54 protein-coding genes and 1 riboswitch (1 of these 55 running past the window's edge) are annotated in these 55829 nt (G+C 59.2%); of the genes, 27 read left to right on the forward strand and 27 right to left on the reverse strand.

The window, feature by feature from the left end:
* The first annotated feature begins 354 nt into the window (after positions 1-354).
* From G5253_RS12980 to G5253_RS12995, 4 genes are all read left to right on the forward strand, one after another.
* Positions 355-807, forward strand: coding sequence for a pullulanase (locus G5253_RS12980; RefSeq protein ID WP_115521700.1), 453 nt, complete (start codon positions 355-357; stop codon positions 805-807).
* 211 nt (positions 808-1018) lie between these two features.
* A complete protein-coding gene (locus tag G5253_RS12985) occupies positions 1019-3166 on the forward strand; it encodes an adenosylcobalamin-dependent ribonucleoside-diphosphate reductase (protein WP_421203450.1) in 2148 nt (715 codons plus the stop codon).
* Between the two features lie 10 nt (positions 3167-3176).
* A complete protein-coding gene (locus G5253_RS12990; protein WP_421203452.1) occupies positions 3177-3860 on the forward strand; it encodes an NrdJb in 684 nt (227 codons plus the stop codon).
* A gap of 220 nt (positions 3861-4080) precedes the next feature.
* Positions 4081-5451 (forward strand): PhoH family protein, encoded by a 1371-nt coding sequence (locus G5253_RS12995; RefSeq protein WP_005339173.1) that lies wholly within the window; start codon positions 4081-4083, stop codon positions 5449-5451.
* A gap of 81 nt (positions 5452-5532) precedes the next feature.
* Here G5253_RS12995 and thiQ read toward each other — a convergent pair whose 3' ends face one another.
* From thiQ to thiB, 3 genes are read right to left on the reverse strand one after another with little or no spacing between them, the layout of a single operon-like run.
* Positions 5533-6228 carry a thiamine ABC transporter ATP-binding protein gene (gene thiQ, locus G5253_RS13000; protein ID WP_421203454.1) on the reverse strand — a complete coding sequence of 232 codons (696 nt, stop codon included), beginning with the start codon at positions 6226-6228 and terminating at the stop codon, positions 5533-5535.
* Positions 6215-7858, reverse strand: coding sequence for a thiamine/thiamine pyrophosphate ABC transporter permease (thiP, locus tag G5253_RS13005; protein WP_421203456.1), 1644 nt, complete (start codon positions 7856-7858; stop codon positions 6215-6217). The genes thiQ and thiP overlap by 14 nt, the downstream gene beginning before the upstream one ends.
* On the reverse strand, positions 7834-8814 hold the full coding sequence (gene thiB, locus G5253_RS13010; protein ID WP_421203458.1) for a thiamine ABC transporter substrate binding subunit: 981 nt from the start codon (positions 8812-8814) through the stop codon (positions 7834-7836). Before thiB ends, thiP begins: the two co-directional genes overlap by 25 nt.
* A 60-nt stretch (positions 8815-8874) precedes the next feature.
* Positions 8875-8965, reverse strand: a riboswitch (TPP riboswitch).
* Between the two features lie 89 nt (positions 8966-9054).
* On the opposite strand from thiB, the gene G5253_RS13015 reads away from it, so the two are divergent.
* On the forward strand, positions 9055-9345 hold the full coding sequence (locus G5253_RS13015; protein ID WP_005339160.1) for a PilZ domain-containing protein: 291 nt from the start codon (positions 9055-9057) through the stop codon (positions 9343-9345).
* 30 nt (positions 9346-9375) lie between these two features.
* On the opposite strand, the gene G5253_RS13020 is transcribed toward G5253_RS13015, so the two are convergent.
* The 5 genes from G5253_RS13020 to leuA all read right to left on the reverse strand — a co-directional run bounded on the left by G5253_RS13020 (position 9376) and on the right by leuA (position 15305).
* Positions 9376-10305, reverse strand: coding sequence for a transglutaminase domain-containing protein (locus tag G5253_RS13020; protein ID WP_421203460.1), 930 nt, complete (start codon positions 10303-10305; stop codon positions 9376-9378).
* A 116-nt stretch (positions 10306-10421) separates the two neighbouring features.
* Entirely contained in the window at positions 10422-11021 is a 600-nt protein-coding gene (gene leuD, locus G5253_RS13025; RefSeq protein WP_021231980.1) for a 3-isopropylmalate dehydratase small subunit, read from the reverse strand.
* Between the two features lie 12 nt (positions 11022-11033).
* Positions 11034-12431, reverse strand: a complete 1398-nt coding sequence (gene leuC / locus G5253_RS13030) for a 3-isopropylmalate dehydratase large subunit (protein WP_335877873.1) — start codon at positions 12429-12431, stop codon at positions 11034-11036.
* A 33-nt stretch (positions 12432-12464) separates the two neighbouring features.
* Positions 12465-13550 (reverse strand): 3-isopropylmalate dehydrogenase, encoded by a 1086-nt coding sequence (gene leuB, locus G5253_RS13035; protein ID WP_421203463.1) that lies wholly within the window; start codon positions 13548-13550, stop codon positions 12465-12467.
* Positions 13551-13742: 192 nt separating this feature from the next.
* Positions 13743-15305 (reverse strand): 2-isopropylmalate synthase, encoded by a 1563-nt coding sequence (gene leuA / locus G5253_RS13040; RefSeq protein ID WP_005341192.1) that lies wholly within the window; start codon positions 15303-15305, stop codon positions 13743-13745.
* 408 nt (positions 15306-15713) lie between these two features.
* Here leuA and G5253_RS13045 point away from each other — a divergent pair, with 408 nt between their 5' ends.
* The 8 genes from G5253_RS13045 to G5253_RS13080 all read left to right on the forward strand — a co-directional run bounded on the left by G5253_RS13045 (position 15714) and on the right by G5253_RS13080 (position 22689).
* Positions 15714-16334 (forward strand): TetR/AcrR family transcriptional regulator, encoded by a 621-nt coding sequence (locus tag G5253_RS13045; RefSeq protein WP_005349170.1) that lies wholly within the window; start codon positions 15714-15716, stop codon positions 16332-16334.
* A 126-nt stretch (positions 16335-16460) separates the two neighbouring features.
* Positions 16461-16964 carry a phosphatase PAP2 family protein gene (locus G5253_RS13050; protein WP_005339149.1) on the forward strand — a complete coding sequence of 168 codons (504 nt, stop codon included), beginning with the start codon at positions 16461-16463 and terminating at the stop codon, positions 16962-16964.
* Complete coding sequence (locus tag G5253_RS13055) at positions 16961-18070, forward strand: MJ1255/VC2487 family glycosyltransferase (RefSeq protein ID WP_278168973.1); 1110 nt, start codon at positions 16961-16963, stop codon at positions 18068-18070. Before G5253_RS13050 ends, G5253_RS13055 begins: the two co-directional genes overlap by 4 nt.
* A gap of 37 nt (positions 18071-18107) precedes the next feature.
* Complete coding sequence (locus tag G5253_RS13060; protein ID WP_005339147.1) at positions 18108-18260, forward strand: hypothetical protein; 153 nt, start codon at positions 18108-18110, stop codon at positions 18258-18260.
* Positions 18261-18650: 390 nt separating this feature from the next.
* A complete protein-coding gene (locus G5253_RS13065; RefSeq protein ID WP_005339146.1) occupies positions 18651-20369 on the forward strand; it encodes an acetolactate synthase 3 large subunit in 1719 nt (572 codons plus the stop codon).
* Positions 20369-20863 (forward strand): acetolactate synthase small subunit, encoded by a 495-nt coding sequence (gene ilvN, locus G5253_RS13070; protein WP_005311605.1) that lies wholly within the window; start codon positions 20369-20371, stop codon positions 20861-20863. The genes G5253_RS13065 and ilvN overlap by 1 nt, the downstream gene beginning before the upstream one ends.
* A 104-nt stretch (positions 20864-20967) precedes the next feature.
* A complete protein-coding gene (locus G5253_RS13075; RefSeq protein ID WP_100646735.1) occupies positions 20968-21594 on the forward strand; it encodes a LysE family translocator in 627 nt (208 codons plus the stop codon).
* A 135-nt stretch (positions 21595-21729) separates the two neighbouring features.
* Positions 21730-22689 (forward strand): LysR substrate-binding domain-containing protein, encoded by a 960-nt coding sequence (locus G5253_RS13080; RefSeq protein ID WP_421203465.1) that lies wholly within the window; start codon positions 21730-21732, stop codon positions 22687-22689.
* A gap of 90 nt (positions 22690-22779) precedes the next feature.
* Here G5253_RS13080 and G5253_RS13085 read toward each other — a convergent pair whose 3' ends face one another.
* The 6 genes from G5253_RS13085 to dusB all read right to left on the reverse strand — a co-directional run bounded on the left by G5253_RS13085 (position 22780) and on the right by dusB (position 27766).
* Complete coding sequence (locus G5253_RS13085; protein ID WP_421203467.1) at positions 22780-23961, reverse strand: M20 metallopeptidase family protein; 1182 nt, start codon at positions 23959-23961, stop codon at positions 22780-22782.
* A complete protein-coding gene (locus G5253_RS13090; RefSeq protein ID WP_201942653.1) occupies positions 23961-24410 on the reverse strand; it encodes a hypothetical protein in 450 nt (149 codons plus the stop codon). The genes G5253_RS13085 and G5253_RS13090 overlap by 1 nt, the downstream gene beginning before the upstream one ends.
* Positions 24407-25225: a DUF3100 domain-containing protein gene (locus tag G5253_RS13095; RefSeq protein ID WP_005339140.1), complete on the reverse strand. Its 819-nt coding sequence runs from the start codon at positions 25223-25225 to the stop codon at positions 24407-24409. Before G5253_RS13095 ends, G5253_RS13090 begins: the two co-directional genes overlap by 4 nt.
* A 258-nt stretch (positions 25226-25483) precedes the next feature.
* Entirely contained in the window at positions 25484-26365 is an 882-nt protein-coding gene (locus tag G5253_RS13100) for a DMT family transporter (protein ID WP_421203469.1), read from the reverse strand.
* Between the two features lie 112 nt (positions 26366-26477).
* Positions 26478-26774, reverse strand: a complete 297-nt coding sequence (fis, locus tag G5253_RS13105) for a DNA-binding transcriptional regulator Fis (protein WP_005309538.1) — start codon at positions 26772-26774, stop codon at positions 26478-26480.
* A gap of 26 nt (positions 26775-26800) precedes the next feature.
* The gene (gene dusB, locus G5253_RS13110) at positions 26801-27766 is read right to left on the reverse strand and encodes a tRNA dihydrouridine synthase DusB (protein ID WP_019445016.1); all 966 of its coding nucleotides are present in this window, start codon (positions 27764-27766) and stop codon (positions 26801-26803) included.
* A 292-nt stretch (positions 27767-28058) separates the two neighbouring features.
* Here dusB and G5253_RS13115 point away from each other — a divergent pair, with 292 nt between their 5' ends.
* The 4 genes from G5253_RS13115 (at position 28059) to G5253_RS13130 (ending at position 32884) form a co-directional block, all read left to right on the forward strand.
* Positions 28059-29456 (forward strand): TolC family protein, encoded by a 1398-nt coding sequence (locus tag G5253_RS13115; RefSeq protein ID WP_206900477.1) that lies wholly within the window; start codon positions 28059-28061, stop codon positions 29454-29456.
* Between the two features lie 73 nt (positions 29457-29529).
* Positions 29530-30534, forward strand: coding sequence for an HlyD family secretion protein (locus G5253_RS13120; protein ID WP_421203471.1), 1005 nt, complete (start codon positions 29530-29532; stop codon positions 30532-30534).
* Positions 30534-31688, forward strand: a complete 1155-nt coding sequence (locus tag G5253_RS13125; protein WP_216952906.1) for an ABC transporter permease — start codon at positions 30534-30536, stop codon at positions 31686-31688. Before G5253_RS13120 ends, G5253_RS13125 begins: the two co-directional genes overlap by 1 nt.
* On the forward strand, positions 31688-32884 hold the full coding sequence (locus G5253_RS13130) for an ABC transporter permease (RefSeq protein ID WP_421203473.1): 1197 nt from the start codon (positions 31688-31690) through the stop codon (positions 32882-32884). Before G5253_RS13125 ends, G5253_RS13130 begins: the two co-directional genes overlap by 1 nt.
* A 110-nt stretch (positions 32885-32994) precedes the next feature.
* On the opposite strand, the gene G5253_RS13135 is transcribed toward G5253_RS13130, so the two are convergent.
* The 3 genes from G5253_RS13135 to G5253_RS13145 form a co-directional block, all read right to left on the reverse strand.
* The gene (locus G5253_RS13135) at positions 32995-33630 is read right to left on the reverse strand and encodes an SDR family oxidoreductase (RefSeq protein WP_216952908.1); all 636 of its coding nucleotides are present in this window, start codon (positions 33628-33630) and stop codon (positions 32995-32997) included.
* A gap of 133 nt (positions 33631-33763) precedes the next feature.
* Positions 33764-34618, reverse strand: coding sequence for a DnaA ATPase domain-containing protein (locus tag G5253_RS13140; protein WP_019445022.1), 855 nt, complete (start codon positions 34616-34618; stop codon positions 33764-33766).
* Between the two features lie 71 nt (positions 34619-34689).
* On the reverse strand, positions 34690-35388 hold the full coding sequence (locus G5253_RS13145; protein ID WP_421203476.1) for a DnaT-like ssDNA-binding domain-containing protein: 699 nt from the start codon (positions 35386-35388) through the stop codon (positions 34690-34692).
* A 289-nt stretch (positions 35389-35677) separates the two neighbouring features.
* On the opposite strand from G5253_RS13145, the gene G5253_RS13150 reads away from it, so the two are divergent.
* Entirely contained in the window at positions 35678-36649 is a 972-nt protein-coding gene (locus G5253_RS13150) for a response regulator (protein WP_421203478.1), read from the forward strand.
* A 74-nt stretch (positions 36650-36723) separates the two neighbouring features.
* Here G5253_RS13150 and G5253_RS13155 read toward each other — a convergent pair whose 3' ends face one another.
* From G5253_RS13155 to G5253_RS13175, 5 genes are all read right to left on the reverse strand, one after another.
* Positions 36724-38121 carry a peptide MFS transporter gene (locus G5253_RS13155; protein ID WP_139399050.1) on the reverse strand — a complete coding sequence of 466 codons (1398 nt, stop codon included), beginning with the start codon at positions 38119-38121 and terminating at the stop codon, positions 36724-36726.
* Between the two features lie 213 nt (positions 38122-38334).
* Positions 38335-39246 carry a UTP--glucose-1-phosphate uridylyltransferase GalU gene (gene galU / locus G5253_RS13160; RefSeq protein ID WP_005339121.1) on the reverse strand — a complete coding sequence of 304 codons (912 nt, stop codon included), beginning with the start codon at positions 39244-39246 and terminating at the stop codon, positions 38335-38337.
* A 96-nt stretch (positions 39247-39342) separates the two neighbouring features.
* Entirely contained in the window at positions 39343-39663 is a 321-nt protein-coding gene (locus G5253_RS13165; protein WP_216952910.1) for a ComEA family DNA-binding protein, read from the reverse strand.
* Between the two features lie 377 nt (positions 39664-40040).
* On the reverse strand, positions 40041-42221 hold the full coding sequence (gene pta / locus G5253_RS13170) for a phosphate acetyltransferase (protein WP_005339119.1): 2181 nt from the start codon (positions 42219-42221) through the stop codon (positions 40041-40043).
* Positions 42222-42275: 54 nt separating this feature from the next.
* On the reverse strand, positions 42276-43478 hold the full coding sequence (locus G5253_RS13175) for an acetate kinase (protein WP_040065015.1): 1203 nt from the start codon (positions 43476-43478) through the stop codon (positions 42276-42278).
* Between the two features lie 304 nt (positions 43479-43782).
* Here G5253_RS13175 and yfbV point away from each other — a divergent pair, with 304 nt between their 5' ends.
* The gene (gene yfbV, locus G5253_RS13180; protein ID WP_005339116.1) at positions 43783-44223 is read left to right on the forward strand and encodes a terminus macrodomain insulation protein YfbV; all 441 of its coding nucleotides are present in this window, start codon (positions 43783-43785) and stop codon (positions 44221-44223) included.
* A 58-nt stretch (positions 44224-44281) separates the two neighbouring features.
* On the opposite strand, the gene G5253_RS13185 is transcribed toward yfbV, so the two are convergent.
* The 3 genes from G5253_RS13185 to G5253_RS13195 all read right to left on the reverse strand — a co-directional run bounded on the left by G5253_RS13185 (position 44282) and on the right by G5253_RS13195 (position 45968).
* Positions 44282-44782 carry a YfbU family protein gene (locus G5253_RS13185; RefSeq protein ID WP_005341125.1) on the reverse strand — a complete coding sequence of 167 codons (501 nt, stop codon included), beginning with the start codon at positions 44780-44782 and terminating at the stop codon, positions 44282-44284.
* Positions 44783-44945: 163 nt separating this feature from the next.
* On the reverse strand, positions 44946-45410 hold the full coding sequence (bcp, locus tag G5253_RS13190) for a thioredoxin-dependent thiol peroxidase (protein WP_100654492.1): 465 nt from the start codon (positions 45408-45410) through the stop codon (positions 44946-44948).
* A gap of 24 nt (positions 45411-45434) precedes the next feature.
* On the reverse strand, positions 45435-45968 hold the full coding sequence (locus tag G5253_RS13195; RefSeq protein ID WP_005349229.1) for a glycine cleavage system protein R: 534 nt from the start codon (positions 45966-45968) through the stop codon (positions 45435-45437).
* Positions 45969-46173: 205 nt separating this feature from the next.
* Here G5253_RS13195 and dapA point away from each other — a divergent pair, with 205 nt between their 5' ends.
* The 3 genes from dapA (at position 46174) to G5253_RS13210 (ending at position 49451) form a co-directional block, all read left to right on the forward strand.
* A complete protein-coding gene (gene dapA, locus G5253_RS13200; protein ID WP_421203481.1) occupies positions 46174-47061 on the forward strand; it encodes a 4-hydroxy-tetrahydrodipicolinate synthase in 888 nt (295 codons plus the stop codon).
* Positions 47054-48181 carry an outer membrane protein assembly factor BamC gene (bamC, locus tag G5253_RS13205; RefSeq protein ID WP_005349235.1) on the forward strand — a complete coding sequence of 376 codons (1128 nt, stop codon included), beginning with the start codon at positions 47054-47056 and terminating at the stop codon, positions 48179-48181. The genes dapA and bamC overlap by 8 nt, the downstream gene beginning before the upstream one ends.
* A gap of 166 nt (positions 48182-48347) precedes the next feature.
* Complete coding sequence (locus G5253_RS13210; RefSeq protein ID WP_368225469.1) at positions 48348-49451, forward strand: phosphoribosylaminoimidazolesuccinocarboxamide synthase; 1104 nt, start codon at positions 48348-48350, stop codon at positions 49449-49451.
* A 128-nt stretch (positions 49452-49579) separates the two neighbouring features.
* On the opposite strand, the gene G5253_RS13215 is transcribed toward G5253_RS13210, so the two are convergent.
* Entirely contained in the window at positions 49580-50182 is a 603-nt protein-coding gene (locus G5253_RS13215) for a short chain dehydrogenase (protein WP_421203484.1), read from the reverse strand.
* 97 nt (positions 50183-50279) lie between these two features.
* On the opposite strand from G5253_RS13215, the gene G5253_RS13220 reads away from it, so the two are divergent.
* The 4 genes from G5253_RS13220 to G5253_RS13235 all read left to right on the forward strand — a co-directional run bounded on the left by G5253_RS13220 (position 50280) and on the right by G5253_RS13235 (position 53201).
* Positions 50280-51179 (forward strand): LysR family transcriptional regulator, encoded by a 900-nt coding sequence (locus tag G5253_RS13220; RefSeq protein ID WP_421203486.1) that lies wholly within the window; start codon positions 50280-50282, stop codon positions 51177-51179.
* Between the two features lie 71 nt (positions 51180-51250).
* A complete protein-coding gene (locus tag G5253_RS13225) occupies positions 51251-51892 on the forward strand; it encodes a DUF2057 domain-containing protein (RefSeq protein WP_421203488.1) in 642 nt (213 codons plus the stop codon).
* Between the two features lie 71 nt (positions 51893-51963).
* On the forward strand, positions 51964-52410 hold the full coding sequence (locus G5253_RS13230; RefSeq protein ID WP_216952913.1) for an HIT domain-containing protein: 447 nt from the start codon (positions 51964-51966) through the stop codon (positions 52408-52410).
* Between the two features lie 89 nt (positions 52411-52499).
* Positions 52500-53201 carry a DUF3334 family protein gene (locus G5253_RS13235; protein WP_227341980.1) on the forward strand — a complete coding sequence of 234 codons (702 nt, stop codon included), beginning with the start codon at positions 52500-52502 and terminating at the stop codon, positions 53199-53201.
* A 67-nt stretch (positions 53202-53268) separates the two neighbouring features.
* Here the strand turns inward: G5253_RS13235 and G5253_RS13240 are convergent, their stop codons facing one another.
* Positions 53269-54264 (reverse strand): DUF2860 family protein, encoded by a 996-nt coding sequence (locus G5253_RS13240; protein WP_421203490.1) that lies wholly within the window; start codon positions 54262-54264, stop codon positions 53269-53271.
* 204 nt (positions 54265-54468) lie between these two features.
* Here G5253_RS13240 and arcB point away from each other — a divergent pair, with 204 nt between their 5' ends.
* Positions 54469-55829 carry the 5' portion of an aerobic respiration two-component sensor histidine kinase ArcB gene (gene arcB, locus G5253_RS13245; RefSeq protein ID WP_421203492.1) on the forward strand. 952 nt of this gene lie beyond the right edge of the window, so only the first 1361 of its 2313 coding nucleotides appear in the window; it begins with the start codon at positions 54469-54471; the stop codon falls past the right edge of the window.

The following is a 55829-nucleotide window of genomic DNA, read 5'->3' on the forward strand; positions in this document are numbered from 1 at the left end:
TCAGAAGTGAAACGCGGTAGCGCCGATGGTAGTGTGGCATTCGCCATGCGAGAGTAGGACACTGCCAGGCACCCAATACAGGAAACCCCGCTCATCGAGTGGGGTTTTTTATTACCTGCTATTCAGCAAGTCGCCAGCTTATTAAGCTTTTCCCTTCTTGTCATTCATTGAATCCCCCTACGAAGCCCCAAAGGGATCTCCTTTCGTGTTCAATATTTGCTCGCTGGTTCAATGGGTTGGATATAAAAAACACAGAATGTGATGCCTCTACCTTTCTTGTGATGCCTCCTCTGGTTTAATTCTTCAGTCCATATTGATGGACCAAGGAATCACAATAATTTAAGGAATAGACCCATGTTCAAAAGAACAGTAACGATGATGCTGGCGGCGGGAACCCTGGTATTAGGCGGTTGCGCATCCAATGGTGGTGCAGAGCAGGCAGCGGCAGACAACAGCGACTTCGGTGGCAAGTCCATCTACCTGCGCGGGGAGATGAACGACTGGATGGCGACTGATGAAAGCAAGGTAGTCAAGGTAGCCGACAAGCTCTACATGGCCAAAGGCACCCTCAAGAAAGAGTGGGCCCCCTACAAGTTCAAGTTTGCTGATTCAGGCTGGAGCTGCGGTACCAACTTTGGCTACAAGAGCCCGAGTGATGGTGTTGCCGTACTGGGTGGTGAGGCTGTGCCGGTCAACCCCTGTTCCAAGTATGAGGACATGAAGTTCTCACCGGATGCCGATGGCGTCTACGAGTTCTATCTGAATATGGCGGGTGAAACGCCGTCCGTTTACGTCAAGAAGCCCTGATCTATCTCTGAGTGTTAAATCTCTCAGAAAATTAATCAGTTAAGTGCCCTGGCCCAGAAATCTGCTGGCCGGGGCATTTTTTTAGGTTAGAATCGGCGCCTTCATGGCATCAGGTGTACTATATGTTGTGTCATTAATTTTAGATGGCACTATTTGTTGTGTTTTGTGCTGTTGTCATGATGTCGATGCATTCACATAAGGTTGATTGAAAATGGCTAAATCGAACCCGGTGCTGGAGAGTGAGCTTGGCTCCCGCCTTATCCCCATGCAGGAAACGTCCCTCGAGATCTGGGATAGCAAGTATCGCCTCAAGAGCAAGGATGGCACTCCCATCGACAGCTCTATCGATGAGACTTACCAGCGGGTTGCCCGTGCGTTGGCAGAGCAGGAGCTGGAACCGGAGGCCTGGTATGAGCCGTTCCTGTGGGCGCTGCGCAATGGGGCCATTCCGGCGGGCCGCATCACCTCCAACGCCGGGGCGTTTGAGCACAAGCCTGCCACTTCAACCATCAACTGTACTGTTTCCGGCACCATCGAAGATTCGATGGACGATATCCTCGGCAAGGTGCACGAGGCCGGTCTGACCCTGAAAGCCGGTTGTGGTATCGGCTATGACTTCTCGACCCTGCGCCCGCGCGGTGCCTTTGTCTCCGGTGCCGGTGCCTACACTTCCGGCCCGCTCTCCTTTATGGATATCTATGACAAGATGTGTTTCACCGTCTCGTCAGCCGGTGGCCGTCGCGGCGCCCAGATGGGCACCATGGATATCCGCCATCCCGATGTGATCGAGTTTATTCAGGCCAAGCGTGAAGATGGCCGCCTGCGTCAGTTCAACCTCTCTCTGCTCATCACCGAAGATTTCGTCAAGGCGGTGAAAGAGGATGCCCCCTGGTCGCTGATCTTCCCCTACACCGCCAAAGAGGTGGAGCAGGATGGCATTGCGCTGGACGATCCCGCTCAGGTGCTATGGGCCGACTGGCCCAACAAGGAAGGGGTTGTATTCAACGAGTTGGGGCAGGTCGCCTGCAAGGTCTACAAGACCCTGCCGGCACGCAAGCTGTGGAATGTCATCATGACCTCCACCTATGACTATGCAGAGCCCGGCTTCATCCTGATCGACAAGGTCAACCAGATGAACAACAACTGGTTCTGTGAAGAGATCCGCGCGACCAACCCCTGTGGTGAGCAGCCGTTGCCGCCCTACGGTGCCTGTCTGCTGGGCTCGGTCAATCTGACCAAGTTTGTGCGCGACCCTTTTACTGAAAACGCGGCATTCGATTGGCAGGCGTTTCGCAAGGTGGTGGCCATCTTTACTCGCATGCTCGACAACGTGGTGGAGATCAACCAACTGCCACTGGCCAAACAGCGCGAGGAGATCACAGCCAAGCGCCGGCATGGCATGGGTTTCCTGGGTCTTGGTTCGACCCTCACCATGCTGCAGATCAAGTACGGATCTGCGGCATCCGTAGCCTTTACCGAGCAGGTATCCCAGGAGCTGGCGATGACCGGCTGGCAGGAGTCCCTGCGTCTGGCCAAGGAGAAAGGCTCTGCCCCCATCATGGAGCAGGAGTTTGAAGTGACTGGCAAGATGCTGCGTCTGCGCCCGGAAATGGCGGCTGATGGCATCAAGGTGGGTGACAAGGTGAAGGGCAAGGTGCTGCATGCGCGCTACAGCCGCTATATGCAGCAGGTTGCCGAAGTGGATCCTGCGCTGGTCGCCGAGCTGGCGGAAGTGGGTGGGCGTTTCACTCACCACAGCAGTATTGCACCGACCGGCACCATCTCGCTGTCACTGGCCAACAACGCCAGCAACGGCATCGAGCCGAGCTTTGCCCACCACTACAGCCGCAACGTCATCAAGCCGGGCAAAAAGAGCAAGGAGAGTGTCGATGTCTACTCCTTCGAGCTGCTGGCCTACCGCGAGCTGGTGAATCCGGCCGCCATGCCCTATGCCGATGATGAGGCGAGCCGTCTGCCGGACTATTTCATTACTGCCGATGACATCAGCCCGGCCCAGCATGTGGACATTCAGGCTGCGGCCCAGCGCTGGATCGACTCCTCCATCTCCAAGACTGCCAACGTGCCGACCGATTTCCCGTTCGAGCAGTTCAAGGACATCTACATGTATGCCTCGGACTCTGGCCTCAAGGGCTGCACCACCTTCCGCTTCAATCCGGAGGCCTTCCAGGGCGTGCTGGTGAAGGAGAAGGATCTGGAGAACACCCTGTACGATTTCACCCTGGAGGATGGCTCCGTCATCTCCGTCAAGGGGAACGAAGAGATCGAATACGATGGCGAGCTGCATACGGCCGCCAACCTCTACGACGCCTTGAAAGAAGGCTATTACGGTAAATTCTGAGAACGACATTATGGTCAAGAAGATCGACAAGAAAATCGTCGCCTACAAGGTGCGTACCAAGGATGAGCCGCAAGAAGATCTCTCTGTGCAGGATGACGTAGTGCATATGCACGAAACCGTGTTGCGTCCAGAGCGGCTGATGGGCACCACCTACAAGTTGAAGACGCCTGAGCATGTCTCCGAGCACTCGCTGTTCATCACCATCAACGACATCATTCTCAACGAGGGCACGGTTCACGAAACTCGCCGTCCGTTCGAGATTTTCATCAACTCCAAGAGCCTGGAGCACTATCAGTGGATCGTGGCGCTGACCCGCATTATCTCGGCGGTATTCCGCAAGGGGGGGGATGTCACCTTCCTGGTCGAGGAGCTGCGTTCCGTATTCGATCCCAAGGGTGGCTACTGGAACAAGGGCAAGTATGTGCCGTCGCTGATCGCCGAAATTGGCAACGTGATCGAGAGCCATCTCACCGAGATCGGCATGCTCAAGGCACCGGGGTTGGACGAGCATCAGCAGGCATTTCTGGCCGAGAAGCAGGCCGAGCTGAAAGCCGCTCAGGAGGCTGAAGAGCAGCAGGCGAGCAGTGGTTTTCCGGCCAATGCCGCGCTCTGCTACAAGTGCCACACCAAGGCGCAGGTGCTGAAGGATGGCTGCATGACCTGCCTCAACTGTGGCGACTCCAAGTGCGGCTGACAAACATGCCCAAGTAGTTGAACGATAGAAAAGAGACCGGCCACAGTGCCGGTCTTTGTATTGCTGTTTTTATGCGCAATCACATCAGGCGGCCAAGTGATTTGTTGCGCGATAGTAAAATCGGGCGTAGCGTTGAGGGTAATAAAACTGTCACGGCCGTGTGGTTTCAATGACATCTGAGATTCACACACGTGGCCCTTCAGTGCCAAGGAGGATGCTTATGGACAATACGGACCGAAAGCTGTTTATCCTGGATACCAACGTTCTGCTTCACGAACCCCTCGCTATCTACTCCTTCAAAGAGCACGACGTGCTCATCCCCATGACTGTGCTGGAAGAGCTCGATAACATCAAGGATCGCAACAAGGATGTCAGCCGCGACGCGCGGGTGGCCATTCGTGCGCTGGAAGATGTGTTCCGCGATGCAACCCCGGATCAGATCACCCAGGGCGTGCCGCTGGCTGGCGAAGCGAGCGGCAATATCTGCATCTTCAGCGATCACCATCTGCCGCAGGATGCCGAGGTCTTTACCGACAAGGAGGCCGACAACCGTATCATCAACGCGGCCCTCTATCTGCAAAAGCATGAGTTGAAGCGCCAGGTGGTGCTGGTCACCAAAGACATCAACATGCGCCTCAAGGCCAAGGGAGCCGGGCTTGCTCACGTTGAAGATTACCGTAGTGACCAGCTGATCGATGATATCCGCCTGCTGGCCAAAGGCTTTCAGGTGGTGCCCGGCAGCTTCTGGGAGCGGGTTGGCGAGTGCGAGAGCGAGACCCATGGTCGCGACACCATCCATGTGATCGATGCCAATCTGCTGGAAGGGGTTCACGTAAACCAGTATCTGGTGGATGAAGAGAATTTCTTCGCCGCCCGGGTGCTCAGCCACGATGGCAGCAAGATCCGCATCAAGGATCTGGGCCGCGAGCGACTGATGTCTCGCAAGGCGTGGGGTGTACACCCCAAGAATGTCTATCAGGGGATGGCGCTGGATGCACTGCTCGATCCGCACATCGATCTGGTGATCCTGACCGGCCCGGCCGGTTGCGGCAAAACCTTGCTGGCCATGGCTGCTGCGCTGGAGTTGGTGATTGAGAAGGGCATTTACGAGAAGGTGATCGTCACCCGGAATACCCCGGAAATTGCCGAGAGCATCGGCTTCCTGCCCGGCACCGAAGAGGAGAAGATGATGCCCTGGTTGGCGGCGGTGACCGACACCCTGGAGGTGCTGCACAAGCAGGACGAGAACATGAGCGGCTCGCTCAGCTACATCATGGAGAAGGCCAATATCCAGTTCAAATCGGTCAACTTCATGCGCGGGCGCAGCATCCAGAACACCTTCGTGCTGCTGGATGAGTGCCAGAACCTGACCGCTTCCCAGATCAAGACCATCATCACCCGTTGCGGCGAAGGCACCAAGATCGTCTGCTCTGGTAACCTGGCCCAGATCGACTCCAACTACCTTAGCCCGGTGACCTCGGGTCTCACCTACATCGTCGAGCGTTTCAAGGATTTTGACGGCAGTGCCAACATCTTCCTCAATGGCGTCGTGCGCAGCCGACTGGCTTCGTTCGCCGAGGAAAATCTCTGATTTAGCTGACTATCTTCATATGAAAAAGGGAAGCCACTTGGCTTCCCTTTTTGATCATGGCGCAGTCTTTATTCCCAAGGGTTATTGGCCAAGATAGCGCAGCAGCCCCGGGTGGTCGCTGTTTTGCAGAATATCCGGCTTGCCTTGCAGGGCGATGCGCCCCTCGTCGACAAACAGCACCTGATCGGCGATAAGCTGGGCATCTTCCGGATTGTGGGACACCATCAGTACGGTAATGCCCTGTTCGCAGGCGAGGCGCGCCACTTCGGCCAGCATCTCCCGGCGCAGGGCGGGATCGAGGGCAGAGAAGGGCTCATCCAGCAGCAGCAGCGGTTTGCCGCGCACCAGCGCGCGAGCCAGCCCGACCCGCTGCTGCTGGCCGCCGGAGAGCTGTTCAGGCTGGCGGTTTAACATCTCGCCAAGACCAACCCGTGCGGCTGCATCGAGCACCTGTGCCCGCTGGGCGGCACGCAGGCGCAGACCCGGGTGCAAGCCGATGGCGATATTGTCGAACACCGACAGATGGAGGAACAGGTTGTGATCCTGAAACAGGGTGGTGACTGGTCGCTCGGCCGGGCCCAGTGGCAGCAGATCTTCGCCATCGAAGCTGAGGCGGCCCGACTCCACCGGCACGAATCCGGCGATCATCCCGAGCAGGGTTGATTTACCTGCGCCGCTTGGGCCGATCAGTGCGGTGATCTCTCCCTTGGGCAGGGTCGCGCTGAAGCTGACGCGCCAGTCGGGGTAGCTGGTCGCAAGCATATCAATGTTCAGCATGTTTTCCTCCAAGACCCCGCTCCACCAGCCAGAACAGGGAGAAACAGAGCGTCAGCAGCAGCAGAGCGGTGGCGGCTGCCTCGGTCAATCGATAGCTGCCAAGCTGTTGGTAGAGCAGCCAGGGCAGGGTGGTGAGCTCCTGACTGCCAAACATGGCGATGGCGCCGAGATCCCCCAGCGAGAGGATCATCGACAGTGCCATCGCTAGTGCTAGCGGGCGGCGCAGCAGCGGCCACTCCACCAGTCGCAGGCGATGCAGGCCGCGTACCCCCAGGCTATCCGCCAGCCGGTCGTATTGGCGCACCACCAGCTGCATGGGGGCGGAGAGGGTGCGCAGCACGTAGGGTAGCGCCATCAGGGCGTTGACCAGCACCACCAGCCAGGGGCCGAGTGCGAATACATCGGCAAAGGGCATAAACAGGATGAAGAGACCGGTAGAGAGCACCACTGCCGGGATCATCAGGATCACCGAGCCGCTGGCCTCCCACAGGGCGGCAGCCCGCCGCTTGCGAGCCCGTATCCGTAGATGACGGCTGGTCAGCAGCAGTGCACCGCCGAGCAAGGTGGCCAATGCACCGGCTGCCAACGCAATCAACAGCGACTGGCCGCTCGCCTGCCACAGCTTGGCGGAAGTGAGCGCCGTCAGCAGGCCGGGGTGGAGGCCAGCGACGACGATGGCCAGCAGCGGTGGCAGAAAGATGGCGAGGCCGATACAGAGCGAGAAGAGATCCACCAAGGCCGTGCCCGGTTGATGGCGATCCGGCCGTAGACAGGGACGACGGGGAGTCACCCGACTGGCCGGGGTAGTCTGCAGCTTGTGCTGCAGGAGCAGCAGGGTGGCGGTCAGGATGAGCTGCACCAGCGCCAATCCGCCAGCGGTGGCGAGATCGAAGTCAAAGCGCAGTGCCTGATAGACGGCCACCTCGAGGGTGGTCGATTTGGGGCCGCCGCCCAGCGCCAGCACGGTAGTGAAGCTGGTGAAGCAGAGCATAAAGATGAGGCTGGCAAGCCCCGGCAATATACCGCGAATGAGCGGCCACTCCAGCAGCCGGAAGATATGGGATGAGCGCATGCCAAGCTGGCTGGCGAGGCGCCAGCTAGATTCGGGGATACTCTCGATGCTCTGCAGGATGAGACGTGCCGCCAGCGGCATGTTGAAGAAGACATGGGCCAGCAGAATGCCGAACAGGCCGTAGAGATAGTTGCCGGGATCCAGTCCCAAGCTGCGCAGCAGTTGCGGCAGCCACCCCTGTTTGCCATGAACCGCCACGATGCCGAAGATGGCGATGATGACCGGCAGTACCAGCGAGAGACCGAACAGCTTGATCAGCAGGGTTCGGCCAATGAAGCGGCGCCGAGCCAGCGCGCGGGCCACCGGAATGGCGAGCCCCAGGCTCAGCAGGGTGGAGAGCAGCGCCTGCCAGAGGCTGAAGCCCAGCACATGGCGCAGATAGGGGTCTGCCAGCAAAGTGCGCGGCGCCAGTGAACCGGCCTGCCACAGCAGGGCCGCCAGCGGCCCGAGGGACAACAGCAGGATCAGCAGGGTGGCTGCACTGCCCGGCAGCCACCAGAGGGGGCGATCCTGTCGCTTCAGCGCGAGCTGACTCACTGGGCGACGGCTTGCAGCCATTCGCGGATCCACCCTTTGCGATTGGCAGCCACCTCATCGGCACTGAAGGCGAGCGGCTTGGCTACGGTGATCATCTGCTCGAAACCCTTGGGTAGCGGCGTGTCGATAACCGGATACATCCAGTTGCCGGTCGGGATCTCGTTCTGGAAGGCGGGGCTCACCATAAACTGCAGGAACTGATCAGCCAGCTTCTCCTGTTTGGCACTTTTCAGCTTGGCGGCCACTTCCACCTGACGGTAGTGCCCCTCTTCAAACGCCGCTGCCTGATACTGAGGCTTGTTCTCGGCAATCAGGTGGTAAGCGGGGGAGGTTGTGTAGGAGAGCACCATGTCCGCTTCGCCATCGAGGAACATGCCATAAGCCTCGGACCACCCCTTGGTGACGGTGACCGTCTTCCTGGCCAGCTTGGCCCAGGCTTCAGGAGCCTTGTCACCGTAGACAGACTTCATCCACAGCATCAACCCCTGCCCCGGGGTAGAGGTGCGGGGATCCTGATAGATCACCTTGAGATCGGGACGCTCCACCAGCTCTTTCAGGCTTTTTGGCGGCTGCTTGAGTTTGTCTTTGTCATAAACAAAGGCAAAGTAGCCGTAGTCGTAGGGGACGAAGGTGTCATCCTGCCAGCCCCCCGGCACCTTGATGCCATCCAGCTTGGCGGGGTGGGGGGCGAACAGACCGCTCTGCTTGGCTTCGCTGATGAGGGCATCGTCGAGCCCCAGCACCAGATCGGCCTTGCTGTGGTTGCCCTCCAGTCGCAGCCGATTGAGGATGGCGACCCCATCTTCGAGGGGAACCAGATTGAGGGTGCAGTCGCACGCTTTCTCGAAGGCCTGTTTGATCTTGGGCCCCGGACCCCACTCGGCAGTGAAGGAGCTGTAGGTGTAGACGGTGAGAGTATCGGCGGCGAACACATTGGCCGACAGCAGGCCGGTGGTGACCAGCAGCAGGGTCTTCATGGGTGGCATTCCCTATTACTTGTTAATAACGAGGTGCCAGCGGGTGAGGGCGCAAAAAATGAGCGCCATGCCTCAAATTCCTCCGCCAGCATTATCTGGATCAGGTACACGGGTATAATCTCAGCGGTAAACCGCACCCCGTTTGAGAAACGAACCGCATTGTATTAACGTTCTTTTGGGTAGACCAGCACAATTGTGCAATACCCATGAGATGACGCCCACCCAACAGAGGATGTTCGCGTGCTTACCAATACCAAGGAAAGGCGTGCCTTTGCGCGCATGGTCATCAATGCTCCGGTCACCGTCTATCAGCAGCAGCTGGTGCTGGAGGGGATCTGCCGGGATCTCAGTGCCAACGGCATGGGAATTGCGGTCTCTGAACACCAGCTCGACATCAATCAGCCCATCCGGATCAGTCTTGCCACCAACAACAACCTGTTGCCTCCCTTTGAAGCTCATGCCCGTATTATCCGGGTGCTGGAGGAGGAGAGCGGGTTGCTGCTGGCGGTGGAGTTTCTGCCTCAGGGTTAATCCTCTCTCCTCATCGGCAGAGGGAGGGGGTTAGCCTTTTTCCTGAACCGGTTGCACACTCAACTGCTTGCTATCGACCAGCGTTTTGCTGGTCGAAGCTATTTGGCCCGCAGGCAAGGTGGTGGGGCCTGTGGGTTCGAGCAGCAGGTAGTTTTGCCCCTGCCAGTTGAGGGTCGCATCCCCCGGCTTGGCGGGCAGGTCAACAGCCAGCAGGGCATGGCCGGGGACGAACACCATGGCCTGTTTCAGCTCGGGAAAGAGCTGGGCCAGCATGGCGGCCATCAGGGTTACCTTGCTGTCGCAATCACCCCGGTTCTGTTCCAGTACCTGACGGGGCGGGAGGAAGCCCTTGCCCTGTCTTCCATTCAGGCTGTCGAGCTGCTGATAGGGGATGCTCTGGATAAAGGTGAGCATATGGGCCACGGTTTTCTGGCGCGCTTCTGTTTCGGTACTGCCCTGCTGTTTGAGCTGATCCGCCAGCGGAGCAAGCCCGCTGCGACTCTCCAGCGCGATGCGCACATGATCTTGCTTCACCGCCAGCTGCCCGTCGGGGGTGTTGAAGTACTGGAAGTAGTGTTTGGTCAGCCACGCCTGCTCCTCTTTGCTCCGCTTGGACTGCAGAAAGGCCATCGCCTCGCGTGCCTTGTCCTGATTGCGGCTTTTCAGATGCAGCTCCAGCGAGGGGCGGGAGAGGGTGAACTGCACCTCGGGGTAGTTCTGGCGCACCTCCCGCAGCAATACCTGCAATACCTCCTCCTGCATTCTGGCCGGGCGATAGGCGATGAGAGGCGGTAACTTGCCCTGTTCGAGCCGGTAGGTGAGCTGTTGGGATTTGCCTTCGCTATCCTGCCAGCCGACGCTGATCTGGCCGAGGCTGTTGTTGAAGCTGGTTTGGCTGGCCCCCGCAGGCAGGGCAAGCAGCAGGGCACAGAGCAGAGGAATTGCCGTCGGTCTCTTCATCATCCTTTCCTGTGGCACGGGCCAGTTCCGGTGGTCCAAAGTGGGAAGCGTCGCGGACAGTAAAACAGGGAGCCGAAGCTCCCTGTTGATTCTACTCGTTTTTTGCAACTGGCTGATTAAATCCAGCTCGGCTGCTTTGCCTCAAAGGCGCTGATGGCGGCCTCGTGCTGCAGGGTCAGGCCGATGGCATCCAAGCCGTTGAGCAGGCAATAACGGCGGAATTCGTCGATCTCGAAACCGAAGCTGAGGCTACCTGCACGTACCTGATTCGCTTCCAGATCCACTTCGATCTGGATGCCCGGCTGGGCGGCGACCAGCTGGAACAGGGCGTCGACCTCCTCCTCCTTCAGACGCACCGGCACCATGCCGTTGTTGATAGCGTTGCCGTAGAAAATATCGGCAAAGCTCGGGGCTATGATGGTCTTGAAGCCGTAGTCGGCCAGCGCCCAGGGGGCGTGCTCGCGACTCGAGCCGCAGCCGAAGTTCTCCCGCGCCAGCAGGATGCTGGCACCGGCGAATTGCGGCTGGTTGAGTACGAACTCGGGGTTTGGCTGCTGGCCGGCATCGTCCAGAAAGCGCCAGTCGTGGAACAGGTGCTTGCCAAAACCGATGCGGTTGACCTTCTGCAAAAACTGCTTGGGAATGATGGCGTCGGTGTCGACGTTGGCGCTGTCGAGGGGGACGACGATCCCTTTATGCTGTTTGAATCCTGTCATCGAAATGTCCTCTTACAGTGCGCGAATGTCGGCGAAGCGGCCGGTGACGGCGGCGGCGGCGGCCATGGCCGGGCTCACCAGATGGGTGCGGCCGGCGCGGCCCTGACGCCCTTCGAAGTTGCGGTTGCTGGTGGAGGCGCAGCGCTCTCCCGGTTGCAGCCGGTCGTTGTTCATGGCCAGACACATGGAGCAGCCGGGCAGGCGCCACTCAAAACCGGCCTCGATGAAGATCTTGTCCAGCCCCTCGGCTTCGGCCTGCGCCTTCACCTGCTCGGAGCCCGGCACCACCAGCGCCTGCACGCCAGCGGCCACCTTGCGACCGCGGGCGATGGCGGCGGCAGCACGCAGATCCTCAATGCGGCTGTTAGTGCACGATCCGATAAACACCTTGTCGATGGCAACGTCGGAGAGCTTCTGGCCCGGTTGCAAATCCATGTAGGCGAGCGCCTTGCGGGCGGACTGTTGTTCCATCAGGTCGTTGAAGGATTCCGGTGCCGGAATCGGTTCATTGACGGCGATCACCTGGCCCGGGTTGGTCCCCCAGGTGACCTGGGGAGCGATATCAGCGGCGTCCAGCACCACTTCAGCATCAAACTTGGCATCGGCATCGCTCTTGAGGCTCTGCCAGTAGGCGATGGCCTGCTCCAGCGCCTCGCCCTTGGGGGCAAACTCCTTGCCACGGATGTAGTCGATGGTGGTCTGGTCGGGGGCGATCATGCCGGCCTTGGCACCCAGCTCTATGGCCATGTTGCACACCGTCATCCGCCCTTCCATGGAGAGGCCCGCAATGGCCTCGCCAGCGAATTCCACCACATAGCCGGTACCACCGGCATGGCCGACCTTGCCGATAATGGCCAGCACCACGTCCTTGGCACTGATGCCCTCGGCCAGCTTGCCGTTGACCGAAATGCGCATGGTCTTGGCGCGGCCCTGTTTCAGGGTCTGGGTCGCCATCACATGTTCCACTTCGGAAGTGCCGATGCCAAACGCCAGCGAGCCGAAGGCGCCGTGGGTGGCGGTGTGAGAGTCGCCGCAGACGATGGTGGTGCCGGGCAGGGTAATGCCGAGCTCGGGGCCCATCACATGGACGATCCCCTGATATTTGTGGTTGAGATCGTAGAGGCGAACCCCGAACTCTTTGCAGTTGTCGGCCAGCGTTTCCATCTGGATGCGAGCCATCTCGCCGGAGGCGGCGATGTCCTTGGTGGTGGTGGAGACGTTGTGATCCATGGTGGCCCAGGTCAGGTCCGGGCGACGCAGCTGGCGATTCATGGCGCGCAGGCCGTCGAATGCCTGCGGGCTGGTCACTTCATGCACCAGATGACGGTCGATGTAGATGAGGGGGGTCTCCCCTTCCACTTCCCGTACCACGTGGGCGTCGAATACTTTCTGATAGAGGGTCTTGGCCATTGCTTCTCTCTTCCTTGTTCTCTGTTATGCGGCTCAGATCCGGGCGGCGATCTGGCTACCCATCTCGGACGTGCTCTGCACCGGATGGCGGGCGCTGGCCTGATGCAGGTCGGCGGTGAAGTAACCCTCGGCCAGGGTCTGGGCCACGGCCTGCTCGATGGCTTGAGCTGCGGCTTCCTGGCCCAGGCTGTAACGCAGCATCAGGGCGGCGGAGAGGATCTGGGCGATGGGGTTGGCAATTCCTTTGCCGGCGATATCGGGGGCCGAACCACCGGCCGGTTCGAACAGGCCGAAACCCGATTCGTTGAGGCTGGCGGAGGGGAGCAGTCCCATGGAGCCGGTGATCATGGCGCACTCGTCGGAGAGAATGTCGCCAAACAGGTTGGAGCAGAGCAGCACATCGAACTGGGACGGGTCCTTGATGAGCTGCATGGTGGCGTTGTCGATATACATATGGTTCAGCGTCACGTCCGGATAGGACTTGGCTACCTCGGTCACCACTTCGCGCCACAGAATGGAGGAGGCGAGCACGTTGGCCTTGTCGATGGAGGTGACCTTGCTACGGCGCACCCGCGCAGATTCGAACGCTATCTTGGCGATGCGCTCAATCTCGAAGCGATGGTAGACCTCGGTGTCGAACGCCTTCTCGGTAGCGCCTTCGCCTTCGCGCCCCTTGGGTTGGCCGAAGTAGATGCCACCGGTCAGCTCGCGCACGCAGGCGATGTCAAAACCGCGATCGGAGATATCGGCGCGCAGCGGGGAGAACTGCTCGAGGCCGGTGTAGATACGGGCCGGACGCAGGTTGCAGAACAGCTTGAAGTGGGCGCGCAGGGGCAGCAGGGCGCCACGTTCCGGTTGATCGTTGGGGGGCAGATGTTCCCATTTCGGGCCGCCCACCGAGCCAAACAGCACGGCATCGGCCGCTTCACAACCTTTGATCGTGCTTTGCGGCAGCGGGGTGCCGTGGTTGTCGATGGCAATACCGCCCACGTCATGGCGATCATACTCGAAGGCGAGGCCGAACCTGGCCTGCACCTTCTCCAGCACCTTGATGGCCTCGGCCATCACTTCAGGGCCAATGCCGTCCCCCGGCAATACTGCGATCCGATAACTGCTCATACACTCTCCATCCTGATATTGTCTTTGAGATCCCTCTGTCCGGTTTCCCCGACGCTGCGCGCGGTTACCGGTTCAGACGTTCCCCGTCCTGATGTTGTCATTCCATGCCGTCTGTGTGGCTGTGAGTCCTGCTCAGACGGTTTCCGATGTGATGCTGTCATTCCATTCCGTCTGTTTGGTTCTGAGCCCTGTTCAGACGGTTTCTGATTTGATGCTGTTATTGCGTTCCATCTGCTCGGCCACCTGATCGGCGCGCCAGATGCTGTTGATCACATGGAGCAGGGCGTGGGCCGAGGATTCGATGATGTCGGTGGCCAGCCCCATGCCGTGAAATTTGCGCCCCTTGTACTCGGCGACGATATCGACCTGACCGAGGGCATCTTCCCCTTCGCCCTTGCTCTTGAGGGCATATTTGTCGATGCGGATCTCATAGCCGGTGATGCGGTTGATGCACTGGTAGACCGCATCCACCGGGCCATTGCCGGTGGCCGCTTCACAGATCAGATCCTGTCCCACCTTCAATTTGACCGAGGCGGTGGCCAGCACCGAGCTGCCGCTCTGGACCCCGAGGTACTCCAGCTTGAAGTGCTCCGGCTCTTCGTGGATCTGGCTGAAGAAGGCCAGCGCTTCGAGGTCGTAGTCGAATACCTGCCCCTTCTTGTCGGCCAGGGTCAGGAACTTGCCGTAGAGGTGGTCGAGGTCGTAGCTGCTCTCGGCGTAGCCCATGGACTCCATCCGGTGCTTGATGACGTGGCGGCCGGAGCGGGAGGTCATGTTGAGGTTGTTCTGGGTCAGGCCGATGCTCTCGGGAGTGATGATTTCGTAGGTATTTTTCGCCTTGAGCACCCCATCCTGATGGATGCCGGAGCTATGGGAGAAAGCGTTGGCCCCGACGATCGCCTTGTTGGGCTGCACCGGCATGTTGCACAGCTGGCTGACGAGGGTGCTGGTGCGATGAATTTCGTTGTGGCGGATATTGGTTTGCACCCCGAGCAGGTCGGCGCGGGTTTTGAGGATCATCGCCACCTCTTCCAGCGAGCAGTTGCCCGCCCGTTCGCCGATGCCATTGATGGTGCACTCGATCTGGCGGGCTCCCATCTGCACCGCGCCGATGGAGTTGGCCACCGAGAGCCCCAGATCGTCGTGACAGTGGACCGAGATGATCGCCTTGTCGATATTGGGGACCCGGTTGAACAGGGTGTGGATGATGCCGGAGAACTCGGTCGGCACCGTGTAGCCCACGGTATCCGGGATATTGATGGTGCGGGCCCCCGCCTTGATGGCGGCTTCCACCATGCGGCACAGGTTGTCTATCGGGGTGCGGCCGGCATCCTCGCAGGAGAACTCCACATCATCGGTGTAGCGCAAGGCGTGCTTGATGGCGCCGACCCCCATCTCCAGCACATCCTCGAAGCTCTTTTTCAGCTTGCTCTCCACATGGATGGAGGAGGTGGAGATAAAGGTGTGGATGCGAAACGCCTCGGCGACCCGCAAGGCTTCGCCGGCGGCGTCGATATCCTTGGGCAGGGCGCGGGCGAGGGCGCAGACCCGGCTGTTTTTGATGTGGCGGGCGATGGTCTGCACCGATTGAAAATCGCCGGGAGAGGAGACCGGGAAGCCCACCTCCATGACGTCGACACCGAGCCGCTCCAGTGCCTGGGCGATCTGCAGCTTCTCCTTGACTGTCAAACTGGCCGCCAGGGCCTGCTCACCATCACGCAAGGTGGTGTCGAATATGATGACCCGATCTGACATGTGACTTCCCTCTTCCTAAGTTCGGTAACGTGCATCCTGCGGCGGCATAAAAAAACCCGTGCAGGGTGCACGGGTTTTTGTAAATTCCGGCTATGCCTTAGCCCGGCTACAAGGATCCCGCGCGAGTTAACGCGATTAGGGAGATTAGTAGTAGCGGGGTGGCAATACGCATGACGTTGTTATTCCTTCCAGTCGATAACGCTTTTACCAATATCGAGATTTTTATGCTGTGTCAACACGGAAGGTCAGGGGCAATCTGCTGACGTATTTAATCGGATTGTAAAGGATTGCAAATTTCCTTGTCCCATATTCGGCCCATGACCGATTATCTGGTCATTCCTGCTGTGCTCTATTCTCTGCACAACCAGATCGACTTATCAGCATTGGCTGAATTATCTGAGGTGTTAAATGGAAAAACGTAGACCTGGTCGTCCGGTCGGACGTTCTGACATTCGTGACAAGTTGCTTGCTGCCGCCCGTGAGCGTTTTCTCAATACTCCCTATAGCAAGGTGACTACACGCGAAATCGCGGAGCTTGCTGGCTCCAATCTGGCAATGATCCACTACTACTTCGGCAGTAAAGAGGGTCTTTACAAAGCGGTGCTGGGCGATGTGGCCGAGCCCCTCGACCATGCCTGGCAAGATGAACACAGCAATCACAGCCTCAACGAGCTGCTCAACACCTACTATCAGGTGATGGCGCCCAACAGCGAGCTGACCTCTGCCATCTCCAGCGCATTGTCGACCGAGAAGAGCCCGGGCCGGGATTTTGTGCTGAACCGCCTGCTGGAACGTCAGCTGCCGCAGTTCGATGCCCTGCTGGAAACCATGAAGTCCAACGGTGAGCTGGGTGACAACTTGGATCCCGACATGCTGAAGATCTCCTTCCTCAGCATGATGTGGCAGCCATTCGTGATGAAAGATCTCTACGAGCAGGTGTTTGGCCTGAAAGTGGATGAGCACTTCATGGCCCGTCTGGCGGACCACAATTGCCGTCTGATGGAGACCGGCCTGCGCGGCAGCCACTGATTTTGCCGTAACATCGAGATTAAAAAGGGCCATTCGGCCCTTTTTTCATAAATCTGTTATCCCTTGTTCAACGTAACGTCATCCCGCTTTCTTACTCTGCAAGCAGAATTCAGGGAAGGAGGGGATATGAACAAGATCCAGCAATGGGACCTGCAGGTGTGCCGGGTCTGCCTGCTTCACGGCTACAACCGGCAGCAGGCGAGGGTGAGTCGTCTCATTTCCCGCACCGGCGATGGCCCGCTTTACGCCGTGCTGGCCGCCCTGCTCTGGTGGCAGGGGGAGGCAGAGCGGGAGCTGGTGCGACTGGCGCTGCTCGCCTTCGCCATCGAACTGCCCCTCTATCTGCTGCTGAAAAACAGCCTGAAACGGCAACGGCCGGTCGGCTTGCCGGTCTTTATCACCCCCTCCGATCGTTACAGTCTCCCCTCCGGCCACACCGCCGCCGCTTTTCTGATGGCCACCATACTGGCCACCGGCTTTCCGCTCTGGGCGCCCCTGCTGTTTGGCTGGGCGGCGCTGGTGGGGGCATCCCGGTTGCTGCTCGGGGTACACTACCTGAGCGATCTGGTTGCCGGTGCCCTGCTGGGTGGCGGTTGCGCCGTGCTGGCGCTCGGCTGGAGCCACTCATGAGGATACTGTTTGGGGTGCAAGGCACCGGCAACGGCCATATCAGTCGCAGTCGCACCCTGGCGCGGGCGCTGCGCACAGCAGGGGTCGAGGTGGATTATCTCTTTAGCGGTCGCCCCGCCGACCGCTATTTCGACATGGAGGAGTTTGGCGCCTACCGTGCCTTTCCCGGCCTCACTTTTGTGAGTCACGAGGGGCGAGTTTCTCCGTGGCGCACCCTGCAAGCCGCCTCGCCGCTCACCTTCTGGCGGGATCTGCGGTCTCTCGATTGCAGCGAATACGATCTGGTGGTGAGCGATTTTGAGCCGTTGACCGCCCATGCCGCCCGCCGCTATGGCAAGCCGAGCCTTACCATCAGTCATCAGGCCAGCTTCAACTGGCCCATCCCGCGCTGGGGGGAGGATGGGGTCAGCCGCCAGCTGATGCGCCACTTTGCTCCTGTGGATCAGCCGCTCGGGCTGCACTGGTTTCACTTCGGTCACCCCTTGCTGCCACCGGTGATCGACCCCATCGCCGCCGCACCGGATAACGGCGAGATCCTGGTCTATTTGCCGTTCGAGCAGACCGAGGCGATCGCCGCCTTGTTGTCGCGCTTTGGCCAGCAGCGCTTCGTCTGCTTTCACCCCGCCATTCGCACCCCCAGCCAATGGCGCAACCTGCGCTTCGAACCACCATCGCGGCACGGGTTTATCGCCGTGTTGGCCGGTTGTCGCGGCGTCATCTCCAACGCTGGTTTCGAGCTGGCTTCCGAGGCGCTCACCCTTGGCAAGAAGCTGCTGGTCAAACCCCTCGGCGGCCAGTTCGAGCAGCTGACCAACGGCAAGACCCTCGAGATGATGGGGTTGGCAACCCTGATGGATGTGCTTGATGCCAATCTGGTGCGTACCTGGCTCGACAGCGCCTCGCCGGGGGCTGTCTGTTACCCCGATGTAGCGGGGGAGCTGGCCCGCTGGCTGGCGGCGGGCGCGGACGAGAGCGTGGCCTCTCTGTCACGGCGGCTCTGGGCGCGCACCCTGTTTCCGGAGGAGGTGAGTGATCGCCTGAGCGAGCTGGATGGGGGCGACTGTTTATCCAGTTGCTGGTTATCGCAAGTGAGCGTTGTTGACTAGACTGAAAGGCGATCCCACCAAGGAGAGGACGGAGCAAATGCGCTTTACCAATGAAAACGGCGAAGTCATGAACCTGGCTGATAATCTCACCCTGCACGAGTTGCTCGATATGGGTGTCAGCATTTCGGTCAGTGAAGAGACCGATCCGGATCAGCAGATCTGGTTGGCGGAGCCGGATCAGGAGAACTGAGTCATCATTCGGCATCAAGCCCATCGCTGAGCGGTGGGCTTTTTTGTGGCTGTTTTTCCCCTCTGCGGAATGATCCGCTGGCCATTCCCCGACTTCCTTCCCTTTTGTCTCATGCTCGCTGCGGCAAGTCATTGAATGTTAATAGCCGGTTGAAATGTATGACTGTTCTGGTCAGATAAAGCCGTGGACAAGCGTTATGAAGCGGGTTAAGTTGGTTTTTCACCCTATTTTCGGGTGAATGACGGAAAAATCCTTTTTTTCTACTGTCGACGGGGCTGAATTGGACCGATCTGCCTTCAGATAACAACAAGAAACGGATCGGGCCGTGCCGGGAAGCACGGCATCGTCGGCGGGATTCGCTAAACGGAGCAAAGCCTGGAGGGCTTTATCATGGAGATGTTATCAGGCGCCCAGATGGTGGTTAGAGCGCTGGAAGATCAGGGAGTTGAGCACGTCTTCGGCTACCCTGGTGGCTCAGTGCTCGACATCTATGACGCTCTCTTCGAAAACGGCAAGATGGAGCATGTCTTGGTGCGGCACGAGCAAGCCGCGGTTCACATGGCTGACGGTTACGCCCGTTCCACCGGCAAGGTGGGGACTGTGCTGGTAACGTCAGGCCCGGGAGCGACCAACTGCATTACCGGTATTGCCACCGCCTATATGGATTCCATTCCGCTGGTGATCCTCTCCGGCCAGGTGCCGACCAGCATGATCGGTGAGGATGCGTTCCAGGAGACCGACATGATCGGTATCTCCCGCCCGGTGGTGAAGCACAGCTTCCTGTGCAAGAAGGCGAGCGATATCCCTGAGGCCATCAAGAAGGCCTACTACATTGCCGCCAGCGGCCGCCCGGGGCCGGTGGTGGTGGATCTGCCCAAAGATGTGCAGAACCCGAAAGAAAAATTCCCCTACCAGTATCCCGAGACGGTCTCCCTGCGCTCCTACAACCCGACCAAGTCTGGCCATAAAGGGCAGATCAAGCGGGCTGCCAAGCTGCTGGTAGAAGCCCAGCGCCCGGTGATGTACGTGGGCGGTGGAGCCATCAACGCCAATGCGGACCATCTGGTGACCAAGCTGGCGGAGCTGCTGAATCTGCCGGTGACCACCACCCTGATGGGGCTGGGGGCCTTCTCCGGTGTCCATCCGCAATTTATCGGCATGCTGGGGATGCACGGCACCTTCGAAGCCAACAAGACCATGCACAACGCGGATCTCATCTTCGCCGTCGGTGCCCGCTTCGATGACCGCGTCACCAACAACGTGGCCAAGTTCTGCCCCAATGCGACCGTGGTTCATATCGATATCGACCCGACCTCCATCTCCAAGACGGTGCAGGCCCATGTGCCTATCGTCGGCTCGGTGGAAACCGTGCTGGAGCAGATGCTGGAAGTGATCCGCGAGTGTGGCTTCGATAACGACAAGGAGGCGCTGGCGGACTGGTGGAGCCAGATCAACCAGTGGCGCTCCCGTCACTGTCTGGCCTACGAAAAGTCGGCTACCCAGATCAAGCCGCAACAGGTTATCGAGACCCTTTACAAAGTGACTCAGGGTCAGGCGTTCGTCGCCTCCGACGTCGGCCAGCACCAGATGTTTGCTGCCCTCTACTACCCGTTTGCCAAACCGCGCCAGTGGATCAACTCAGGGGGCCTCGGCACCATGGGCTTCGGTATTCCGGCCGCCATGGGGGCCCAGTTTGCCAACCCTGATGCGGTGGTCTGCTGCGTCACCGGTGATGGCTCGGTGCAGATGAACATTCAGGAGCTCTCCACCTGCATGCAGTACGGGGTGCCCATCAAGATCATCTCCATCAACAACCGTGCGCTGGGCATGGTCAAGCAGTGGCAGAAGATGTTCTACGGCGGTCGTCACAGCCACTCTTACATGGAGTCCCTGCCGGACTTCGTCAAGCTGGCGGAAGCCTATGGCCATGTCGGCATCGCGGTGAGTGATCCGGCCGAGCTGGAGAGCGCCATGGAGAAGGCCTTCGCCATGAAGGATCGGCTGGTGTTCATGGATATCTCGGTCGACCCGGATGAGCACGTCTATCCGATGCAGATCAAGTTTGGTGCCATGGATGAGATGTGGCTGAGCAAGACGGAGAGAACCTGATGAGACACATCATTTCAGTACTGCTGGAGAACGAATCTGGCGCCCTGAGCCGGGTGGTGGGTCTCTTCTCCCAGCGCGGCTACAACATCGAGACTCTGACGGTGGCGCCCACCGAGGATCCCACCCTGTCGCGCATGACCATCGTCACCATGGGTGACGAGCGGGTGCTGGAGCAGATCCAGAAGCAGCTGCACAAGCTGGTGGATGTGCTTAAGGTGTGCGACTTGAGCGAAGGGGAGCATATCGAGCGGGAGATCGCGCTGGTCAAGGCGCGCGCCGCCGGTGGTGCCCGTGACGAGCTGAAACGGCTGGCAGATATCTTCCGCGGCCAGATCGTCGACGTCACTCCTGAGCAGTACACGGTGCAGCTGGTGGGTACCAGCGAGAAGCTGGATGCCTTTATCAAAACAGCCGCCCAGACCAACGAGATCATCGAAGTGGTGCGCTCCGGCGTCTGCGGTATCTCCCGGGCGGACAAGGCGCTGCGGCCCTGATGGCTGGCGGGACTGCTGATGATGCGTCAGCTGCCGCAGAGTGAAAGGAAAGAGGGCTCTGCGGAGCCCTTTTTGTTTGGTTTTTCTTTACGATGGGGGGAGGGATGTTCGGTATTCATGATCTTGCACTGTTTATGGTCTCGGGGCTGCTGCTCAATATCATGCCGGGGCCCGACTCCTTGCTGGTCATGCTGCGCAGCGGTTCGCAAGGGTGGCGTGCCGGTTCGGTCGCGACGTTGGGCATCGGCACCGGTGTCATGGTGCATGTGTTGGCGGCGGCCCTCGGTCTGTCGGCCCTGCTCAGTGCCTCGGCCGAGTTGTTTGCCCTTATCAAGCTGGCTGGCGCCATCTACCTCATCTATCTGGGGTTCTCCCTGCTGCGTCAGCAGGCAACGGGTGCAATGGAGGGAGGGGCCACCCTGCCCGCCCTCTCCTATGGCCAGATTTACCGGCAGGGTGTGCTGACCAATGTGCTCAACCCCAAGGTCGCGCTCTTTTTCCTCGCCTTCGTGCCCCAGTTCATCGCACCGGATGCCCCCGACAAGGCGCTCGCCTTTATCCTGCTCGGTTGCATCTTCAATCTGGGCGGCATCATCTGGTGTCACCTGCTGGTCTTTACCACCGTCTATGCCAGCCACAGGGTACGGTTGTCGCAGCGCCTCGGTCGCTGGCTCAACCGGGGCATTGGCACCCTGTTTGTCGGACTCGGGATCAAGCTCGCCAGCGACTAGCTCGCCGCTTTCTGACCTGAGGCAGATTATGGTGCAGCGCGCTGTGGTATGGTCGTCGGTTAGCTGCGGGGTCTCTCCCGCGCTCTCTTATAAACGCCAGCATTGCTGGCCGCAGCAGCGAGATCCCTTGCCCAGATGAACATCGCCCGGCTCAAGAACTTTACCGAGATTGTGAAGAACAACTTCAACATCTCGGCGACGGCGGAGAAGCTCTACACCTCCCAGCCCACCCTCAGCAAGCAGATGAAGATGCTGGAAGATGAGCTGGGACTCGCCCTCTTTACCCGCAAGGGAAAGAATCTGGTCGGCTTGACCAGCGCAGGCGAGCAGGTGATGGAGTTGGCCAAGGGGGTGGTGGCACAGGTGGAGCAGATCAATCAGCTGTCGCTCGGGGAGCAGCTGGCCACCAGCGGGGTGCTGCGTATCGCCACCACCCACACCCAGGCCCGCTACAAGCTGCCAGCGGTGATCACCGAGTTCAGTCGTCGCTACCCTGACGTGGCGATCCAGCTCCATCAGGGGGCGCCAGCCCAACTGGCCCAGATGGTGCAAAGCGGCGATGTGGATATGGCGATCGCCACCGAGTCCATGTATCTGTTCGACGAGCTGGCCGCCGTCCCCTGTTATCGCTGGGGGCGCAGCGTGGTGGTGCCGCACGCTCATCCGCTGATCGACTGCCAGCCGCTGTCGATGGCCGATCTGGCTCGCTATCCCCTCATCACCTATGTGTTCGGTTTTACCGGCCGATCCAAGATGGACAAAGCCTTCAGCCGCCACGGTCTGTCGCCGAAAACCGTGCTGACTGCCACCGATACCGACGTGATCAAGCACTACGTCCGGCTCGGGATGGGGGTCGGGGTGATTGCCAGCGTGGCCTTCGACGAGGGGGACAGGGAGGATCTGGTGAGCCTCAACATCGACCACCTGATCGCCTCGAGCGCCACCCACATCTGCCTGCGCAAGCATGCCCATTTGCGTGACTACATGTACGACTTTATCCACCTCTACGCCCCCCATATCAGCCGGGAGACGGTGCAGTTGTACCTTATCAACCAGCCGCCCGCCGCCAATATGGCGGAGCTGCCGTGGCTCTAGCTGCGAGTTGTTTGCCGCGCACAGAGCAAAAATACAGAGACAAAAAAAGAGAGGCCACGGCCTCTCTTCTGGTTTTATCGGGATGCGGGATTAAGCGCTGCGGGTCGCCAGATTGATAAAGATCTGGGCTCCGACCAGCAGGCAGTCGTCATCCAGATAGTAGGGGTTTGCATGCAGATAGTTGCAGATCCCCTTGGCCTGACAGCCGCTGCCGAGGAAGAACATGGCACCCTTGCGGCCACGGCAGGCGTTGACCATATAGCTGAAATCCTCGCTGCCGGTCATCGGCTGACCCTGAGCGTTGATCCCCTCAGAGGGCAATACGTCGGCGGCCGCTTGCAGCAGACGGGCGCAGGCATCGGCGTGGTTCTCGACCGCCGGATAACCGGCATAGACCATCTTGGTCTTGAAGCCGCGCAGTTCGCTCTGGGCCACAATCTCCTTGAAGCTGTTCTTCAGGATCTGGTCGGTCTCGGCATCCATGGCGCGGATGGTGCCGCGCGCCTGCACATGGTCGGCGATGGCATTGGGAATGGTGCCGCCGTTGATCATGCCGCAGCCAAACACCGCCGGACTGAACGGACTGGTGCGCTTGGCGACGATGTAGTCCATGTCCTCGATGATCCGCACCGCTTCACGGATGGCATCCAGCCCCTTGTGGGGGGTCGAGCCGTGGGCGGAGATACCGTGCACATCCAGTGTCCAGGCGGAGCCCCAAGAGGACATGACACCGTGGTTGAACTTGATGGTGCCGGTCTCCATGGCGCCGTCGTTATGGAGGGCATAGACCTCGTCCACCCCCTTCATACAGCCCAGTTCGACCATCTTCTCGGCGCCCGGCACCCGCATGTCCTCTTCCGCCATCTGGAAGATAAAGCGGACGTTGTAATGCAGGCGATCGCGGTTGGCGGCCAGAAACTTGGCTGCGGTCAAGGCGATCGCCATATGGGAGTCGTGACCGCAGTTGTGAGCCATTCCCTCGTGGGTTGACTTGAACGCAACGTCGCTCATGTCGTGCATCTCGAGGCCATCCATGTCGGCACGGAAGGCGATGGTCGGCAGTACCGGGTCAACCACCAGATCGCCGTGGAAACCGGTGAAGCCCGGGTAGTCGGTGAGACGGTAGCCGAAGTTTGCCATCAGCTCGCGGCAGTAGGCCGAGGTCTTGAACTCGACACCGGAGGCCTCCGGAATGGTGTGCAGATGGTGGCGTACTTCGTGGCTGAAGTCGCGCAGGGCCAGCAGGGCCGGTTCAATGTGGATGTTGTTCATCAGATGATCCCTTGAATGGAGAAGCCGAGTTGGGCCACCAGCGAGGCGCCGAAGAAGCAGCAGGTGGAGACGATCATGAAGATCAGGATCACTTTCCAGGACATCTTCTTCAGCTCTTCCAGCTGACCGCCCACCGAGAGACCGGCGAAGGCCAGCAGCGGTACGCAGCAGGAGAGGAAGGAGATCTTGGCAACGGCGTCGATAAAGAGACCGCGCACCGGGGTCTCCGGCAGGCAGATCAGAATGCCGATGATGGTGGCATAGGCAAATGCCGGCAGGGAGGAGGGCAGGTAGCGCTTGGCAATCAGCGAGGCGAACACCACCAGTGACATGGCGATAAAGCTGTCACTCATCAGCCAGAGCGGAGTGCCGGTGGTCAGGGTCTGGGTAAACATGGCCAGCAGGATCGCCAGAAAGACGAACCGCATATCCATTACGATGCTTTTCATGCTTTCTCTCCTTTGGCAGTCAGGGCATAGATTTTTTCAGCGAGCGGCAGACCCAGATAGGTGAGGGAAAGCGCGCCAAGAGCCGAGGAGAGCAGGTTCGAGGCTGCCGCGATGCTCAGCACCTGCTGAGCCAGTGCTTCGTCGAGACCGTTGATCAGGGCGCCTGAGGCGGCACTCAGCATGGAGCCTGAGCCCACACCGGAGCCGGCGGCCAGCGCCAGCGGGTGCAGACCGGTGAGCGGGGCGATACTACCCAGCACGCTGAACCAGAGGGTGCCGATGACGGAGCCGCACAGGTAGATGGCCAGCACGCCGATGTACTCCTGGGAGCCGGTGCCGAACTTGCCCTGAATGACCGCGACGGACGGCTCACGGCTGATGGAGGAGCAGGCTCCGATGGCGCGACGGCCAAAGCCGAACTTCACCGCCAGCGGAATGGCGATCAGGATTGGCAGCAGGTTGCCAATCTCCTGCAGGAACAGCGGCACGCCGACGCTCAGGATCATCTTCAGGTTGGGGATGATCATCCCCGCATACTGGGTGCCCAGGATCAGCAGGCTGAAGCCCACCATCTTGCCGCAGAAGCCCTCTTCTTTTTCGGTGAAGAGCTGCTTCCAGCCGGGGATACGATCCTTGACCGGTTTGGCGGAGACAATCATGCCGATGATGACGGCAAAGAGCATCGGCAGGATCGGGATGATGGCGATGCCTATCTTGATCTCCTGTTTACCTATCAGGTACTGGGCCACAAAGATCAGCATGGCGGTTGCCAATATGCTGACCGTGACCGTCTTGAGGGGGCTGGTTTGCTGCATAGTCTTTTCTCTTGTTATTCCCATGTGTGGCCATCGTCAGGGTTGTCCAGACCGATGATGGGGGCATCATAGGGAGCGAAGAGGGGCAGGAATGTGACCTTCATCAAGCTGGCCATATGGCATTTTTTCATGGGGTATGCCCTTTAACCCTCTGGATACCAAGGGTTAAATGTCGTTAACAGAACGTCAGCATTGGCAGGACAAGATAAGCAAACAGGAGGGAAATGGTGACACCGCCCCGCAGGGCGGTGACGCGTATCAGGCTGGCGTTTTGAGCCGTGCACTGCGCAGCAGCAGGGGCAGTTGGTAGAGCACAAGGGCGCCGAGCACCAGTCCGGCTCCGGCCAGTTTGGCGCCGCCGAGGGGTTCGTTGTAGAAGAGGGTGCTCAGGATCAGGGTCCAGACCGGTTCCAGCAGCATCATCAGGGCTGCGTGAGCAGTAGTCATCTTGCTCAACGCATGAGTGAGCAGCCAGTAGCGCAATGTGGTGGCGATCAAGACGCTCGCCGCAAACCACCCCCAGATGCCGTGGCTGACTCCAGCCTCTGGCCACTGCTCGGTCAGCAGGGAGAGCAGGGTGCCGAGCAGGCCGGTCATCGCCAGCTGGATGCAGGTGAGCCAGGTGGGGGCAATGGATTGGGCGAAGTGGCGATGGACGGCAAGCTGGATACCGAGGGTGGTGGCCGCCGCCAGAAACCAGAACAGCGAGAGCGACACGCCCCAGTGGGTACTGCTGGAGAGCAGCAGCAAACCGGCGATGGCGATGGGCAGGGTGAGCCAGTAGTGGCGGCCGGGCTTGGCCCGAAAGGCTCCCCATGCGGCCAGCGGGGCCATCAGGGTGGCGACGCTCATGATAAAGGCGCCGCTGCCCAGCGCATCGCTCTGGCTGATGGCGGTGACCCACAGCAGCAGGCTGGCACCGAGCAATGTGCCGCAACCGGCAGCGCGCACCAGTTGGGCGCGAGTCGGCGGCGGTTCACGCAACCAGGCCAAGGGGAGCAACAGCAGCGCCGCCAGCAGGAAGCGGCTGCCGATAAAGGCGGCAGGGGGCAGTTCGCGGATCGCCTCTTTCGAGAAGAGCCAGCCAGCAGCGGCCAGCAGGGTGACCAGTACCATCAGCAGCAGGGGAGTGCGGTTCATCGGGGTCGTCATGGTGAAATGGAGGGGAGAGCATAAAGGAAAGGCGCCAGGTATTGCTACCTGGCGCCTTTCGCATCTGCCTTGAACCGCCGTCGCGGCTCGCGGCCAGCAATCAGTTCATGCCGTAACGCTTGAGCTTCTTGCGCAGGGTGCCACGGTTGATACCCATCATCACGGCAGCGCGAGTCTGGTTACCACGGGTGTACTGCATGATCACGTCCAGCATCGGCGCTTCGACTTCGGAGAGAACCATATCGTACAGATCAATCACTTCCTGACCGTTCAACTGGGCCAGGTAGTTACGCAGGGCCTGTTGCACAGAGTCACGCAGGGGGCGCTGGGTCGGCTCGGCAGCGTGATTGTGAGTAGTTGTTACCAATGCATCAGAAGTCAGGGTTTGTTCGAACATATTCGGTCGGCTCTTTAGTTATCTTGTTAACCTAATCCATCGAAATACGCTTCGAGTGCCTCAAGTTGCGCGTCTGCGCAATCCAGGGCATTGAAGTGCTTACGGAATTCTCGGCCCGTCTCTTCTTCATCCAGATACCAGCCCACGTGTTTACGGGCTATGCGCGCTCCCAGATATGCACCATAAAACCGGTGCAGGTTGGTTACATGCTCGTTCATCAGGGTGCGAACCTCTTCCCTCTCGGGAGGCGGCAGCTTGGTGCCCGTCTCAAGAAAATGACGGATTTCCCGGAAAATCCAGGGTCGTCCTTGCGCAGCTCGGCCGATCATCACGGCGTCGACACCGGTATAGTCGAGGACATACCGGGCTTTCTCCGGGCTGTTGATGTCACCATTGGCGACAACAGGAATCGATACGGCCTGCTTAATCGCCCTGATCGTGTCGTACTCCGCTTCGCCCTTGTAGAGGCAGGCACGGGTACGACCATGCACGGCAAGGGCCGCGATACCGCAATCTTCGGCGATTCGGGCGATCTCCACGCCATTGCGGTTATCCGGATCCCATCCTGTGCGGATCTTCAAGGTGACAGGCACCTCCACTGCATCCACCACGGCCCGGCAAATTGCTTTGACCTGATCGGGGGCGCGCAGCAGGGCAGAACCTGCCAACTTCTTATTCACTTTTTTTGCCGGACATCCCATGTTGATGTCGACGATCTGTGCGCCCTGCTCCACGTTGTAGCGGGCAGCAAACGCCATCATCTCGGGGTCGGCTCCGGCAATCTGGACCGATCGCAATCCGCCTTCTGCAGAGTGATCCATCCTCATCCGGGTTTTCTGGGTATCCCAGACATCCGGGTTGGCCAGCAGCATCTCGGAAACGGCCATGCCAGCCCCCAATCGCAAACAAAGTTCACGGAATGGTCGGTCAGTTACACCGGCCATGGGAGCCACAATCAAGGGAGTTTCAAGCGTGTGGGGACCTATCTGCATTCCACGGTTACCATCGGCTTAGGGCGGCGTATATTACGCATTTTTTAGGCAGGAGAAAAGGTTAGTATTTGAGCGTCAGCCATTTTTTTCTGAAAAAAACGTCGCGCCAAGGCTTGCAAATTCTGGAGTTATTGAAAAACGGCCAGATTGCCGGAGACTGATCGCTGTACCATTCGGGTCGGACGCCTGCATAATTGTCAGTCCACTCGCAGGCCCGCTTTGCGTTATGATAGCGGGCTTAAGTCGAGCAAATGCTCCAAACATTTATGCAACAAAAGCGGATTGGGGATCTATGACGTCAAGGTTCATTAAATCACTCTGGCCGTGTCTGATGGGGGCCGTGCTGGGGTCGGCGCAGGCGCAAACCATCAGTTTTGGCGAAGCCTGGACCCGGGTCATCCAGCAGGATGAAGGGCTGGCTGCCGAGCAGGCCGGGGTCGATCGGGCCAAGCAGTTGCGCGAGGCGGCCAAGGACATGTATCTGCCCAAGGTGGATCTGGGGGCCAGCTATACCCATCTTGATCAGCCGATTGAACTTGATGCCCTCGATCTCAATCCGCTGGCCAAGCAGAAAGATCTGATCCTAGCGCTCGGCAGCCTGTTCGGGGTCGGGGCCAACGCATTTGTCACCCCCCTGACCAAACAGAATGTGGTGACCAGCTCGGTCAAGATGCTCTGGCCGCTGTTTGCCGGTGGCCGCATCGATGCGGCGCAGGATATCCGTCAGGCGCAGGTGAGCGAGGCGCAGCAGTTGCTGGTGCTCAAGCAGCAATCCACCTTCGAGAGCCTCTCCCAGACCTATTTCGGCGTGGTGCTGGCTGCTCAGGTGGTGCAGACCAAGCAGGAGATCGAAGAGGGGCTCGCCCACCATCTGGATCATGCCAAGAAGCTGGAAGCACAGGGCCAGATCGCCAGGGTGGAGCGCCTCTCTGCCCAGTCGGCCTATGACAGAGCGCGCATCGATACCCAGAAGGCGCGCCGCAGCCTCGAGATCGCCGAACTGGCCCTCGGCCGCATGCTGAAGTTGCCAGATGCCCAGCCGGGCAGCGGCCTGTTCGTCAACAAGGATCTGCCGCGCCTCGAGGGGTTGGTGAGCCAGACCCTGGAGGTGCACCCCGGTCTCAAGCTGCTCAGCGCCAAGAAGGAGCAGGCCAAGGGGCTGATCCGGGTCGAGCAGGGCAAATATGCCCCCGAGGTGTTCCTGTTCGGCAACTACAACCTCTATGAAGATGATTCTCTCGCCTCCAAGACAGCGCCGGACTGGCTGGTGGGGGTGGGTGTCAGCATGCCGCTGGTGAGTCGCGATGGCCGTTCCGAGACGGTGCAGGCAGCCAAGAGTGCCGAGCTGCAGGTCAATCTGCTGCAGGCCAAGACTCGCGATGATCTGAAGCTGCTGGTGGAAAAGACCTGGCGCGAAGCGGCGCAGGGGCTGGAGGAGTATCAATCCCTCTCTTCCACCCAGGCGCTGGCAGAGGAGAACGTGCTGCTGCGGGACAAGGCCTTTGGGCAGGGGCTCTCTACCTCCCTTGATGTGGTGGATGCCCAAAACCAGCTGGCGGGGGTCAAGACCCAGCGCGCAGCGGCGGCCTATCAATATGTGGTGTCGCTGGCCCGCCTGCTGGCGCTCTCCGGCCAGATGAACAGTTTCAATCAATATCAGCACGGTCAGGTGATCGAGGTGAACTCATGATCGCACTCCAGCCCGTTCCTTTTTCTATTTCTGTTTCGACCGCCAAGGGTCGCCCGTTTGTCGAGGTGAAGTGATGAGCCATCCCCCCATCAAAAAGAAGATGAGCCAGGGTAAACCGCTGTTGTTGCCGCTGGTGCTGGTGATCCTGGTGGTCTGGCTGGGTTGGCGCTTCTGGCTCGCTTATCAGCCGGAGCCGGTGCATCTGCAAGGGCAGATTGAAGCGCAGCAATATTCGGTCTCCTCCAAGGTGCCGGGTCGTATCGACGAAGTGTTGGTGAAAAAGGGTGATCAGCTGACCAAGGATCAGCTGGTCTTTACCCTGGCGAGCCCCGAGATCGAAGCCAAGCTGAGCCAGGCCAAGGCCGGTGAGGCCGCTGCGGGGGCGCTGGCGCAAGAGGCAGAGAAAGGGGCCCGAGCCCAACAGATCGCTGCCGCCAAGGATCAGTGGCAAAAAGCCAAGGCTGCCGCCCAACTGCGTGGCAAGACCTATGAGCGGGTTGCCAGCCTGCACCGCGACGGTGTAATGCCGCTGCAAAAGCGAGACGAAGCCTGGACCGCCTGGCAAGCTGCCCGCTACAGCGAAGGGATGGCGTGGCAGCAATATCAGATGGCGTTGGAAGGGGCGCGGGAAGAGACCAAGATCGCCGCTCGCGAGAAGGCCAAGATGGCGGCGGGTTCTGTTGCCGAGGTTGAGGCCTATCTGGCCGATACCCGCATCACCAGCCCCCACAATGGTGAAGTGAGTCAGGTACTGCTGCGTAGCGGCGAGCTGGCGCCGCAAGGCTTCCCCGTGGTGACTCTGATCGACATGAACGATGCCTGGGCCCAGTTCCACGTTCGCGAGGATCTGCTGCCCCGCTTCCCGGTCGGTACCGAGTTTGATGCCCGCATCCCGGGCCTTGGCGATCAGATGGTACGCTTCAAGGTGACCCATGTGGCCGTGATGGGGGATTTCGCCACCTGGCGTGCCACCGATACCCGTCAGGGCTTCGATATGAAGAGCTTCCAGGTGGAGGCTCGCCCGCTGCAACCGGTTGAGGGGCTGCGGGTTGGCATGAGTGTGCTGGTTGAACTCTGATGGGACGTGAATTTCGGCTGCTGTGGCAGGATCCCTTCAGCCGTGCCCTGATGAGCTGGGTGCCGCTGCTGCTGATGGGGATCCTCTGCTGGATCTTCTCGGCAGGGCTGGCTCGCGACCTCAAGGTAGGGCTGGTGGATCTCGACCACAGCGTGCTCTCGCGCCAGCTCGCCTTCTCGCTGGATGGCTCGGCCGGGCTCAAGGTGGCGCAACAGTTTGACTCCATCGATGCCGGTGCCCGAGCCCTGCGCGGTGGCGATATCTATGCGCTGGTGGTGATCCCCAACCATCTGGAGCGGGATGCCCGTCAGGGCACCCAGCCGCAGGTGACGGTGTTCAACAACGGCCAGTTTATCCTCATCGCCAAGCTGGTCAACTCGGCGCTGGCGCAGGTGGTAGGCACCCTTAACGGTCAGGTCGGCGTGCTGGAGGCGATGGCCGATGGCAAGGCGCTGCCCGGCGCTCTCGGGCAGTCGGTGCCCATCAGCAGTCAGGTGACTGCGCTCTATAACCTCAACTCCAGCTACGCCCAATTTCTGTTGAGTGCCATTCTGCCCGCGGTGTGGCAGATCCTGGTGGTGCTGTTCGGCCTCAATGCGCTGGCCCGTACCGATCGGCTGGGGCTGGACTGGACCACGTGCGGTGTCTGGTTCGGCCTCTGGCGCACCCTGCTGCCCCACGTGCTGATTGGCTGGGGGTGGGGGATTGTCTGGACGCTGCTGCTGTTCAAGGGCTTCTCCTATCCCATGCACGGTAGCTGGTTGGTATTGCTGGTGGGGCTGGGGCTCGCCTCGGCCGCCTGCGTCACCATGGGGGCTTTTTTCTACGGCATTATCCGGGATCCGGCCCGCGCTCTGTCGCTGGCGGGGGCTTACACTGCGCCCGGTTTTGCCTTTATGGGAGTCACCTTTCCGGTGAGTGCCATGGGGGATTTCGCCCGCTTCTGGCGCAGCCTGCTGCCGGTCTCTCACTATGTCGAGCTGCAGATTGGTCAGAGCAACTACGGTCTGCCCCTCGCATCGGCGCTGCCGCAACTGGGGGCTCTGCTGCTGTTCCTGCTCCCCTTGCTGCTGGTGGTGCGCCGTTACAAGCAGCAGGCCGAGCTGGCACGTCAATCAGCCGCAGTGGCAGTCGCTGAAAAGGAGCCTGAGTGATGCTGGGATTTGTCGATCTGTTGCGCCTCGAGCTACGCACCCTGCTGGCGGATCGAGCCATCATGCTGACCCTGTTTGGCGGGGTGATCTTCTACTCGTTTCTCTATCCCCAGCCCTATCTGCATCAGCTGCCACGGGAAGAGGCGGTAGTGGTGGTCAACGACGATGGCAGTCAGTTGTCCCGTCAGCTGGAGTTTATGGCCGATGCCACGCCGCAGGTGAAGCTGGTTGCGCGGGCCAATTCGCTGGCCGAGGCGCGCCAGCTGATGATGGCCGGGGAGGTGAGCGGGATCCTGCACATCCCCAACCACTTCTATCGGGACCTGATGCTGGGCAAGAGCGTCACCCTGAGCTATGCCGGTGATGCCTCCTACTTTCTGGTCTACGGCACCATTGCCGAAGGACTGGCGCAGGCCGGTGGCACTCTCGCCGCGCAGGTGAAGGTGGCGCGGCTGCTGAGCCACGGCGAGGCGCTGCCACAAGCGGCCATGGGCTGGAATGCGGTGGCCCTCAACGTGGTGCCGGTGTTCAACCCCACCATGGGTTATGTGAACTACGTGGTGCCGGCGGTGTTCGTGCTGATCCTCCATCAGGTGTTGCTGATGGGGGCGGGGATCCTGGGGGCGACCCAGAACCAGCGCAGTTGTCGCGGTGAGCATGGTTACTGGCAAAGCGCGCCGGTGTTGCCGCTGCTGCTGGCCAGAACTCTTGTGCTGGCTGGGTTGTTCCTGCTGCCGGTGAGCTACTTCCTCGGCTTCTGCTTCGATCACTACAATATCGCTCGTCATGCAGATCCGGTGCAGCTTTGGCTGTTTGCCCTGCCGTTCCTGCTGGCCACATGTTGGTTCGGGATTGTGTTGGGTGCCCTCTTTACCCGGCGTGATCTGCCTACTCAGGTGGTTCTGATCTCCTCCCTGCCGCTGGTCTTTCTGGCGGGCTTTATCTGGCCACTGGAGCTGATCCCGGCCCCCCTCAACTGGCTGGCTCAGTGGGTGCCCACTATCCCAGCCATTGAGGGTTTTCTGCGCCTTAACCAGATGGGGGCCGACTTCGCCCAGGTTTCCCGTTACTGGTGGCAGCTGTGGGGACTGGCGCTGCTCTACGGCGTGCTGGCGTGCCTGTTGCTGCGCTGGCGGCAGCAGTCGTTGCCGGTTGCTCGCCCGTCAGTCGTGCAGGGTGAAACGACCGCCGGTTAAACGGGATAGGGCAAGCGCCCGAGAGATAGCGTGTGCGGTAAAGTGAAAACGGTCAGCCCTTGGGCTGACCGTTTTGTTATGTGGTGGGGTTAAGCGGTTTTACTGCTGCTTTAGCCACGCTGGAGCGTGGGATCCCCGATGGCGTAGATCTGCCCCACAGCAGTCTCATCCGCCAGCAGACGCAGCCCTTGGGCGGCCACATCGGCGCGGCGTACCAGTCCGTGTACCTCCTTGCCCTGACTCAGCTCGGCACGGCCGGTGGCGTCGCCATCCTGAAGGCCCGCCGGGCGCAGAATGATCCATGCGAGGGCGCTGGTCTGCAGCCAGCTCTCCGCCAGACTCTTGAGACGTACCTCGTGACCGAAGGCGGCGCGTGCCCGCTCCGGCAGATACTGCCAGCTGTCGCCACAGCCGAGGGAGGTGACCAGCAGCAGCCGTTTCAGGCCTGCCTGCTCCATGGCATCGATCACATGACGGTTGCCCTGATAGTCCACCGGCGCGGCCTGACGGAAGCTGCCCAGTGTAGATACGACCTGTGCATCTAACCCCGCCCGGGCACATGCCTGCTGCACCGCAGCCGGCTCCAGCGCATCCCCTTCGATCACCTCAACTCCCAGCGCACTCAGTTCGGTGGCCATCTCGGGGCTGCGTACCAGCGCAACGACCCGGTGACCCTGGCTCAGGGCGTGGTGAGTAAAGGCGCGGCCCAGCCCGCGGCTGGCTCCGAAAATCAGTGTGGTTGGCATAGATGAGCTCCCTTGGCAAAAGGGGCTAGCCTAGTGGCTTGTTCGTATGCTGTAAATGAGAGTTGTTTCTATTTGTGAGTCAGCAAGGAGGAGAAGGTGCGAGCCGTCAGCGACTCGCACTCTTTGAGAAGCATCAGCCGTTGTAGTTGCCGATGCTGGGGCGACGGCTGGGGCCGCTCAGGTGGATATCCACCGGATTGAACGCCTTGATCGCCTCATAGCTGAAATCACCGATCGCCTGATGCAGGGTCTGTGGTGTGTGGTTGGTGATGATGATGACGCTCTTTGACAGGTTGCGACGGCGGCGCAGCAGGTGGCCGAGGAAGCTGGACTGGCTCTCCGCCATTTTGGCGCGGTTGGCTGATACCTCATCGATGATCAGCAGGTCCACCTCTTCCAGCGCGCGGCGGTACTGGTTGCGCTCGTCCTGATCGGGGATGACGTTGAAGAACAGTCGATCGACGATGGAGGCCCACTGCTGGAAGATCACCGATTTCTGGTGACGGGCGATCAGCTCATGCGCTACCGCTCCCGCCAGGGTCGACTTGCCGGTGCCGTAGTCGCCGTAGATCAGCATGCAGCCGCCACCGCTCTTCTCCCAGTGCTCGAAACCGCTGATAAAGTAACGGGCGGTTTCGATGGGGTATTGCAGCGCCGGATCTGTGGCATCCATCTTGTCAAATACCCAGTCGGGGTTGAGGTCGGCTTGGGCGATCAGCTTCTGGATCCGCTCCTGACGGGCCGCCTTCTGCAGCTCGCGCACCTCGGCGTTGGCCTTGGCGTCGTACTCCTTGCGCAGGGTCTCGTAGTCATACTGGCCGCCACCGGTCTCTTGTTGCAGGCGACGAATGCGCTCCAGCAGGCCACCCACATGGCGGCTCAATTCCGGGTCGTGAATGCGGTGATCCTGCTTGGCCTTGGCGATCTTCTGGCGCTTGGCTTCGATCTCTTCCAGCTCCTGGCGCAGGGGATCTTGCGGGTCAGTCATGGAATGCTCCTTCTGCTCGATCAGGGATGGGTAGACAAGGGGTTGATTCTGCCTGCAGGCGGGGGCCGCTATCAATCATTATCCGGCTCCTGCTGCGCTGCGGGTTCTTGCGTCTGCTGTTGGGCCAGTCGCTTGGCCTCTTCAATCATCTGTTGGGCCCGTTTGCTGGGGCCCGCCTCTGCCGGGGCCGGCGTCACCTGCTGGTAGCCCTGCACCTCCATCGGCTTGCGACGGGTATAGCGGCGGGTCTTGAGGGCGCGAATGAACTTGAGCATCCATTGATGCTGGGAGTCGAACACCTCGGGGCGCCCCAGCCAGTAGGCGATAAACTCCCCCAGATCTTCTTCGCTATAGCTGGCATCGATCACCCCGCACAGACGGGCGAGGGCGGGCAGCTCCTCGTCCGGTCGCCATTGCAGATGCATCTGGAAGGGGCGCTCCGGCAGCGGGCTGCGCAATTTCTGGGTCAGCAGTGGCAATTGGAACGGGCACTGATGGTAGTGCTCACTCTCGGGCTGAGCCTCGACCTGCAGCAGGCCCGCCTCCATCAGTTCATCGAACAGCTCGGTGAGCTGACGGGCATTGACCTGAAACGAGAAGCCGCAGGGATCACCCGGATCGACCACTGCCAGTGCCCGACCCAGCTCGGGATAGTTGAGCCGGGCCGCCTGATTTTCCAGCACCAGTCGGCGCAGCTGCAGGGTATAGAGGCTGCGAGCCGGATGGGACAATCTGGGGTGGGCAAGGGCGCTGTATTCGGCTGGGGTCATGGTCTTCTTCACGAGCTGGAGTGGGGGGCATTATCCCCTATGGTGCTCTCCTGCACAATTCGTCACACTGCAAGTGAGTGCCCTGCATGGTCGGGTGGTGAAAATTGAGCGTACCGCGGAGCGTTGAGCAGGGAGAGCGGGATTGTGTCGATAATCCAGCAGCTTGCACTATTTTGGTATGCAGATTAGCCAATCCGGCTATTTGTGACGCAAGGCACGCGGCATTTCTGCTGATTTAGACTAGTCTTATTACTTAAATAAACAATTGACTCATAAGGTTTTTGTCAACATGCCAAAACCCGGACTGCGGATCCTGGTGGTGGAAGACGAAGCAGTTTTTCGCCATTCGTTAGTGAGTTACCTCGCGCGGGACGGGGCAACGGTGTTTCAGGCTGAGGATGGAATTGAAGGGTTGTCAGCTGCAGCGATTTATCATCCCGACGTGGTACTGTGCGATCTCAATATGCCCAATATGGATGGCCGCGAGGTAATCGCCTGTCTCTCTGCGCGCTATCCCCATATTCCGGTTATCGTCATTTCGGCCCAGAGCTCCATGGAGGCGGTCGCCAGTGCCTTGCGTGCCGGTGCTCGGGACTACCTGCTCAAGCCCCTCGAGAACTTCGCACTGGTCGATCGCAGTATCGACCAGTGCCTGAATGGGAGTTCCACGCGAGCTCAGCAGCTCGAATTGATGGCGCATATGGATTACTTCAGTGCGCATGATCGGGCTGCCAGCCGTTTGCTCGCCGGGCTGAAGCCACCGGGATTGCAGGAGTGGGGCCCCTGGCAGGTCACGTTCAAGGGGCTTGGGCACCTCTTCATTCCCGATACCTTCAAGGTGGAAGACAAGCTGCTGGTGCTGGTGATGGAGCTGCCCATCATGGGGACGGATGCAGCATTTTGCGGGGCGCTGGTGCGCTCTCTGATGAACGTGCCCTATCGCCAGTTTCAGCAGAACGAGAGCCGTTTGCTGAGCCAACCGCACCGGTTGCTCGACTACCTAAACCATCAGTTGATGGAGTCCGGGTTGCGCCACGCTTTTGCCATGGCTGCTCTGCTGTTTGATCAGCACGATGGGCTGGTATTTGCCAATGCCGGGCTCACTTCCCCCCACTGGTTGATGCGCTCGGGTGGATTACCGCTTGGTCTGATGCGCAACAGCCACTACGCTCTGCACAAACGCAGCTGGCATGAACCATTCGATCTGCAGTTTCGCAGCGACAGCGGTAGTGCGCTCAATGTGCAGGTGCGTCATCACTGAGGCTGCTTGACTAGAGACCAAAACAGACAAGGCGCCCGATGGGCGCCCTGTCTGTTGTCTACAATCCTGACAGTTTAGACGGTGGCGGAGTGTAGTTTCTTCTCTTGAGCTTGCGGCTCTTTGGCCGGGCCTTCGGCACCGTGCATCCAGTAAACCAGACGATTAGCCATGGTCAGCAGCAACAGGGCGCTCAGCACCGCAGCCAGGGCGATGCCACCGAAGATGGCGATCGGGCCGGCTTCACCAACAATGGAGCCGATAAAGCCCGCAGCATAGTTGGCGATGGCGATAAAGCCCATCCAGGCACCCATCATGAGGGAAGCCAGACGCAGCGGAGCCAGCTTGGTCACCATGGAGAGGCCGATCGGGGAGAGGCAGAGCTCGCCCAGGGTGTGGAACAGGTAAGCACCAACCAGCCAGAACATGGAGGTCTTGACGGTGTTGTCACCACCCTGCTGCAGCACGGCACCCACCATGAACAGGAAGCCGATAGCCAAGAACAGCAGACCCATGGCGAATTTCACCGGAGAGTTCGGCTCTTTCTTGCCGAGCTTGATCCAGATGGCCGCAACGACCGGCGCCAGGGTGATAATGAAGAAGGGGTTCAGGGACTGGAACCAGGCGGTCGGCACTTCGAAGCTGCCGATCATGCGGTCGGTATACTCCTGGGTGTAGAGGTTCATCAGACCACCGGCCTGCTCGAAACCGGCCCAGAAGATGATAGTGAACAGACCCAGTACCAGGATAACCTTGATGCGATCCACTTCCTGCTTGGTCAGCGGTGCTTTCTGCTCGGTAGTACGCAGGGCGGCTGCGCGCTGGGCGGCAGTGACGCGACCGATGTCACCCAGGAAACGCTGGGCCATGGTGGCCTGGATCACCAGAGAGAGCAGCATGCCGATACCGGCGCCGACGAAGGCGGCTTGCCAGCCGTAGGCGGTGGCAGCAGCACCACAGATCACGCCTGCCAGCAGGGAACCAAGGTTGATACCCATGTAGAAGATGGTGAAAGCACCATCACGGCGGTGATCGCCCTCTTCATAGAGGTCACCCACCATGGTGGAGATGTTCGGTTTGAACAGGCCGTTACCCACGATCAGCAACGCGAGGCCCGCGTAGAACATGGTGTTGACCATATCCGGGAACATGGCGTGGGGCAGTGCCAGAGTGAACTGACCTGCGGCCATCAGCACGGCACCGATCAGGATGGCGCGACGTTGACCCAGGAAGGTGTCAGCCAGCCAGCCGCCGATCAGCGGAGTGATATAAACCAGACCGGTATAGATACCGTAGAGTTTGAGGGCATCTGCCTGACTCCAGCCCAGACCGCCGTTGGCAGTCAGGTCGGTCAGATAGAGCACCAGCACGGCACGCATGCCGTAATAGGAGAATCTCTCCCACAGTTCGGTACTAAAGAGCAAAAAAAGCCCTTTAGGGTGACCTAAAAAGGTCCCTTTTGACGGGTTATTCATTGGAACTTCCACCTGTGTCTTATATTTTTTTGAGTTTTTTATGCAAGGGCGAGAAACACGCCTCAACCCTTATAGAACATGCGTGAATAAATTACAACATTATGATTTGCTGAGAGTTTATTTACTATTGATTGATTTTTTGTTGCAAAAATGAAAAAGGAGCATCATTTGATGCCCCTTGAATACGTCTATAAAAAACAGATTTATCAGCGATTACAACTGCTTGACGAACTGCTTCAGCCAGCCGATGAATTCACCATTCAGCTCGTGATGGCGCACACCATATTCCACATTGGCTTTCATGTAACCGAGCTTGCTGCCGCAGTCGTGGCTCTTGCCCTTCATGAAGTAGGCGTTGACCTGCTCCTGCTCCATCAGCATGGCGATGGCGTCAGTCAGCTGGATCTCGTCACCGGCACCGGCCGGGGTTTTCTCCAGCAGCGGCCAGATATTGGAGGAGAGGACGTAACGACCCACCACCGCCAGATTGGAGGGGGCTTCGTCACGGGGCGGCTTCTCGACAATGGCCTGCATAGGCAGGGACATCCCCTCGCTCAGGGCCTCGCCCTTGATATCGGCGATGCCGTACTTGTCCACTTCACTCTCGGGAACCGCTTCCACCATGATCTGGCTGATCTGGTTCTCTTCGAACATGTGTACCATCTCGGCCAAGTTGTCTTTTTTCGGGTCGCTGGCCACTTCATCAATCAGCACATCAGGCAGCAGCACGGCGAAGGGGTTGTCACCGATCAGCGGGCGGGCACAGAGGACAGCGTGGCCCAGCCCTTTGGCCTCCCCTTGGCGGACGTGCATAATGGTGACGTCTTTCGGGCAGATCTGTTGCACCTCTTCCAGCAGCTGACGCTTGACTCGCTTCTCGAGGGTCGCTTCCAGCTCGAAACTCTTGTCGAAGTGGTTTTCGATGGAGTTCTTGCTCGAGTGGGTGACCAGCACGATCTCTTTGATACCGGCGGCGATGGCTTCGCGCACTACGTACTGGATCAGCGGTTTGTCGACCACCGGCAGCATCTCTTTCGGGATGGCCTTGGTGGCTGGCAGCATACGGGTACCCAGACCGGCTACCGGGAGCACGGCCTTGCGAACTGTCAGAGGAGTCTTTTTCATGGAAAACTATCCAGCGGGATTAAAGTGCGGCCATGATACTCCAAGAAAAATGGGGCAGCCACAGGCTACCCCATTCGTATATGCAGAGCTCGGACGTTATTTGACGATGATCATGTCACGGTTGGCTTCCAGCGTGGCCGGGCCAATGCCATTGACATCCGCCAGCTGATCGACCGAGGTGAACTTTCCCTGTTTTTCCCGATAGTCGACGATGGCTTGTGCCTTCTTGTCACCAATCCCTTTCAGGCTGGTGAGTTCGGCAAGGGTGGCGGTATTGATATTTACCTTCCCGCTCTCAACAGCTGCGGGCGCCGCAGTTGTCTGTTTGGGAACGGTTTTATCGGCCGCCAGCACGGGTTGGTTCAACAGGGGCAAGCAGGCCAGCAACATCACTGCAGAGAGCTTCTTCATCAGCATTTCCATTCCTCCATGATGTGGATATTGCCGAGTGGCACATTGATGAATAGCGTATCGAGTGGGTCTTTTTCACTGCAATTATTGACAGGCTTGTTCCTCCTCCCAATGACTGAAAATTTGCTATAAGCAGTCAGCCTGCGCCGTTATCTATTACCAACCATATGATATTGCATGTCTTTTAAACTCTGTTTCGATCGGGCGTCACGCTGGTTTCCTAGTGTTCTGTCAGCTCCGAACTCCGATAGAACGGATAGCATTATTCTGTTACACGCCAGATTGGTGGAGTTTTTCTCTGGTTGGCAAAAGAGTACCAATAAAAAAAGCTGCTCACCTTGGGTGAGCAGCCTTTGTGATCGGTTTTTTCAGGCGGATGCTGATTAAGCTTGTTCGTCAGCCTGAGCTGCCTGGATACCGGTCAGGGCGATGGTGTAGACGATGTCGTCCACCAGGGCGCCACGGGAGAGGTCGTTGACCGGCTTGCGCATGCCTTGCAGCATCGGGCCGATGGAGACCAGGTCAGCGGAACGCTGTACCGCTTTGTAAGTGGTGTTACCAGTGTTCAGGTCAGGGAAGACGAACACGGTGGCTTTACCGGCAACCGGTGAGTTCGGTGCCTTGGACTTGGCCACGTTCTCCATGATGGCCGCGTCGTACTGCAGCGGGCCGTCGATGATGAGGTCGGGGCGCTTGGCCTTGGCCAGCTCGGTGGCTTCACGCACTTTCTCTACATCGGCACCGGCGCCAGAGGTACCGGTAGAGTAGGAGATCATGGCGACGCGCGGCTCGATACCGAACGCGGCAGCAGAGTCGGCGGACTGGATGGCGATCTCGGCCAGCTGCTCGGCAGTCGGATCCGGGTTGATCGCGCAGTCACCGTAGACCAGCACCTGGTCAGGCAGCAGCATGAAGAAGATGGAGGAGATCAGGGAAGAGCCCGGAGCGGTCTTGATGATCTGCATCGGCGGACGGATGGTGTTAGCAGTGGTGTGCACCGCGCCGGATACCAGGCCGTCAACTTCATTGCGCTCCAGCATCATGGTACCCAGTACCACGTTGTCTTCCAGCTGCTCGCGGGCAACCACTTCGGTCATGCCCTTGTTCTTGCGCAGCTCGACCAGACGCGGCACATAGCGCTCGCGCACAACGGCCGGATCGATGATCTCGACGCGATCGGTCAGAACTACACCCTGCTGTTCGGCAACGCGACGGATCTCTTCCGGGTTACCCAGCAGTACCGGACGGGCAATGCCACGCTCGGCGCAGATGGCGGCAGCCTTGATGGTGCGCGGCTCGTCGCCTTCCGGCAGCACGACACGCTTGTTGGCCTGACGGGCCAGCTCGGTCAGCTGATAACGGAACGCCGGCGGGCTCAGGCGACGGGAACGGGTAGAGCTGACGGTCAGCGACTCGATCCAGTGCTTGTCGATGTGGCCAGCGACGTAGTCCTGTACCAGCTCGATACGCTCGCGGTCATCTTCCGGAATATCGACGTTGAAGTTCTGCAGGCTGACGGCGGTCTGCCAGGTGTTGGTGCCGGTCATCATGATCGGCAGGCCGGTGGCCATGGCCTGTTGGCACAGCGCCATTACCTGCGGCTCCGGATGATAGTTACCTGTCAGCAGCAGGGCGCCCAGCTTGACGCCGTTCATGGCGGAGAGGCAGGCAGAGACGATGACGTCAGAGCGGTCGCCGGAGGTCACCAGCAGGCTGCCCGGACGGAAGTGCTCAACCATGTTGTGAATGGAGCGGGCGCAGAAGGTCACGGTCTGCAAGCGACGGCTGTCCAGCTCGCCTTTGTGCAGGATCTTGGCGGCCAGATGCTTGGCAAGATCCTTGGCGCGCGGGGCGATCAGCTGGGTGTTCCAGGGGATGCAACCCAGGATGCGCAGCGGGCTCTTGCCGAACACTTGCAGCACTTCGAGGTTGTGAGCCGCGTCAGAAGCGTGGTGATGGGCTTCGAACATCTCGGTCAGGTCAGGGCGGGTTACGCCATGCTCGTCAACCGGCGCGCCAACCTTGTTGATCACGCAACCAACAATGCGGGGGTTGTTGACACCACCGAAGTTGGAGCAGGCCAGCTCGATGCGCTCTTTCAGTTTCTGGCTGGAGTCATGGCCCGGGTGGGTCACGAATACCATGTCAGCATCCAGCGCCTTGGCGACGTCGTAGTTCAGCTTGTTGGCAAAGGGCTGCTTGTCGGTCGGCACCATACCTTCGACAACCAGCACTTCGGCACCACTGGATTTCACGTGCTCTTCGAAGCGGGCAACGATCTCTTCCAGCAGGATATCGGTGTTGCTGGAGCTGATCATGTTCTCGGCGTAGGAGAGGGTGAACGGCTCGGGCGGGTTGATGTTGGCAGCAGCGCGGATAACGGCGGTTGAGCGCTCGGCACCGGTTTCACCCGGACGCGGCTGGGCAACCGGTTTGAAGAAGCTGACATTGACACCGTGACGCTCCATGGCGCGAACAACGCCCAGACTCACGGAAGTTACGCCGACACCAGTGCCGACCGGGATAAGCATAATAGTGCGTGCCACTTTATACCCCTTGTTCATTTTTTGGGATCAGGAAAAGGCCGCCCTGTGGGCGGCCTCGAGTTACTGCGTCAATTAAGCGCCGACCAGTTCCAGCGCGTCGTGGGCGATAACCCACTCTTCGTTGGTCGGGATAACCAGGGCTTTGGTGGAACCAGCCTTGGTGATCTCGCCACCCTTGCCGAAACGAGCCTTCAGGTTGGCGTCGTGATCGACGTCAAAGCCCAGCAGACCCAGCTTGTTCAGGGTGATTTCACGGATCGGGGCGGAGTTTTCACCGATACCACCGGTGAAAACAACGGCGTCCAGACGACCGTCCATGGCGGCAGCGTAGGCGCCGATGTACTTGGCCAGGCGATAGCAGTAAACGTCCATAGCACGCTTGGCTTCTTCTTTGCTGTCGTAGTTGTCTTCAACAAAACGGCAGTCGGAGGTCACTTCAGTCAGACCCTGCAGGCCGGACTCTTTGGTCAGCATGGTGTTGATATCGGCCACGCTCATGCCCAGCTTGTCGTGCAGGAAGAAGATGATGGCCGGGTCCAGATCGCCGGAGCGGGTACCCATAACAAGGCCTTCCAGCGGGGTCAGACCCATGGAGGTATCAACGGATTTGCCGTTCTTGATGGCGCAGACGGAACCGCCGTTGCCCAGGTGGCAGTTGATGATGTTCAGCTCTTCAACCGGCTTGTTCAGCTGCTTGGCAGCTTCCAGGCTGATATAGTAGTGGCTGGTGCCGTGAGCGCCGTAGCGACGGATGCCGTTCTCTTTGTAGAGCTTGTACGGCAGGGCGTACAGGAAGGCTTCTTCCGGCATGGTCTGGTGGAACGCGGTATCGAATACGGCCACGTTCTTGTCAGCCAGCGCCGGGAATACGCGGCGAGCTTCACGGATACCGATCAGGTGAGCCGGGTTGTGCAGCGGTGCGTACGGAACGGCGGCTTCGATGCCGGCGATCACGTCGTCACAGATAACGACGGAAGAGGTGAAGCGCTCGCCACCGTGAACAACACGGTGACCGATGGCGATCAGGTTCTTGGACAGTTCCGGATTGAGCGGCAGGATCTTGTTGACGATGAAGTCCAGCGCTTCCTGGTGAGCGGCCCCCGCGCCCAGATCGGCACTGCCTTTCTCGCCATTCAGTTTCCACTTGATGCGGGCGTCGTCGAGGTTGAAGCACTCGGCCAGGCCGGACAGCAGGTCATCACCGGTGGTTGCGTCAATGACGGCAAACTTCAGGGAAGAGCTGCCACAGTTAAGAACAAGAACCAGCTTACTCATGAATAAATCCTATCGCAGATTGGGTTGTGTAGGCGGATGCGTTGGACGCGGTGCGGCCAAAAACTTTCAACTTATCCTTATGAGGGTTGGCAATCTGTTGCTTGCCCCTTGTATAGTGATACAAGACCCGAAATCCAGACGTCCCTGACAGGTCAATAGCAAGAAGCTTTTGACGCAAAAATGGGCGTACAAAGGATAACCCGATTGTTGAAAAATAACAAAGTCATCCTCAACCTTTGTTACTTTGCATCAAATTTTGTCGAGGTTTTGCCGTTAGTACGTTCAAAAAGCGCTCGGAGGTAGTATGAGCATGAACATTTTTGGAACTAAGTTACAGCAAGGCCGCCATTATATGACGCTTTGGCCGCGCCGTCCCGAGCTCAATTCGATGTTTCCTGAAAATCGGGTGATCAAGGCGACCGAGTTCGCCCTCAAGGTGATCCCCGCGCTGGCGGTGCTGAGCGTGATGCTGCAGTTCCAGTTTGGCGAGCTGCACTACTGGCCTTCCGTCATCACCTCGGTGCTGTTTTTGCTCAGTTTGCCGCTGCAGGGTTACTACTGGCTCGGCCAGCGTGCCGACACCCGCTTACCCCCGTCGCTGGCGAGCTGGTATCGGGAGATCAACGGCAAGATGAACGAGCAGGGTGGCCGTCGTCAGCTGGTGTCACAACCGCGCTATGAAGAATTGGCCGATACCCTCAAGGCCGCCTTCCAGCAGCTCGATAAATCCTTTCTCTACGAATAACCCGTTTCTGATACAAAAAGGCGCCAGTGGCGCCTTTTTGTTGTCTGGTGGGCTGCCATCAGGCAGCCAGCACTTTGCGGATCTCTTGTATGGAGAGCTTGTACTGACGCGGGCACTGACGCCACACCTGCAGCATCCGCTGGTATTTGTCGCGCATGGCGATGTCGCTGGAGAGCTCGTCGCACGGGCACTTGAGCTCGGGGAAGCGCTTGTCCACCTCCAGCAGGAAGCAGACGTAGTCAGCCAGTTCACGCTCCTGGCTGCGGCTGTAGCCGTTGAACTCCAGCCGACTGGCATTGATCTCGCCCTGATCGGCGGCATCCAGATTACCCCATGAGATGGCCAGTGCGTGGTGCAGCTCAAGGGTGTCGATCACCTCCTGGCAGGTCGCCAGATCCAGATGGCCGAAGCTCTTCTCCAGCTCGAGGATCTGCAGGCAGTAGCCGCGCTCGATGATGGTGCTGGCGCGCTGGTAGACGTCCGCTTTCTCCGGATTGAGTTTCGCCAGAATTTCGTACTGGTTGCTCAGGATCAAACGCTCAGTGTTGCTCATGTTCATGGGATATCTCGCTGGAAGATGATTCTGGGGCCACGTTAACCCATATATAAAATGAATTTTTTGATCTGGGCGGGGGAGTTGGTGAGAAAAATCCGCTGGCAAGGGGCGGCTGAGCAGACGAAAAAGGCCTGCATGGCAGGCCTTTCAATAACGCAGGGGAGGATTATCCCTTGAGGAAATCCAGTACCACCTGATGGTGATCGCTGGTTTTGAACTTGTCGAAGTGGTGGGCAATCTTGCCCTCTTCGTCGATGAGGAAGCTCTGACGGTGAATGCCGTCATACTCTTTGCCCATGAACTTCTTCGGGCCCCAGACGCCAAAGGCATCGGCGACGGCGTGGTCTTCATCAGCCAGCAGGGTGAAGTTGAGCTGGTCCCGCTCTTCGAACTTTTTCAGCCGTTTGGCCGGATCCGGGCTGATGCCAAGTATCACCACATTGAGGGCGGCCAGCTCGGTGTTCACATCGCGCAGGCTGCAGGCCTGGGTGGTGCAGCCGGGGGTCATCGCCTTGGGGTAGAAATAGACCAGCACCTTCTTGCCGCGCAGGCCAGCGAGGCTGACCTGATTGCCATTCTGGTCGGGCAGGGAGAAATCGGGGGCGGGGCTGCCAGCTTGTAGTGGTTGCATGGGGTCTCCTCGGGTAAAACGCCCTCAGGCGTGTTTGCGATTGACGATAAACTCGAACGATTCGGCACCCAGTTGACGACAGAATTCGGCGAAGGCGGTTTGCGAACCTTCTACTTCACCCTCTCTGGCCAGATTGAGCTGAAAACTGATCTTCAGCAGGTTGAATGGCTGCTGCTCCAGGGTCATGGATTGCATCGCCTGAATGTTCCAGCCATGTTCGCTGAAGAACTGGGTGCACTGGCTTACGATGCCGGGCTCGTCGCGGATCAACAGGTCGGCACTGGCGCGGACGTCATACTGCAGGGACTGGTGGCGCTCGGTGCGTTTCATCATGGTGATGAGATCCCACTCCTGGCTACGCAGGGGCAGGCTGATTTCGAGTTGCATCATGCTGTTCCAGTCGCCCGAGAGCAGCATGATAAAGGTAAATTCATTGCCGAAGATGCCAAGGCGGCTGTCCACAATGTTGCAACCACAGCCACTGACGTGGCGGGTCACTTCATTGACGATGCCAGGCCTGTCCGTGCCGATGGCCGTTACGACCAGGTAGTGAGTCATAAATCTTCTCTCGTCCGTTATTTCGTTGCGAAAGCCGCGCTGGCAAGCCAACCCTCCGGCCCTGATGACCACTCCCTGAGGGACGCTGCCGACTTTCGTCCATTGCTTTTTGTTCCGGATGGTATCACGGCTTGCCCCCTCTCTCCCTTGTTTTTCAAAGGGGTCAGCTTTACCATTACGCCCCTGAAAATCGGGAGAAAAGTCCATGTTACGCGGTAGTATTGTTGCGCTCGTTACCCCCATGCTGGCTTCAGGTGAAGTCGATTGGGCCAGTCTGGCCAAACTGGTTGGCTATCATGTCAGCGCCGGGACCAGCGCCATTGTTGCGGTGGGTACCACGGGGGAATCGGTGACCCTGAGCGAGCAGGAGCATATCGCCGTCGTTGAAAAGACCGTTGAGTATGCCGCCGGACGCATTCCCGTCATCGCCGGTTGCGGCTCCAACAATACCGCCCATGCCATTGAATTGGCAAAGCGACTGGCCAAAACCGGCGTGGTGGCGGGTCTCTCGGTGACACCTTACTACAACAAGCCCACTCAGGAAGGTCTCTATCGCCACTATTGTGCGATCGCCGAGGCTAGTGGTCTGCCCCAAATTCTTTATAATGTGCCCGGTCGCACCTGTTGCGATCTCAAACCGGAGACAGTGGCCCGTCTGGCCAAGGTTCCCGGCATTATCGGTTTGAAAGAGGCAACCGGCGATTTGAGCCGCACCCCGCTGCTGCGCGAGCTGTGCGGGCCGGAGTTTGCTCTCTACAGTGGCGACGATGCCACTGGTTGTGATTTTATGCTGCAAGGTGGCGATGGCGTGATTTCGGTCACCACCAATATTGCAGCGGCCCAGATGGCCGACATGTGTCGTGCTGCGCTGGCCGGTGATGCCGGGCAGGCGCATGACATCAACAATCTCTTGATGCCGTTGCACAAGACTCTGTTCTGCGAACCGAGTCCCACCCCGGTGAAATGGGCCTGTGCCCAACTGGGGTTGATTGCAACAGCCACCTTGCGCCTGCCGCTGGTTGACCTCACCCCCGAGGGCGAACAGCTGATGGCGCGAGCACTGACCACAGCGGAGTTGATGGCGAGTGTTTAAATCTAATGGAAAGGGAAATAGAGCCCGTCTGGTGCTGAGCGTTGCGACTGTGGCCGTCTTGGCCGGTTGCAGCACTCCCCAGGATCGCAAAATGGCCAACCGCGACTTCGGTTATGAAGATGCCCGCCTCGAGGGCCGCGCGTTCTTGATCCCCGCAGGATTGAGTGCCCCCACCTTCAACAGCCAGTACGACATCCCGCCGCTTCCCGAGAGCAGCCGTGAAGGTGCCCTCGGCGCCCAGGTCGATGTGCGCCCGCCCGCCCAACTGCTGACCGTGGTACCGGGCAGTCAGGTGGTGCAGAGCGCAACCGAACCGACCGTAGCCTTCTATGCCCTGAGCACCAGCCAGAGCGTGGAGCGCGATACCTGGTCATTCCTGATGAACTTCCTGGCCAAATACAAGGTCACCACCGAGAAGCTGGATCAGCAGGATGGCGTCTTGCAGACCGGCTGGTTTGACAACACGGTCGCCCTCGATGGTTGGGGTGAAGATGACGAAGACTTCAAAATCCGTCAGCGTTACCAGTTCACCGTACGCAACGATGCCCAGCGCCACGCCGTCAACATGTCGGTCCGGGTGCTGGATCACGAAGAGACCATCGACGGCGAGACCAGCAACAAGCTGACCCCTGCCGATGCCCAGCGCTATGCCGCGCGAGTGCTGAACCAGTTCTCTCTCTATTACGACAGCCAGCTGAAAGCCCGCGAGCAGCACAAGTCCAACGATGGCATGGGTCTGCAACTGGGTCTGGACAACAACGAGCTGAGCGCCTGGATTGCCGAAGGCTCCTTTGATCAGGTGTGGCGTCGCCTCAACCAGGTACTGCCCGCTTACGGTTTCACCATCAAGGATACCCAGCAGTCTCTGGGCTGGATCGACGTCGAGTACGAAGAGCCGGGTGCCGAGTTCTGGAAGGCGAAAGGGAGCGAGCCGTTCAAACTGGAGGAGGAGAAATACCGCTTCCAGCTTGGCGAAATGGCGGGAGGCAAGACCTCCATCACCCTGTTCGACAAGGACAAGAAGCCGGTATCGTCCGGGGTTATCTCCCAGATGTATATCAGCCTGTCCGAGGCGTTCGCCAAGGGGCTGGCCGATCAGGCAGCAGCAAAAGCAGAATAAATACAGGGGCCTTGTGCCCCTGTTTTGTTATTAAAATCCCCCTGAAAACGCGGGGATTCCGAGCGGTTTTCGATGATGCGAGCCCCTTGCCAGCCCGTTGCAAACAGAGCGCGCAGGTGAGGAACTCGCGATGTTTACCCCCCACAAACAGGAAGTGTTATTAGCCATGAGTCTTGCAGATCAAGTATTGGCGGTGAATGACGATTTGCCGATCCGTACCGATAAACCTGTCCATTCCGGCAAAGTGCGCAGCGTCTACTGGTTGACCCCCGAAGACAGTGCCCGGCTCATAAAAGAGAAAGGCTATGATGTGCCGGCCGATGCGCCCCTCGCCCTCATGGTGATCAGCGATCGCATCTCGGCCTTCGATTGCATCTGGCAAGGTGTGGATGGCCTGAACGGCGTACCGGGCAAAGGGGCTGCGCTCAATGCCATCTCCAGCCACTGGTTCAAGCTGTTCAAGGAGAAGGGACTGGCCGACAGCCACATTCTGGATATTCCGCACCCCTTCGTCTGGATTGTGCAAAAAGCCCGTCCGGTGATGATCGAGGCGATTGCCCGCCAGTACATCACCGGCTCCATGTGGCGTGCTTACAAGGATGGCGAGCGCGAGTTCTGCGGCATCACCCTGCCGGAAGGGCTGAAAAAGGATCAGAAACTGCCGGAGATCCTCATCACTCCCTCCACCAAGGGCGTACTGAAAGGGCTGGATGGCGTGCCGGAAGCCGATGACGTCAACGTTTCCCGTGCCGATATCGAGCGCCACTACAAGGGCTTCAACTTCAGCAAGCTGGCCGACATCGACCGTTACGAAGTGCTGCTCAAAGAGGGCTTCAACGTCATCAGCGACGCGCTGGCCGGGCTGGATCAGATCTTCGTCGATACCAAGTTCGAGTTTGGTTACGTCCACGATGCTGCGGGCAACGAGAAGCTGATCTACATGGACGAAGTGGGCACCCCCGACAGCTCCCGTATCTGGGATGGCGCGGCCCTGCGCGATGGCCAGATTGTCGAGAAGTCCAAAGAGGGTTTCCGTCAGTGGCTGCTCAACCACTTTCCGGATCCGGACATCCTGCTCAACAAGAACCGCATGCCGGAACGTTTTGCCCTGGCCCGCGACAACAAGCTGCCGACCGAGGTGATGATGGATATCTCCAACACTTATGTCGGGATCGCCGAGAAGATCATCGGCCACAAGCTGGCGCGTTCTGCCAATCCCAAGCAGGAGATCATCGAGGTGCTGCGCGATCAGTACGGTCTGATCGACTAAGGGTTGCTCTCTTTTTTTGTCGCCAACAAACAAACGTTTGCTGTTGGCGATGGAGAGAGGCAGAGAAACAGACGGGCCCCATTGCGGGGCCCGTTTTTATTGCTGGTCTGGCGGTTAGCGGGCGGCGATCAGCCGTTCACTCTGAACACCTGACCGGTCTGGATGCCCAACACCGACTTTTTGTAAGCCTGCGCTACCTTGGCGGCGGGCACCGGCAGGAACCCCGGGAAGAAGTCGGCGTATTTGTCCATCGACTCCTCCAGCACGGTAGGGCTCACCACATTGATGCGAAGGCCCCTTGGCAGCTCGCAGGCAGCCGCTTTCACAAAGTGATCGATGGCGCCGTTGACTGTGCTGGCGCTCACGCCCCAGTTGATCGGCTCTTCGCTCAGGATGCCGCTGATCAGGGTGATGGAACCTTTGTCGCTCAGGTGGGGGATAGCGGCACGGGTCAGGTTGATCTGGCCCATCAGCTTGCTCTGAAGCCCCACCTGCCACTGCTCGTCGGTCATCTCGGTCAGGCCGTTGAAGGCCACACTGCCGCAGGCGACGACCAGCGCATCAAACTGGCCCACCTGGGCAAACAGCGCCTTGATGGAGGCGGGATCGCGCATATCGACCGTGGCATCACCACGGCTGTGGCCGACCCGGATCACCTGATGATCTTTGGCAAGCAGTTCACTGACAGCGGAGCCGACGGTGCCGGAGGCACCCACAATCACAATTTTCATCTGCATCACTCCTGGTTGGGATGTATCAATTCTAGCGCAACAGAAAATGCGAAAAAGCGCGTAAAATAAACCCATTGTTTCCATATTGGAGCTAATGATGGATATCGCCCATCTGGCCAGCTTTTATGAAGTGGTGCTGCGCGGCAGTTTCTCGGCCGCCGCCGATGCACTGGGGGTCAGCAAGGGGATGCTGAGTCGCCATGTCAGCGCGCTGGAGTCCTCCCTCAATGCGCAACTGTTGCAACGCACCACCCGCCGCCTCAGCCTGACCGAGGCGGGCAAGACCCTTTACCAGCAGGCGGGGGAGATCTTCGCGCTGGCGCGGCAAGCGGAGCAGGATATTCAGGCGCTGACCGAAGAGGATGGCGGCCGCCTGCGCTTTACCTGCCCGGTCAGCACCGGCGATCGCATGGTGAGCGAGCTGCTGGCCAGCTTTGCCGTGCTCTGCCCGAGAGTGGAGGTGGAGCTCAACTTCACCAACCAGATGGTCGACATGAGTCAGGGGGAGAACGATATCGCCCTGCGCGCCATGAACGAGGTGCCGGACAATCTGGTCGCACTTCCTCTTGGCCGACTCAAGGATGTGGTGGTGGCGAGCCCCGCGCTGGTGGCGCGCGAGGGGCGTCTTGCCACTCCCTATGAGCTGAGCGGGCGCAGCTGCCTGTTGCAGGGGCACAATCCGGCCTGGGAGCAGTGGCACTTTATCCGTGAGGGGGAAGAGGCCCACATTCTGGTGCAGGGCAAGGTGCGGGCCAACCACTACAGTACCGTGTTGCAACTGGCGCGTGCCGGTATGGGCTATGCCAAGTGCCCGCTGATGCTGGTGGAATCGCTGCTGACGGCGGGGGAGCTGGTGACCGTGCTAGATGAGTGGCAGAGCGGGCTGCATCAGCTTCATGTGCTGCATGCCCAGCAGCGGCGGGTGCCGCGCAAGATCCGGCTGTTCAAGCAGGTGTTGGCCCAGTGGTTTGCCGAGCGACCCCACTACCTGCTCTGAGCGGCGTTATTTTTCTGTCATCTTCGGCTGCTACCTTGCGCCCATCATCGGCATCAGGAAGATCAGCGGGAATGAAGAACAATAGAGGGTTGACCGGGTTTGTGCTGCTCTGTGCAGTGTTGGGGGCTGGCAGTGTGCAGGCCATGGTGGAAGTGAAGGTGCCGGAGAATTTCCGCATCCTCGCGGTGAGCAACGGCACCTTGCAGGATGAGCAGCATGCCACCCTGGCGGATGGCGAACAGCAACTGCTGGTGCGTTTCGAGGGGGTGATCCCCAGCCGCAGCAGCAGCGAGAATGATCGGCAGGTACGCTCCGAGCCGCAGGTGGTGCGCTATCAGGGCAGCAATCAGCATTTGCAGCTGACGGCCAGCGTACCGGGAGACGAGCGGGGGATGCAGGCGTATGCCAAGGCTCCTGTGGTGACGTTGCAGGAGAATGGCCGCGCGCTTGCCATCCAGCAGGATGCGCTGGTGACCAGCGGCATGCTGCTCGGGGTGGATTGGAACGGCAAACTGGCTGAATACAATCGCAGCGGCGGCAAGGCAGCGCTGACGGCGGGAGCAATATCCGCACAGCCAACTGCCACGATCGCCAGCGGGGCGCAACCCGTTGTGGTTGCCAACGAGCTGGAAGGGCAGTTGCAGCAGCTGTTCCTCAAGGCAGACCCGGCCCTGCGCAAGCGCTTTATCGGTTGGGCCGTGCCGCAGCTTTAAGTTTGTCGCCCGTTGCAGTAACGTGGGCATCCCTGTCGGATGCCCTCTTCATCGTACTCAACGAGGTGTTCATGTTTGAATTGCATTCCCGCCTGCAGGCAGATACCTGCTGGCTTGGCGATCTACCGCTCTGTCGCGCCCTGCTGGCCAAAGACAGTCAATACCCCTGGCTGATCCTGGTGCCGCGAGTGGCCAACCTGCGCGAGATCCATCATCTGGCACCGGAGCAGCAGCAACAGCTGATGCAGGAGTCCTGCGCCGTCGCCGCCCTGATGGAGCAGGCCCTCAGTCCGGACAAGATCAACATAGGGGCGCTGGGCAATCTGGTGCCACAGCTGCACATTCACCATGTCGCACGTTTCGCCACCGATGCTGCCTGGCCAGGCCCCATCTGGGGGGCTCATCCGATCGTGCCTTATGAGCCACAGGTGCTGGCGCAGCAGGCCGACAGATGGCGTGACCGGCTCGCCAAGCTGAGCGGTTTTACCCCTGCGGCTGCTGATAACGGCGTCAACTGAGAGGCGTGTCGCTATTTCAGTCTTCGGGCCGCGCCATCTGTTAGAGTTATGGTATAGATAAGCCCATTCTCGATGTTCAGGAAGGTCCCATGATAGTGACAAGAGCCGATGATGACGTCGTGTTGACGACTGAGGATGTACTGCTCAGCCTGTGCAACTCGGTGACCGATGTGTTGAGTGCCGCGACCATGAGTCAGGTGCGGTTTTCCGGCATGGTGCAGCGGATCAGCAAGACCTGCCTCAAGCCGGATATCGGCTGCTTCGTGCTGTTCGATGGCGGTTTTTCCGGTCTGGTGGTGATCAACTTCTCCGCCGCTGCCGCCATGGAGTTGTACGAGAGCTACATGCTGAGCATGGGGCTCTCCAAGGAGGATCTCGCCATCTCCCATACCTCTGACGAGGTGAGCAACGTGATGGGCGAACTGATGAACCAGATCGTTGGCAGCTTTACCGTCAAGGTGGGCCGGGATTTGCAGACTCACATTACCCAGAACCAGCCGAAGATGCTGGCCCTCAACAAGCAGGTGATGCTGAGCGTCGATACCAATCTTGACAGTCCGGAGTCCCGCCGCGTCACTTTCTTCACCGCCCGCAACAACATCTTCTATCTGGAGCTGGCGATGGACAAGACCGAGTTTATTCGCATTCACAATGAGGGGATGGAGCACGAGGAGCTGGATCCTGACGCCCTGATCGCCCAAGCCAAGCAGGATGCCGCCAAGCCGGCCCCGGCAGCCGCTGCGCCAGCCAGTAATGATCACGATGATCTGCTCGACTCTTTGGGTATTTGAGGCAAATGCCGGATAGCAACAAGGCCACCTTCGGGTGGCCTTGTTGTATCGGTGCTCACAACCGTTATTAGAAGTTGTAGAGCAGGCCGGTGTTGAACATCACCGATTCAGAATCGTAGAAGTTGATGTCGGAATCGGACTTGGCGTAGCCAGCGGTAAAGGTTGCCGAGAGCGGTGCAATACCGAACAGGCGGTGCCAGAAGAAGGTACCGGTCAGGGCAAACTCGTCGGAGTCGGCTTTTTTGTTACTAAAGTCAGGGATTGGGTTGGCTTCATCATATTTGGTCTGACCCAGATAGAGGTTGCTGACGAAGGACCACTGGGATGCCCGCTTGCCGTAGGTCAACTGGAGGCCGTTGCTCTTGTAGCTCTGGGCGCTGCCGTCCAGGTCAGCCTGACGGTGGATGAAAGCCGGCTCCAGCACCTGACCGGCTGCCAGCTGCCATTTGTAGGAGAGGTCGAGGGCGTGGATCTTGCCGTTGCGATCCAGCTTGGCCGCCGTGTCGGCACCATACTGGCTGCCACTGCGCTCTTCATCGACTTCGATGTTGCGGGTGGTCAGGCTGCCGAAGAAGTTGCTGCCCCAGATATTGTCCCAGGCGAAGCGCACCCCTTTTGACTTGATATCGGTCGACTGGCGATCGACGCTTACGGCGAAGGGATCGCTCCACTGCTCGGTTGGCATGGCATTGAAGACCACGGAGCCGGCCACTGTGCCCTTGTTGCTCATCTCTTGGCGGATACCGAGTTGCTGGGTGAAGTCGAAACGGATGGCATCCTGGATCAGGTTACCGAGGAAGACCTGGGTGCGGGTATCGGCAAAGGTGTAACGGATATCTGCGTTGAGCAGCGGGGCGACGGCGGAGCTGCTCTCTGCACTGCCCAGTCCGCTCAGTCGACGATTTTCGTCGTCACCGCTGTAAAAGTTGGATTCGTAATTGATGACGTTGACGCCGCCAAGCAGGAAACCGGACCAGCCCGATTCGTTGGGAATGGTTCCCAAATCCGCATATGCACTATTTGCGACCAGCAGGCCCAGACCAAGCAGGGTAGTGTTGCGCATCAGATAACTCCTAAATTAAACGCGTTTAAATTACCAGGTGGGCGATTATAGGGGGCCACCCTTAATGGCAACTGACAGAATTTCATCAAATATCCTAACTCACTCATTTCACTAGGCGAATCGTTAATTAATTGTGCGAGATAAGAAGAGTTCAATTCTCTGTGCTGGTATTCTGTTCGCGGATATGGGGGAGAAAATAACAAGATGAAGCAGATTAAATCCTGGGCACAATATTACGTCGATCTGATGACCAAGCTGGGACTGGTGCGCTTCAGCATGTTTCTGGCGGCTGGCATCATAGTGCTGGCTGTCGCCATCCAGATGGGGGTGACCCTGTTCCTGCGCGGCAATATCGATGTGATCGACTTCGTGCGCTCGGTCTTCTTTGGCCTGCTGGTGACCCCCTGGGCGGTCTATTTCCTCTCCATCGTGGTGGATCAGCTGGAGGATTCCCGTCAGCGATTGAGCCGGATGGTGCGCAAGCTGCAGGATATGCGCGAGCGGGATCTGGAGCTCAACAGTCAGTTGCAGGAGAACATCAGTCGCCTCAATGCCCAGATTGCCGAGACCAACCGGGCCGAGGCACTGCGTCTGCAGGCCATCGAGGATCTCGAGAACGAGGTGTTCCAGCGGGAGAAAGCCCAGCTTCATCTGGGGGAGCGTACCGCTCTGCTGCGCTCTTTTATCGACTGTTCCCCGGATCTGGTCTACTACCGCAATGAGGATGAGCAGTTCTCCGGTTGCAACCGCGCCATGGAGGAGCTGACCGGCAAGGCGGAGAGCGAGCTGATTGGCCTCACACCTTTCGATGTCTACAAGCAGGAGATTGCCAACAAGGTGGTGGAGACCGACAAGCAGGTCTTTGCCAGCAATGAGCCCCTCACCTATGAACAGTGGCTGGAGTATCCCGATGGCCGCAAGGCCTACTTCGAGCTGCGCAAAGTGCCCTTCTTCGATCGCTTCGGCAAGCGGCTGGGCCTGCTCGGCTTTGGCCGCGACATCACCGAGCGCAAGCAGTATCAGGACAAACTGGAGAAGGCGAGCCGCGACAAGACTACCTTTATCTCCACCATCAGCCACGAGCTGCGCACCCCGCTCAACGGCATCGTGGGCTTAAGCCGGATGCTGATGGATACCCCCCTCGATCCCAAGCAGCACCAGCAGCTCAAGACCATTCACCTGAGTGCGGTGACCCTTGGCAATATCTTCAACGACATCATCGATTTGGACAAACTCGATCGGCGTCGCCTCGAAATTGCGCCGACCCGCATCGATCTGCCTGCCTTCCTCGACGAGCTGGAGACCCTGTCGCGCATTCAGGCGGAGCAGAAGGGGCTATATCTGCATTTCGATCGCGATGGCGACATGCCGCAATTCGTGATAGCCGACGGTACCCGTCTGCGTCAGGTGCTGTGGAATCTGGTGGGCAATGCGGTCAAGTTTACCGACGAGGGGGGCGTCACCGTGCGCTGCCTCTCTCATCCTGCCGACGAGCCGGGCAAGCTGGCCCTGCACTTCGAGGTGGAGGATACCGGCATCGGCATCCCGCGCGCCCAGCAGGAGAA

This window comes from Aeromonas sp. 602658 (assembly GCF_049173005.1).
In the GTDB taxonomy this organism is placed as follows: domain Bacteria; phylum Pseudomonadota; class Gammaproteobacteria; order Enterobacterales; family Aeromonadaceae; genus Aeromonas; species Aeromonas veronii_A.

What these genes read in the sequence shown, in the direction of transcription:
- G5253_RS12980 (WP_115521700.1), top strand. Translation starts at nt 355, where the DNA reads ATGTTCAAAAGAACAGTAACGATGATGCTGGCGGCGGGAACCCTGGTA.
- G5253_RS12985 (WP_421203450.1), top strand. Translation starts at nt 1,019, where the DNA reads ATGGCTAAATCGAACCCGGTGCTGGAGAGTGAGCTTGGCTCCCGCCTT.
- G5253_RS12990 (WP_421203452.1), top strand. Translation starts at nt 3,177, where the DNA reads ATGGTCAAGAAGATCGACAAGAAAATCGTCGCCTACAAGGTGCGTACC.
- G5253_RS12995 (WP_005339173.1), top strand. Translation starts at nt 4,081, where the DNA reads ATGGACAATACGGACCGAAAGCTGTTTATCCTGGATACCAACGTTCTG.
- thiQ (WP_421203454.1), bottom strand. Translation starts at nt 6,228, where the DNA reads ATGCTGAACATTGATATGCTTGCGACCAGCTACCCCGACTGGCGCGTC.
- thiP (WP_421203456.1), bottom strand. Translation starts at nt 7,858, where the DNA reads ATGGCTGCAAGCCGTCGCCCAGTGAGTCAGCTCGCGCTGAAGCGACAG.
- thiB (WP_421203458.1), bottom strand. Translation starts at nt 8,814, where the DNA reads ATGAAGACCCTGCTGCTGGTCACCACCGGCCTGCTGTCGGCCAATGTG.
- G5253_RS13020 (WP_421203460.1), bottom strand. Translation starts at nt 10,305, where the DNA reads ATGAAGAGACCGACGGCAATTCCTCTGCTCTGTGCCCTGCTGCTTGCC.
- leuD (WP_021231980.1), bottom strand. Translation starts at nt 11,021, where the DNA reads ATGACAGGATTCAAACAGCATAAAGGGATCGTCGTCCCCCTCGACAGC.
- leuC (WP_335877873.1), bottom strand. Translation starts at nt 12,431, where the DNA reads ATGGCCAAGACCCTCTATCAGAAAGTATTCGACGCCCACGTGGTACGG.
- leuB (WP_421203463.1), bottom strand. Translation starts at nt 13,550, where the DNA reads ATGAGCAGTTATCGGATCGCAGTATTGCCGGGGGACGGCATTGGCCCT.
- leuA (WP_005341192.1), bottom strand. Translation starts at nt 15,305, where the DNA reads ATGTCAGATCGGGTCATCATATTCGACACCACCTTGCGTGATGGTGAG.
- G5253_RS13045 (WP_005349170.1), top strand. Translation starts at nt 15,714, where the DNA reads ATGGAAAAACGTAGACCTGGTCGTCCGGTCGGACGTTCTGACATTCGT.
- G5253_RS13050 (WP_005339149.1), top strand. Translation starts at nt 16,461, where the DNA reads ATGAACAAGATCCAGCAATGGGACCTGCAGGTGTGCCGGGTCTGCCTG.
- G5253_RS13055 (WP_278168973.1), top strand. Translation starts at nt 16,961, where the DNA reads ATGAGGATACTGTTTGGGGTGCAAGGCACCGGCAACGGCCATATCAGT.
- G5253_RS13060 (WP_005339147.1), top strand. Translation starts at nt 18,108, where the DNA reads ATGCGCTTTACCAATGAAAACGGCGAAGTCATGAACCTGGCTGATAAT.
- G5253_RS13065 (WP_005339146.1), top strand. Translation starts at nt 18,651, where the DNA reads ATGGAGATGTTATCAGGCGCCCAGATGGTGGTTAGAGCGCTGGAAGAT.
- ilvN (WP_005311605.1), top strand. Translation starts at nt 20,369, where the DNA reads ATGAGACACATCATTTCAGTACTGCTGGAGAACGAATCTGGCGCCCTG.
- G5253_RS13075 (WP_100646735.1), top strand. Translation starts at nt 20,968, where the DNA reads ATGTTCGGTATTCATGATCTTGCACTGTTTATGGTCTCGGGGCTGCTG.
- G5253_RS13080 (WP_421203465.1), top strand. Translation starts at nt 21,730, where the DNA reads ATGAACATCGCCCGGCTCAAGAACTTTACCGAGATTGTGAAGAACAAC.
- G5253_RS13085 (WP_421203467.1), bottom strand. Translation starts at nt 23,961, where the DNA reads ATGAACAACATCCACATTGAACCGGCCCTGCTGGCCCTGCGCGACTTC.
- G5253_RS13090 (WP_201942653.1), bottom strand. Translation starts at nt 24,410, where the DNA reads ATGAAAAGCATCGTAATGGATATGCGGTTCGTCTTTCTGGCGATCCTG.
- G5253_RS13095 (WP_005339140.1), bottom strand. Translation starts at nt 25,225, where the DNA reads ATGCAGCAAACCAGCCCCCTCAAGACGGTCACGGTCAGCATATTGGCA.
- G5253_RS13100 (WP_421203469.1), bottom strand. Translation starts at nt 26,365, where the DNA reads ATGAACCGCACTCCCCTGCTGCTGATGGTACTGGTCACCCTGCTGGCC.
- fis (WP_005309538.1), bottom strand. Translation starts at nt 26,774, where the DNA reads ATGTTCGAACAAACCCTGACTTCTGATGCATTGGTAACAACTACTCAC.
- dusB (WP_019445016.1), bottom strand. Translation starts at nt 27,766, where the DNA reads ATGCAGATAGGTCCCCACACGCTTGAAACTCCCTTGATTGTGGCTCCC.
- G5253_RS13115 (WP_206900477.1), top strand. Translation starts at nt 28,059, where the DNA reads ATGACGTCAAGGTTCATTAAATCACTCTGGCCGTGTCTGATGGGGGCC.
- G5253_RS13120 (WP_421203471.1), top strand. Translation starts at nt 29,530, where the DNA reads ATGAGCCATCCCCCCATCAAAAAGAAGATGAGCCAGGGTAAACCGCTG.
- G5253_RS13125 (WP_216952906.1), top strand. Translation starts at nt 30,534, where the DNA reads ATGGGACGTGAATTTCGGCTGCTGTGGCAGGATCCCTTCAGCCGTGCC.
- G5253_RS13130 (WP_421203473.1), top strand. Translation starts at nt 31,688, where the DNA reads ATGCTGGGATTTGTCGATCTGTTGCGCCTCGAGCTACGCACCCTGCTG.
- G5253_RS13135 (WP_216952908.1), bottom strand. Translation starts at nt 33,630, where the DNA reads ATGCCAACCACACTGATTTTCGGAGCCAGCCGCGGGCTGGGCCGCGCC.
- G5253_RS13140 (WP_019445022.1), bottom strand. Translation starts at nt 34,618, where the DNA reads ATGACTGACCCGCAAGATCCCCTGCGCCAGGAGCTGGAAGAGATCGAA.
- G5253_RS13145 (WP_421203476.1), bottom strand. Translation starts at nt 35,388, where the DNA reads ATGACCCCAGCCGAATACAGCGCCCTTGCCCACCCCAGATTGTCCCAT.
- G5253_RS13150 (WP_421203478.1), top strand. Translation starts at nt 35,678, where the DNA reads ATGCCAAAACCCGGACTGCGGATCCTGGTGGTGGAAGACGAAGCAGTT.
- G5253_RS13155 (WP_139399050.1), bottom strand. Translation starts at nt 38,121, where the DNA reads ATGAATAACCCGTCAAAAGGGACCTTTTTAGGTCACCCTAAAGGGCTT.
- galU (WP_005339121.1), bottom strand. Translation starts at nt 39,246, where the DNA reads ATGAAAAAGACTCCTCTGACAGTTCGCAAGGCCGTGCTCCCGGTAGCC.
- G5253_RS13165 (WP_216952910.1), bottom strand. Translation starts at nt 39,663, where the DNA reads ATGCTGATGAAGAAGCTCTCTGCAGTGATGTTGCTGGCCTGCTTGCCC.
- pta (WP_005339119.1), bottom strand. Translation starts at nt 42,221, where the DNA reads ATGAACAAGGGGTATAAAGTGGCACGCACTATTATGCTTATCCCGGTC.
- G5253_RS13175 (WP_040065015.1), bottom strand. Translation starts at nt 43,478, where the DNA reads ATGAGTAAGCTGGTTCTTGTTCTTAACTGTGGCAGCTCTTCCCTGAAG.
- yfbV (WP_005339116.1), top strand. Translation starts at nt 43,783, where the DNA reads ATGAGCATGAACATTTTTGGAACTAAGTTACAGCAAGGCCGCCATTAT.
- G5253_RS13185 (WP_005341125.1), bottom strand. Translation starts at nt 44,782, where the DNA reads ATGAACATGAGCAACACTGAGCGTTTGATCCTGAGCAACCAGTACGAA.
- bcp (WP_100654492.1), bottom strand. Translation starts at nt 45,410, where the DNA reads ATGCAACCACTACAAGCTGGCAGCCCCGCCCCCGATTTCTCCCTGCCC.
- G5253_RS13195 (WP_005349229.1), bottom strand. Translation starts at nt 45,968, where the DNA reads ATGACTCACTACCTGGTCGTAACGGCCATCGGCACGGACAGGCCTGGC.
- dapA (WP_421203481.1), top strand. Translation starts at nt 46,174, where the DNA reads ATGTTACGCGGTAGTATTGTTGCGCTCGTTACCCCCATGCTGGCTTCA.
- G5253_RS13210 (WP_368225469.1), top strand. Translation starts at nt 48,348, where the DNA reads ATGAGTCTTGCAGATCAAGTATTGGCGGTGAATGACGATTTGCCGATC.
- G5253_RS13215 (WP_421203484.1), bottom strand. Translation starts at nt 50,182, where the DNA reads ATGAAAATTGTGATTGTGGGTGCCTCCGGCACCGTCGGCTCCGCTGTC.
- G5253_RS13220 (WP_421203486.1), top strand. Translation starts at nt 50,280, where the DNA reads ATGGATATCGCCCATCTGGCCAGCTTTTATGAAGTGGTGCTGCGCGGC.
- G5253_RS13225 (WP_421203488.1), top strand. Translation starts at nt 51,251, where the DNA reads ATGAAGAACAATAGAGGGTTGACCGGGTTTGTGCTGCTCTGTGCAGTG.
- G5253_RS13230 (WP_216952913.1), top strand. Translation starts at nt 51,964, where the DNA reads ATGTTTGAATTGCATTCCCGCCTGCAGGCAGATACCTGCTGGCTTGGC.
- G5253_RS13235 (WP_227341980.1), top strand. Translation starts at nt 52,500, where the DNA reads ATGATAGTGACAAGAGCCGATGATGACGTCGTGTTGACGACTGAGGAT.
- G5253_RS13240 (WP_421203490.1), bottom strand. Translation starts at nt 54,264, where the DNA reads ATGCGCAACACTACCCTGCTTGGTCTGGGCCTGCTGGTCGCAAATAGT.